The organism is Synechococcus sp. OH30 (genome assembly GCF_047462175.1).
Lineage (GTDB): Bacteria > Cyanobacteriota > Cyanobacteriia > Thermostichales > Thermostichaceae > Thermostichus.
Genome location: NZ_JANSIP010000009.1, coordinates 1 through 56189, shown reverse-complemented (window position 1 = coordinate 56189; position 56189 = coordinate 1). Strand labels below are relative to the sequence as shown.

The following is a 56189-nucleotide window of genomic DNA, read 5'->3' as shown; positions in this document are numbered from 1 at the left end:
CTCCAGAGCCGCTTCTGTAGCCACATCCAACCGACGCAACAGCGCTTCCGTCACATCCACCCCTCCAGGCTACACCCCTGCTACCCAGAATAGCCCGTCTGCTGGCAAGGCTTGCCGCTCCAAGGGAGCCCCTTCTGAGCCCCTCCCAAGTTTTTCGAGAAGGCAGGGATCTGCAAGGTTGCTCATAGTACACTGGAGCTAGGGGTTTTCCAACAAGCGACGAGGGGCGGGAGGCGCTACAAAGTGCGGGTTTTAACCCTAGATTGAGTGGAGCCTGCTTAAGCGTGGAAGAGGGAAAGCCATTGCCGTCTAGCCACAGCATTTTTACCGCAACCACGGCAGTGGGCGGAGCGCATCCGTCCACTCCTCAGGAGTTTGAACTGCCGGAAGAGCTGTTCGATCAAGTTCCCGAGCAGCCCCTGTCCTATCCGGAGTTCACCCTTTGCATTTGTCATCCTGTGCGGCCCTGCAGCTATATCCTGCGGGGGGATATCTACACCATCGGTCGAGATTCCTCCAATTCCATCCAGATTGTCAATCGTTTCGTCTCCCGCCGCCACGCCTATTTGGTGCGAGTGCCCACCCGCTCCAACCGCACAGGGTTTACCTATTGCCTCATTGACGGCAACCGCCAGGGGCGCTCTAGCACCAACGGCGTATTTGTCAACGGCAGCCGCGTGGCTACCCACTACCTAAGAAGTGGAGATGTCATCTACTTTGGGCCGGAAATCCGTGCCTACTTCTTCGAAGTGGCCCGCATCCCCCACCTGCCCAACCCTTTTGAGGTCAACGCTGGCCCGGGTAAGGAGACGCCGCTTCCCCCCAACCCAGGAGGGCAGGACAACCGTTGACAGATCCAAAGCCGCCTCGCTATATTGGTTGAGCTAGCTAAGCAAGGCAAATTGGGGCATCGCCAAGCGGTAAGGCAGCGGGTTTTGGTCCCGCCATTCGGTGGTTCGAATCCATCTGCCCCAGTCCTACAACAACAAGAAGAAGACTTTCTGCCCTTAGGGGGTAGAGGGGGGCAAGGGCTTTTGCTGCGGAAGAGGAATTCGCCGAGTGCAAGTGAGGGAAAGGGATCCCAATGAACGGCGCCTGCCGATCCTTGATGGTGGTGGGGACTTCTTCCCATGTGGGCAAAACCCTTTTGGTAGCTGCCCTCTGTCGTCTCCTCAAAAAGGCGGGGAAAAGGGTTGCCCCCTTCAAGGCTCAAAACATGTCCCTTAATGCCTATGTCACTCCTGAGGGCCACGAGATTGCCTACGCGCAGGCTCTGCAGGCTTGGGCCGCCGGGATCCCGCCGGCGGTGGAAATGAACCCGATTTTGCTCAAGCCCCAGGGCAACCTGACCTCCCAGGTTGTCTTGAATGGCGTGGCGGTGGGCACCTGCCGTGCCAGGGAGTACTACGAGCGCTGGTTTGCGCCTGCCTGGGAGGCAGTGAAAACAGCCCTAGCCCGCCTGCAGCAGCAGTACGAGTGGATTATCTGCGAGGGGGCGGGCAGCCCGGCGGAGGTCAACCTCAAGCAGCGGGATCTGGCCAACATGCGGGTAGCTTTGCATCTGGGATCCCCTACTTGGCTAGTGGCCGACATTGACCGGGGCGGGGCGCTGGCCCATGTGGTGGGCACGCTGCAATTGCTGGAGCCGGCAGAGCGGGCCCTGATCCGCGGCATTGTCATCAACAAGTTTCGCGGTGTGCGGGAGCTGCTGCAGCCTGGTCTTGATTGGTTGGAGAACTACACCGGGATCCCGGTGGTTGGAGTTCTGCCCTGGCTGGACTGGGTGCTGCCCCAGGAAGACTCGCTGGGCCTTGAGGCTGGCCCCCAACTCTGGGAAGATCGCCGCCCCCGGCGCCGCGCTTTGGGGAAGGACTGTTTGGAGATCGCGGTGGTTCGCCTGCCGCGGGTAGCCAATTTCTCCGACTTCGACCCCTTGCTGGCGGAGCCTAGCGTCCATCTGCGCTGGGTTGCCCCTGGCCAGAGCCTGGGATCCCCCGATGCGGTCATCCTGCCCGGCAGCAAGACTACCCTCCAGGATCTGTTGGCGTTGCAAAAGACTGGCCTGGCTGACCAACTGCGCCACTATTGCGGCCACCTTGTTGGCATCTGCGGCGGGCTGCAGATGTTGGGGCAAACCATCACCGATCCTGATGGCCGGGAGGGGATCGCCGGCACCTACCCAGGGCTGGGCTTGTTGCCCCTGAGCACCGTGTTGCAGCCCACGAAGATTACCCGGCAGGTGCAGACGCAGAGCCGATGGCCCGCCCCTGCCCCCGTCCAGGGGTACGAAATTCATCAGGGATCCACCCAGGCCGATTCCTCTGGCTGCCTGCCAATCTTCGAGCAGGAAAACCTGGGCTGGCGGGATCCCACCGGCCGCATCTGGGGCAGCTATCTGCACGGTCTCTTTGACAACCACCGTTGGCGGCGCCACTGGCTCAACTGGCTGCGCCGGCAAAAAGGCTGGGATCCCTTGCCGGAGGTGGACGGCCACTACGCCCAGCAACGGGAAGAACTGCTGGATCGTCTGGCAGAGGCCTGGCGGCCTCATCTGGATTTGCAGCAGCTCCTGGAATAGGCCGGGGAATTGCCAAGGTCGGCAAGAATGGCTGTATTCTGGACGGAAACTGCCTTCTGCTCTGGCCTATGCGGCTTCTGGTTACAGGCGGCGCGGGCTATATTGGCAGCCACACCTGCAAAGCCCTGGCGGCCCACGGCCACCTGCCCATTGCCTACGACAACCTGGTTTACGGCCACCCTTGGGCTGTTCGCTGGGGGCCTTTGGCAATTGGCGACATTGCCGACCGGGAGCGGCTGGATCAGGTTATCCGCCAGTACCGCCCTGAAGGGGTGATTCACTTTGCCGCCTACGCCTACGTGGGCGAGTCAGTCAAGGAGCCCGGTAAGTACTACCGCAACAACGTAGCCGGATCCCTGACTCTACTAGAAGCCATGCGGGATCACGGGATCCCCTACCTGGTGTTCTCCAGCACCTGTGCCACCTACGGCCTGCCGGAGCAGATCCCCATCCCGGAAACCCACCCGCAGCGCCCCATCAACCCCTACGGCCAGAGCAAACTCATGGTGGAGCAGATGCTGCGGGACTTTCAGCTTGCCTACGGGATCCAGTCTGTGAGCCTGCGCTACTTCAATGCTGCTGGCGCCGATCCTGACGGCGAAATTGGCGAGGCCCATGACCCGGAAACCCACCTCATCCCCCTAGCCCTAGAAGTTGCCGCTGGCCAGCGCCCTCACCTAACCATTTTTGGGGATGACTACGATACCCCCGACGGCACCTGCATCCGTGACTTCATCCATGTTGCTGACCTGGCGCAAGCTCATGTGTTGGCCCTAGAGGCGCTGGTGGCTGGCAAGCCCCTGCAACTAGCCTATAACTTGGGCAATGGCCAAGGCTTTTCTGTCCGGGAAGTGATTGCCACCGCTGAGGCAGTGACCGGCAAACAGATCCCAGTGCAGGTGGGGGCGCGCCGTCCTGGCGATCCGCCGCGGCTGGTGAGCGACACCACGGCTATTGCTCGCGACCTCAACTGGCAGCCTCGCTATACCACCTTGGCCGAGATCCTTCAAACTGCCTGGCGCTGGCAGCAGAAACGACCCTATTTTGCCAAGGCCGCTGCAAAGCCATAGACAAAAGCTGCCTGTAGCGTCGCTAGCCCTCCGCCCCCCCGACTTTCTCACGAGGGGCAAAGGCGCTGAGGTTGCCCAGGTCTGTTTTGCCCTCCAGGACCAAGTCTCGCAGGATGGCAGCGCTAATAGGAGCCAGCAAGATCCCATTGCGATAGTGACCGGTGGCAACAAGAAGATTTGCATAGCCCTGAACCGGCCCTAGGATAGGGGCGCGCTGCCCCAGCGGTCGCGGTCGCTGGCCAGCCCAGTGCTCCAGTAGCCTCGCCTCCGCCAAGGCCGGGCAAAGCTGGATGGCGCGGGTCAGCAACTCCTGAAGAGCCAGCAGGGTTGGCTCGGGGTGGGGGGCCTGAAACTCCACTGTTGCTCCCACCCATAGGGAGCCATCGCCCAGGGGAACCAAGTTGAGATCCCCATCGGTAACCACTGGCCCCAGCGGGATCCCAGGGGCTTGAATCCGCAGGGCCTGGCCCTTAACAGGTTGTAGCGGCATTTGCAAGCCCAGCTCCTTGGCCAGATCGGAACTGCCCAGACCGGCGGCAAGGACAACGTGCCCTGCTGTAAAGGTGAGGGAGGGCGTGCGAACCGCCGCTAGGCGAAAGGGAGGATCCGGGCTGCGCTGAAAGCTGTGAACCGGCTGGTGGAAAAAAAAGCGGGCTCCTCGGCGTTGAGCTGCCTCCAGGAGGGCCTGGGTGAGGAGCTTGGGCTGGATTTGGCGATCCTGGGGAGAGTAGATAGCCCCTGCTAGGTCGCTCCGTAGGCCAGGCTGCAGGGATCTCACCTCCGCCGGACTCAGCCACTGAAGGCAATAGCCCGCCTGTTGACGAGCTGCCAAGGTTTCCTGCCAAGCTGCTACCTCTTCTTCTTGGAGGAGGCGCAGAATGCCACGCCGATTGACAGGCAAACTCCGGCCCAAGTCCGCTTCCAGCCGGGCAATCAGGGGATCAAACTGCTCCAGGCTTTTTAGGCGCAACTGCACCCCCTCTCCGCTGGGTTGGCGGCTACAGACTCCCATCAACACCCCCAGCGACGCGCCGGTAGCGCCCGAGGCAGGATCCCTAGCATCTACCCCAATGACTGACAGCCCTGCTGCCGCTAGCTCATAGGCGATGGCACAGCCCACCACCCCGCAGCCAATGACCAACACGTCACAGCTTAACTGGTGAACCATCCTCCTCCATGCGGGCTTCTGGTTCTCGATGTTACCCAGCTGCGGACCCCCCTTCCCAGCCGCCGCCAATGGCGGGATCTCTCCGATCCCTAGCTGCCTCCACCTGGGCTGGAGGTTTACAGGGCCAGAGTCCTCCTGCTACTTCCTCTGGCAGTTTGCCCGCCGGGAGAACCGGGCAGGCCACGATCTAGGACCAAGCTGCGCCTCTTCAAGCTGGGGAGCCGCCACTTTACGGAAATCGCTGAGACTTGGCTGGAGGAGGGAATCCGGACTGGAGAGCTAGAAGCAACGCCTCCTCCCCCCTACACTCAAGGAAGGAGCTATCGCAAGTCAAAATGAGCTATCGCCGCCGCGATTGGTTGGCCTACTGGCTGCTCAAGTGGCTGGTGGTCAACCCCCTGTTTCGGGGACTATATTTTGGCCGCACGTATGGGCAGGAAAATGTGCCTCGCCAGGGATCCCTGATCATCGTCAGCAACCATGCTAGCTACCTGGATCCGCCGCTGGTTGCCAATGCAGTACGCCGCCCTGTAGCCTTTATGGCCAAGGAAGAACTATTTCAGGTGCCCGTGCTGAAACAGGTGATTCGGCTCTACGGAGCCTATCCCGTGAAAAGAGGAGGGGCAGATCGCAGTGCCCTGCGGGCAACTGAAGTGGCCTTAGTCCAGGGGTGGGCGGTAGGGATCTTTCTCAGCGGCACCCGCACCCCTGATGGCCGCATCCCCCACCCCCACTTGGGGGCAGCCTTAGTGGCCGCGCGCACTCAAACGCCTCTGCTCCCTGTGGCCCTCTGGGGCACTGAGAAGGTGCTGCCGAAGGGATCCCGCTGGCCGCGCTTGTTTTGCCCCATCACGGTGCGCATTGGCAAGCTGCTCCCCCCGCCCGCTTCTAGCGAGAAAGCTGAACTGCAGCAGACCACCGCAGCCTGTGTGGAGGCCATCCACGCCCTCCTAGATCAGGGGCGGTAAGGCTCCGACCGCTAAGCGGTAATTAGAGTAGCTTGGGCAACCAGATACTCGGCCACTGGCTTCCCACCCAGGATGTGCTCCTGCAGCACCCGCTCTATCACCGGCGGCGTAGCCGAGTGGTACCAAAATCCACCGGGGTACACCAACAACACTGGCCCAGGAACACCATAGTTGCAGGCCCGCAAGCAATTGGCCTTGGTGCGGTTGACCCACAAGGGGCCCACGCCCCCCAGCTCTAGGTTCAACTGTTGGATCTGCAGCTTCAGGTATTCCCAGGCTTCCAGCCCCACTGCCTTTTCACAGCACTTGGGCTTGGTCTGGTCGGCGCAGAGGAAGAGATGCCAATGGTAAAACGGAATCCGATGGGACCTTGCCGGCGTGGGAAGGGGGTTGGAAAGCTCTGTCATGGGGGATCGCTGTATCCTACTGCCACTAGGTAATCGCTGGATAATTATATGAGCAATTCAAGAAAGCCCGGGGCGTCCCAGAAAGCCTTTGGGATCGGGGTAGAGGGCTGGGGCGGTGATGCCCTAGGCTGGATAAAGTAGCCCCCAGCTGCCCGGCAATGCTGCTCAATGCTCCCCACCAGCGGTTGTTTCTTGCCCTCCTTCCCCCTCCTGAGCTGCAAGCGCAAGTAACAGCCATCAAGCAGCAGGTGGCCGAGCAATTTGCCAGTCGAGCAGCCCTGCGCTCGCCTCCTCACATTACCCTAGTGCCCCCCTTCGAGTGGCCCACTGCCCAGCTGACGGCCCTGACGGGATCCCTGGAAGAATTTGCCAAGGAGCAGGCCCCCGTTGTTGTTGAGCTCCGTGGCTTCGGCGCCTTTGCACCACGGGTTATCTATATTCACGTCGAGCCCTCTCCGGAGCTGCAGCAGCTCCAGGCCAAGGCCCAGCGGCACATGAGCCTCCTTCTCAACCTGCAGGCAACAACAGCTCCCCCCCGCCCTTTTGTGCCTCACATAACAGTAGCCTTTCGGGATCTCCGGCCAGCCCAGTTCCGTGCTGCCTGGCCACAGTTCCAGAGCCGCCCTTTCCAGGGATCCTTCCTCGCTTCTGCTCTCACCCTTCTTGCCCACGACGGCAGGCGCTGGCAAGTTTTTGCTGAGTTTTCCTTTTCTGCCGCTAAGGGATGAAGCAGTCACCTACCCCACCCAGTGGGCAGCCATGTATTCGGCCAGATCCAGCACCCGCTGCGAGTAGCCCCACTCGTTGTCGTACCAGGCCATGACCTTGACGAGATCCCCGTCCAGAACGCTGGTCAGCTCTGCATCCACAATGGCGGAGCAGCTGTGGCCGCGGTAGTCAATAGAAACCAAGGGGACCTCTGAGTAGGCAATGATCCCCTTCATTGTCGTTTCCGAGGCTTCCTTCAACGCAGCATTGACCTCCTCGGCAATCACTTGGCGCTCTGTTTGCACTACCAAATCCACCAAGGAGACATTGGGCGTGGGAACCCGTACTGCCACCCCGTTGAGCTTGCCTTTCAATTCAGGGATCACCAGCGCCACTGCCTTAGCTGCCCCCGTCGTAGTAGGCACCATGCTCAAGGCTGCTGCCCGCGCCCGTCGTAAATCGCGGTGGCCGCCATCCAAAATGCGCTGGTCACCCGTGTAGCTGTGGGTGGTAGTCATCGTAGCCCGCCGCACACCAAACTTGTCCAGCAACACCTTCAGCAGTGGGGCAAGGCAGTTGGTGGTGCAGCTGGCATTGCTGACAATGTTGTGCCGCACTGGGTCGTAGGTGTGCTGGTTAACCCCATAGACAAAGGTGGGGATATCACCCCCCTTGGCGGGGGCGGTGATCATCACCTTCTTGGCTCCTGCCTCTAGGTGCTTGGAGGCACCCTGGTAGTCTACGAAAACGCCGGTAGCCTCGATTACGAGATCCACCTTCCACTCTTTCCAAGGCAGGTTGCTTGGGTTGCGATCGGAAACGGCGTGGATGTGCTTGCCGTTAACCAACAAACCACCCTCAGTAGCCTCCACTTCCACTCCTTGTAGGGTCCCGAGGATGGAGTCGTACTTGAGCAAATGGGCAGCCGTGCGAGCGTCTGAAGTATCGTTGATGGCAACAATGTCAATATTGGACTGGGGACGACTGAGCCAACAGCGCAGAAAGTTGCGACCGATACGACCAAACCCGTTGATGGCTACCCTAACCACTTTTTTGACCTCGCTGCTTTCAATTGCTCTGGAGCTGCTTAGCACATGATACCGCAAGCCCTGAGCATTCTGAAGATGAAATTCGGGATCCAGTGAGCCTGGCCCCCCAACAAACTGAAGATGGAAAATTGCTCCGCCGCAATTGCACTGGTCGGGCAGGGCGGATGGCAAAAACCCATGCTTTCCCCTCGGCCATAGCTTGCTTCTGCAAAGCACTAGCCAGGGAACGCTTTGCCAGCTGACGTCCTGGAAAACCTGTAGGCCTGGGGGAACGCCGAACGCTCCACCCTGCTGGAGCAAAGGCTATCCAGGATCCCTTGCCTCCCCCTCAGCAGCTGCTTCGGCTTCCTCTAGGGCTTGCAGAGCTAGCAGGATCTCCTCTTCTCGCCGGGTATAGGTCTCTTCGTCGATCTCCCCCAGATCGAGCTGGATCTGCAGGGCGGTGAGTTCCTTCTGGAGGTTTTCTTTGCTGTCGAGTTGCGCCTCGGCTCGTTCTCGAATCTGCTCCGCCAACCACAGCAGGCTCTGGGCCGGCCACGTCAGCAATTGCCAAACCATCCCCGCGCCTCTCCTGGGATTAGGTCAATCCTAACAAGTGGATCCCGCCTCCGCCCTAAGAACCAATAACCAATGCCAGCAAGCCTGCCCCCTCTGCCCGCTCCCCCTCCGGCCTTCATCTTAGGGATCAATCCTCCCTAGCCGTTCCGAGAGTGCTTCTCGATCCAATCCATCAGCTCTTGCTCAGACGGCGTGCAGAGACACTCACCTGTGAGCGGATCCTGGGCGTGCCACCAGACCGTGCCGCCACCATCCACCCACTGGCGCACCCGCAGCTCCTCCTGGACGCTCAACACGGCTTTCAGGCCCTCCCAAAGGTGGCGCCATCTTTCAGGCAGACCCAAAACAGAGGGATCCCTGCCGCTGGACTCTGCTGCTAGTTGCCGTTGTTCCTGTTCCAGCAACTCCAGCAGGCGGGTGTTGTTGGCTGCCCTGGCTGCTTCTAGACGATGGGCCAGAGAGGCAGCGATGTTCCGCCGATGGCAGGCCAGGAAGCTAACTCTACTCGCTTCAGCAGTTGCGTTCATGAGAGATCTCCCCACCCTGACCTCTACACGCCAATTCTATCGTAGATTCTGTAGCAATAGATACGATTCAAAACCTTGGCAATCGCCCTGGTCGGTAAAGAGGGGGTCAAGGTTATTGCGGTACTAAAAGCGCAGGTCAGAGGGAATTTGTTGCAAGTAAGTTTCAATTCACAACTTTTTCTTAACAAGTGGTTTCGATCTTGAGGATCTGACTTACTTTGTTACCTGTAGAGCGTTCCTCGTCGAAAACCTATGAGCCTTGTTGCCCAAGTCATCGCGCAGTCGGATGCGGCCGATCGCTTCCTCAGCAGTGCCGAGATCGCCAAGCTAGAAGACTTCTTCAGCAAAGGTCAAGTGCGTATCCGAGCCGCCCAAAAGTTAGCAGAGAACGAGCAAAAAATTGTCCAAGAAGGCAGCAAACGTTTTTGGGCCAAATGCCCTAACACCCCCAGCAACAAGGGCAACCCCCAAAAAACTGCCCTCTGCCAGCGAGATCAAGGTTGGTACATCCGCCTAATTAGCTATTGCATCTTGGCAGGCAACGATAAGCCGCTGGAGGACATTGGCCTGAACGGTATGCGAGAAATGTACATGTCTTTGGGCGTGCCGCTGCCAAACCTGCGGGTGGCGATGAGCTGCCTGAAAGACGTAGCCGCCGGTATTCTTTCTCCGGAAGAGATGGCTTTAGCTGCTCCCTACTTCGACAGACTCATTCGCGCTTTTTGAATAGGTAAGTTGGTTCGCCGCACTTCTGACCAGTTCTAAGTTTTACTGGAGAGCCGGTGTGTGCCACTTTTGGATAGTGAGTTTGAGGTCTAGGTTCGTTTTACAGGCTTGACCTGCGGGCTCTGAGGTGTCTTAGGTTGCAATGGAGTCCTCGGGAGCAATGCCTGGGCAAAAGATGGTCAGGAAATGCCCAATCGCTTCAAAAAACCAGTTCCTAGATAATTCCTGGAGGAAAAGCCATGAAAGACACCATCACTTCTCTGATCAATCCTGCTGACGAGAAAGGCTCCTACTTAGATGCCGCAGCCCTGGAGCAATTAAGTCGCTATTTCCAAAGTGGCAGCATGCGCGTCAAAGCAGCCAAGATTATCAGCTCCAGCGCTAGCAGCATTATCAGCAAGACCGTTGCTAAGAGCTTGCTCTACGGGGATATTACCCTGCCGGGGGGCAATATGTATCCCACCCGGCGCTACGCAGCCTGCCTGCGGGATCTAACCTATTTTCTGCGCTATGCCACCTATGCCATGCTGGCCGCCGATCCTTCCATCCTAGATGAGCGGGTATTGAGAGGTCTGAAAGAGACTTACATCACTCTGGGAGTCCCCATCGATCGCGTCATTCAAGCCCTCAATGCAATGAAGGAGGTGCTAGCAGAAAGTCTGGACCCAGAGGCAAGTCAAGAAATGGCTGCCTATCTTGACCACATCATTGCCGGTCTGAGCTAAACGCGCCTGGACTTACTGAGGAACTACCCATGAATGCCAAGAGGATGCACCCATCCGCTTACCCCTGGTGGTCAGGTAACGCTCGATTGATCGACCTCTCCAATACCTTTATCGTGGCGCATGTGGCCCACGCAGCCTTGATCATGGCTTGGGCGGGCGGCTTCACCTTGTTTGAGCTGGCCAAGTTCTCGCCAGATTTGCCAATGTACGAGCAGGGGTTGATTTTGCTGCCCCACTTGGCCACACTGGGATGGGGGGTCGGCCCCGGTGGCCAGATCGTCAATACTTTCCCCTATGTGGCCATTGCCTCGATTCACCTGGTGGCTGCCGGCGTGTTGGCTTGGGGTGCCTACTTCCACCAAACCCAACTTTCCCCCCGCCTAGATATGGAGTTCGGCAAGGCTGCCAAGTTTCACTTTGCCTGGGATGATGCCAAAACACTGGGGATAATTTTGGGGCACCACCTACTCATCTTGGGCCTGGGATCCCTGCTGCTGGTGGCCAAGGCGATGCTGCTTGGAGGGCTGTACGACGCCACCACTGCTCAGGTGCGCCTGGTCAGGTCCCCAACTTTGGATTTTGCCACTCTTTGGAACTACCGCACCCATCTGTTCGATGTCGATAATTTGGAAGACTTGGTGGGAGGCCACATTTATGTGGCAGCTCTTCTCTTGCTGGGAGGGGTGTGGCACATCCTGGTTCCACCCTTTGAGTGGGTTAAAGCTCGCTTTCTCTTTTCAGCAGACGGGATCCTCTCCTACTCTCTGTTTGGTGTTGCCTTAGCCGGATTTACAGCCTCTTACTATTGTGGGTTTAACTCACTGGCCTATCCGGTGGAGTTTTATGGGCCAACTCTGCAGCTAAAGTCGGCCCTCACCCCCTACTACTTCGATCCCAACCAAGCGGGGGCCTGGAACTACTCCTCAAGGGTCTGGCTGGCCAACGCTCACTTCTACTTGGCCTTCTTCTTCCTCCAGGGATCCCTGTGGCATTTTCAGCGGGCTATGGGCTTTGATATTGGCAAGGTACTACAGTCCTGGCAGCAGGCCCGGCAGGAAATGACTTCTGAAGCTGTGTATCAGGTTCAATTTCAGTGTCAACCTCAGCCAAATCCTGCGCTTTGCTATGAGCCTCCCTTCGCCGATCCTGAGCCCCTCTCAGTATCGTTGGAGAATGTCTATTTGTATCAACCGCAGCAAGGGTTTGGCTCAGGGTCGTCATCCCTAGTAAACGGTATCCGAAAAACTCTTTATCAGGTCAATTACACCCCTAGAAGATGGATCTTCTATGAGCCCGCAAAGGTAGAGAATTTCTTTCAGCCTCCTGATCTGAAGATGGACTATGGGCCGCGCAAACCGGAGATCGATGTCTCAAGGTTCTCCCAACCCGTGCCCAGCATCTTTTATGAGCCGGGCAAGGCCTAGATTTAAGCTCTAACCTAACACGGTTTAAGCTCCGGGAGAGGCGATTGCTTTTCCTGAGAGCTTTCTGTTTTGCTAGGGTTCTAAGTACAGCCTGTTAATTTAGACCAGGGTACAGTTTCAAAAGGAAGGAGAGAAGGGGATGCCAACCCATTCTTTGGATTTACGGCAGAGAGTTGTAACAGCTTATCAGGCAGGTCAGATCTCCATCTGCCAGGTATCCGAACGGTTCATGGTAACCAAAAGAACAGTACACCGCTGGGTGCGACAGTACCAACAAACTCAGGATTTAACCCCCAAGTAAAGTAGGTACGAAGCAAGTGGGTATTTTGGAACAACATTGACAGGAAGTGATGGCAATTATGGCAGAACACCCAAACTTCTACCTGTGGCGGTATCAAGAACTGTTGCGGGAATGCTTAGCAATTGACACGAGTACCGTCACGATACACAATTGCTTGAAAAAGCAAGGAATGACTCTAACAAAAGACTTACCGCAGTGGGAGAGTGCAAGAAGAGGAGGTGCACAGAGAACGGCTAGCTTATAGTCAAGAAGTCAGAGATATTCCAGCAGAAGATTTGATTACCCTTGACCAGACAGGGGTGTGGGAGGGAATGGAACGGGGAGTAGCTCGGAGTTTACGCGGTCAAAGAGCCTATCATTATCGTGAGAGATATAAGGGGAAAAGCATACTGTTATTGGAGCTATTTCCTTGAGAGGGTTAGTTGGCTATTGCCTCATTAAGGGTGGGATGAGGAAAGGGGATTTTTTAGAGTTTTTGAGAAGCGAGTTATGTCTGAAGCTAGAGGCGAGGAAGGTTGTGATGATGGACAACTTAAATATCGATAAGAGTCGGGAAGTTGAGGAATTGATTAGGGGGACAGGAGCGCAAATCCTATACCTGCCTGTGTATTCACCGGAATTGAATCCTATTGAGATGATGTGGTCGGTGTTGAAGCATTTTATTCGGCAGCTTTCCAGAGTTGGAAAGTATAGCGTGGAGCAGATAGTGCAGACTTGTTTACTCCTGATCAATCCATCCTGCTTCCGAAGTTGGTTTGCTAAGTGTTGCTACTGTACCCCTTGATTCTTTAACAGGCTGTAGTCAGAACTTGGGGCAGACTGGTACTGTATATTAGGCGCTACCCCTCCCCACCGCGGTGGGGGATCCCGTGCATTCAGATGAAGATAGATTGGAGCGTTAGGTGAAGCAGGGATAGGCCGTGGCGAGAGCTGCCATCACTGTCGATGTTGGTGGCCTGACCAATCGCCTACCCCAGCATCCAGGCGTAGGCTCAAGATAGCCGTCAGTTGGGATATTATTCTTACGCAGCCAGGCTGCGTGCCGACCACGGCAAAGCAAGATCTTTAGCAATCTCGAGTGGGATCCCGGCAGATCCAGAGATGGATATCGAACAGGGATCCTCCCTTGTGGCTGGGGCAGAAACCATCTGGCTTGGCATGGGCTAGATCAGGTGGCTGCTGCGAGCTTTCCAGTCCAGCTTCTGATCCAGAAGAAACTCCAGATGAGGTAGATAGGCTTCGTAGCTATGCTCACCAGAGCCGATTAAGTGAGTGGCGTTGAGGTTTTCAATTCTGGGGTGAAACTCTCTAATTGGCTTGATCCCGCAGGGGCTGACGTAGGCCAGAACCCAATCGTCTTCGTTGTAGATGTTTACCAACTTTCCAGTGATATTTTCTACATGCAGGCTCCAGTTCTTATCGGCTTGCCTCCTAACGGCACCGCTGAGCAAGATAACATCTTTAAGACGTCGATCTGCAGTCTGGGGCCAACCGCGCATGATGTAGTAGGCTACCCTTGCCCCCAAGGAAAACCCCATCAGGGTAATCTGCCTTTCCGGCAAAGCAGAGAGCAGGGGATAGGCGTACTTTAGTCCCACTTCTTTGGCCTTTGCTTTGTGGGCTTCCCAGTGGGCAAGTAGTCCTACCCCTAGCTTCAGAGGGGACAAGGTCAAACTCGCCGGGTTGGAAGCATCCCACCAAAGGTAGTACAGGGATCCCTGCCATCCAGCACGTCGGAGTGTTTCCCACAACAGTCTTTTTTTCCAAGGTTGGGTTTCACCTTCGCTAAGGAAACCGTTGATGAAAACCAGGGCCTCGTCCCAACTCAGGGAGGATTCGATGCGGATCAAATGAGGCTCATGATGGGTAACTTCTTCGAAAATATAGTCTTTAGCCCCGTCAACAATAGTTTCTGTAACTTTCTGGATGACTTCGAAAGTGGCTTGACCCGTGCCAAGAAGAATTTCTCCAATCGATACCTGTACCAATGACAGTTTGCGCAGCTGACCCGGTAACCTTACCTGTATCAAAGACGGCCCCTACGAGTTTTCCGCCAATCTGGGCAGGATCTGTGACGACCCACTGCAAAATTGACCCCCGCTGAGAGCCGAGACCTAGGCAAAGGCCTGGATTGACCTCCACCCCATATCTAGCCGCGTCGCATGGCGGTAACCCCCGTGGGATCCAGCACCTTGCCGCGCTCTACCTCGGCGTAGACCAGGTAGCGATCGCCACACTCCATCCAGCTTTTGACACAGCACTCCAAGTAAGCCAGGGCATCCAATAGGATCGGGCAGCCATTTTCGGCAGTGGTGATGGCCAAACCGGCAAAGCGGTCTTCACCAGGGCGCTGGGGTCGTTGAAAGTGTCGCTGCAGGCTGCTGCTTTTGCCCTCCCGCAAAATGTTGAGCACAAAAGGCGCTTGGGGACGGGTGAGCAGTTCTGCCTCGCTGTCCCTACTTACAGAAAGGGTTAGGCCAGGGGGGTTGAAGCTGGCCTGGGCCACCGAGGAGGTAAGGAAGCCGCGCGGGATCCCATCTTGCAGGGCGGTCACCACACAGAGGGATCCCACAACCCGGCTGAGGGCCTGCCCCAGCCGATCCGCCTGAGTTTCAACACCGCCTTGGCGGGGGGCACGGGCTCGCTTGGCCTTGCGCAGGGCTTGGGCAAACTGGGATCCCGCCTCCTGACAGGCTTCCAGGACAGCGGGGGTAGGCTTGAACCTGGTGCGGATGGTGGCAAACCCCAGGGTAAAGCCGGCGTTGAGCAACTTGCTTTCAATGAGATCCAGGGCTTCACCGCTCCAGCCATAGGAGCCGAAGACCGCGGCCAGCTTGCTGGTGGGAACAGAAGAGAGGATAATGCCTAGGGCTGTTTGGATCTGGACAGGGGGGTGGCCGGCCAAGGTGGGGGATCCGATAATGAACCCTTGGCAGCGCTCCAGAGCCTGGGCAATCTCTTCAGGGGTAGCCCATTCGCAGTTAATCCGCTCCACGGTAACTCCTGCTCGCTCCAAGCCTTGGGCAATAGCTACCGCCATCAGGCCCGTGTTCCCGTAGGCAGAGGTATAGAGGAGAGCCACCCGCTGCTCCAAGGGATCCTCCTCGCACCAGGCGTGGTAATCCAAGCGCAGCCGCCGCAGGCTGTGGCGCACCAAGGGGCCATGGGCGGGGGCGTAGATCTGGGCGGGGAACTCCTCCAGCTTGGCCAGGGCTGCTTTTACCTGGGGCGCTTGGCTGCGGTGTAAGCAGTCGAAGTAGTAGCGGCGATCCTCGCTAAGCTGCCGCCAGTGCTCGTCGAACACCTGCTCGTCGCAGACATGGGCACCAAACAGCTTGTCGGTAAAGAGGATCCCAGTGGCCGGGTCGTAGGTGCAGAGGGCATCGGGGTGGCGGGGCGTGGGGACAGTGCGAAAGTGCAGCTCATGGCCCTCGCCTAGATCCAGGCGATCCCCATCCCGGATTACCCGCAGGCGAAAGGACTGGTTATTGCCGTAGGGAATGCCAAAATCGGCGGCCTCCTCTTCATCCCGGCTAGGAGGCGGGGATTCCCTGCCCTCAAAAGCGGCTCGCAGGGTGAGGGATCCCGGCTTAGAGCAGAGCACCACTGCATAGGGAGCCAGCGGCAGAAGTGCCTTGAGGGTGGCGATGCGGTTGAAGTTGACGTGGCTGAGCAGGATAAAGTCCAGCCGCTGCAGGTACTGGTGCTGGGCCAGCTCCTCGAGAAAAATGTCTGTAAACGATTCCCCCGGCGGATCAATGAGCAAGGTCTGCCGGGCCTGGATGAGGTAACTGTTGGCCGTGGTGCCCCGCTGCCGGGCGTATTCCAGCTCAAACTTGAGGCGATCCCAGGTGCGAGAGCGGAGAACCAAGGTAGAGGGGCCGATAACGGCCACTTGAACATCGCGAGTGGGAGTTTTGCTCGCCATAGCAGTCTCCAGGGGGCCTCTGTCCCCACCTTGCCACGAAACTGGGGAAATGGGGATCCCTTTTCCTCTATGGAAAGCTTCGAGAGCTAACGTAGAATTTGTCCATTCCCTGGAAGTGTTTGCGATGGCCCAAGCTTCTGGATCCGCCGCTGTTTCTACTCCTGCCTGGCATAGTCTTCCTCTTCCCGCTGTTATCCAGAAGTTGCAGACCGATCCCGATTCTGGCCTGACTACCCAGCAGGTGATCCAAAGGCAGCGGGAATTCGGCCCCAACGAGCTGATCTCCTCTCCTGGCCGCAGCGCCTGGCAGCTCTTTCTTGACCAATTCCGCAACGTCATGTTGCTGATGCTGATTGCCGTGGCGCTGATTTCAGCCCTTTTGGATTGGCAAAAGAGAGAGTTTCCTAAAGATGCCCTAGCCATTTTGCTGGTTGTAGGTCTCAATGGCCTGCTGGGCTACTTGCAAGAAAGCCGGGCGGAAAAGGCGCTGGCGGCCCTAAAAAAATTGGCCTCCCCCAGCGTGCGGGTGCAGCGGGACGGGCTGTGGCAGGAGATCCCTGCCAACCAGTTGGTGCCAGGGGATCGGGTGCTGCTGGAAGCGGGGGTGCAGATCCCAGCCGATGGGCGCTTGGCGGAAGCGGTGAACCTACAGGTGCGAGAGGCGGCCCTGACCGGAGAGGCGGTACCGGTTACCAAGCAGGCTGATTGTGTCCTCCCTGAAGACACAGAGCTGGGCGAGCGGCGCAACATGGCCTTCATGGGCACCGAGGTGCTGCAGGGGCGAGGGATCCTCTTGGTTACTGCCACCGGCATGAACACGGAGCTGGGCAAGGTGGCCAGGCTGCTGCAGACGGTGGAAAACGAGCCCACCCCCCTGCAGCGGCGCATGAGCCAGTTGGGCAATGTGCTGGTGTCGGGATCCCTGGCCTTGGTGGCGCTGGTGGTGATCGTGGGGCTGCTCCAAGCCGGGAGCATGGCGCCTTTTGCCTCGCTGCTGGAAACTTCCCTCAGCATGGCCGTGGCGGTGGTGCCGGAGGGGCTGCCGGCTGTCACCACGGTTACCTTGGCCATTGGCACCCAGCGCATGGTGCGCCGCAACGCCTTGATCCGCCGCCTGCCGGCCGTAGAGACCCTGGGATCCGTCACCACCATCTGCTCCGACAAGACCGGCACCCTCACCGAAAACAAAATGGTGGTTACCGACATCGTTACCCCTGAGCGCCACTACCACGTCAGCGGCAGCGGTTACATTCCCAAGGGATCCTTCTACTGCGGCGGCCAGCCCATCGATCCCCAGAGCGCCCCCGATTTGCAGGCCCTTCTCAGGGCGGTGGTCTTCTGCAACGATGCCCTGTTGCAAGCCACTCTCCCAGCCCAGCGCGGCGCTGCCCCCACCTGGTCAATCCTGGGGGATCCCACCGAGGCCGCCCTGCTGGTAGCTGCCGCCAAGGCCAACCTGCAGAAGGCTTCTTTGCAGGAGCAACACCCGCGGGTGCAGGAGATCCCTTTTAGCTCAGAACGCAAGCGCATGAGCGTGGTGGTGCAGGAGGAGGGCAGCTACCGCGTCTACGTCAAGGGATCCGCGGAACTGGTGCTGGAGCAGTGCGCCTACATCCAGAAAAACGGAACTTGGCAGGCCCTCTCAGAAGCGGATCGCCAGGCCATTTTGGGCGCCAACAACCGCTTGGCAGCTCAGGGCATCCGGGTTTTGGGGGTGGCCACTCAGCAGTTGCCGCGGATCCCGGAGAACCTGGAGGAGATCGAGCGCAACCTGGTGTGGCTGGGCCTAGTGGGCATGTACGATCCCCCTCGGCCCGAAGCGCGGGAAGCGGTAGCCCGCTGCCGGCAGGCCGGGATCCGCACCCTAATGATTACCGGCGATCACCAACTCACCGCCATTGCTATTGCCCGCGAGCTGGGCATTCTCGACTCCGAGAACCAGGCCATTGATGGGCGCACCCTCTCCCGGCTGAGCTTTGAGGAGCTGATGGAGACGGTGCAGAAAGTCAACGTCTACGCCCGCGTGGCTCCCGAGCACAAGCTGCGCATCGTGCAGGCCCTGCAAAAGCAAAACCAGTTTGTGGCCATGACCGGCGATGGCGTCAACGACGCCCCTGCCCTGCGCCAAGCGGATATCGGCATTGCCATGGGCATCACCGGCACCGATGTCAGCAAAGAGGCCAGCGACATGGTGCTGCTAGACGACAACTTCGCCACCATCGTGGCGGCTATTGAAGAAGGGCGGGTGGTCTACAGCAACATCCGCCGTTTTGTGAAATACATCCTGGGCAGCAACATCGGCGAGGTGTTGACCGTGGCTGCCGCCCCCCTTCTGGGCCTAGAGGACGTGCCGCTGACGCCCCTGCAGATCCTCTGGATGAACTTGGTAACCGACGGCCTGCCCGCTCTGGCTTTGGCAATGGAGCCAGCAGAGCCAGGGGTGATGCAACGCCCCCCCTTTAACCCCAAAGAAAGCATCTTTGCCCAAGGGCTCGGCGCCTACATGGTGCGCATTGGCGTCGTCTTTGGCTTGGCGACGATCCTCATGATGGCGATTGTGGAAGCCTACATCGTTCACTGGCGCACGATGGTCTTCACCACCCTGTGTATTGCCCAGATGGGCCATGCGCTGGCGGTTCGCTCTAATGACAAGCTGACCATCGAGCTCAACCCCTTTTCCAACCCCTACCTGCTGGGGGCGGTGCTGACCACTTTGCTGCTGCAGTTGGCCCTGCTCTATGTGCCCTTCCTGCGCGACTTTTTCGGGACAGAAGAACTGACCCTCACTGAGCTGCTTATCTGCGTGGGCTTCAGCACGGTGGTGATGGTCTGGGTAGATCTGGAAAAACTCTACCGCCGCTGGCGCCCCCGTTAAGGCTAGCTTCCATGGTTTCCTCCTTTGCCAAAAGCTTTTTCCCAGGGCAGGGTAGGGCAGCTTTTTTCCGCAACTTAACTGAGCGATTCTGCGGAAGCCAGAAGATAAGCTGGAAGCAGCCGCCACCAGAAAAGAGCTGGGGATAGAGATAATGCTGCCGGGCTGGGCCAGCTTTATGCTTGGGGGTATTGTTTTGGTTCTCGGAGCACTTCTAGGGCTTGGCTGGCTCCGGCGGCGGATCCCTCTTTTCAAGCTCATTTTCAGGGGATCGCTAGCAACTTCCAGCCCAGAGGCCCGTTTCCGCGCAGCGCTGGAAGCCAGCCTGGATGCCATCTATCTGTTGGAGGCGGTGCGGGATCCTTTTACCGGCGAGATTGTGGATTTTGTCTTCGTCGATGTCAACGCCAAGGGGGAGGAGCTGATTTCCCGCCGCCGGGAGGAGATCCTCGGCCAGCGGCTGTGCGAGCTGTTGCCCATCAACCGCACGGCTGGCTTTTTTGAAAAATACAAGCGGGTGGTGGAAACCCGCATCCCCCTGGAAGAGGAGTTTCCCATCTCCGGCCAGCCGGACTTGCGGGCCCGTTGGCTCCATCACCAGGTGGTGCCGGTGGGGGATGGGATCCTCATCACCAGCCGCAACATCACCGAGCAGGTTGAGCGGGAGCAGGCGCTGCAGGAAAGCGAGTCCCGCTATCGCGCCCTCTACGAGGCAATCCCAGACATGATTTTGGAGATTGCTGCCGACGGTCGCATCCTCAACTGCAAGCCGTCCCGCTACTTCGCCACGCTGCGCCCCCCTCAGGACTACATTGGCCGCCGGATCGAGGAGATTTTGCCTCCTGCTTTGCGGGAGCAATGCGAAGTTCTGGGAAGGCGGGCTCTGGCCAACCAGACCGCCGAATACCTGGAGTACGAGATTGAGCTACAGCCAGGAGTCAGGCAGTATCGCAGGGCCTGTATCGTTGCCCACGGCAGCAAGAAGCTCTACGTCTTGGTGCGGGACATCACAGAGCGCAAGCGGGCTGAGCTGAATCTCAAAGCGGCCGAGGAAAAACAAAGGGCCATTCTGGCCGCCATCCCGGATCTCATCTTTCACCTCGATAGCCAGGGCGTTTGCCTGGGAGTGAGCTGTGGGGGGGAGGTGCGGCCCTACGGCTTGCCAGAAACTTACCTGGGGCGCTCACCCCACGAACTCCTGCCCCCAGACCTGGCGGAGCGGCGGCTTGCCTATATTCGCCAAGCCCTGGCCACCCAAACCCTGCAGCGCTACGAGCAAAGCCTGGAGATCGAGGGCGAAGTGCGCCACGAGGAGGTGCGCATTGCCCCTCTAAACGAACAGGAAGTGGTGCTCATCATTCGCGACATCACGGAGCGGGTGCGGGCGCAGCAAGCCCTGCAGGAGAGCGAGCAGAAGTTCCGCGCCCTGTTTGAAAATGCTGCCGTGGCCATCCTCATTCGCCATGCCGAAACGGGCGAGATCTTGGAGGCTAATCCGCGCGCCCTTGCCGCCTATGGATTTTCCAGCCTGGAGGAACTGCGGGCCTTCGACGCTTCGGAGCAGTCCCCCTATCGCCAGGCCCTGCAGGGAAGGGGGTTCTCGCTGCAGCCCTACCTGGAGCAAGCTCGCTCTCAGGGATCCGCCCGCTTTGAGTGGCGCTGGCAACGGCGGGATGGCCGGGAGTTTTGGGAAGACGTCTTTGTCCAGCCGCTGGTGCTGCGCGGGATCCCTTGCTGGGTGTTTACCGCCGTCGATATCACCGCCCGCAAGCAGGCCGAAGCAGAGCTGGAGCAATTCTTCTCGGTAGCTTTGGATTTGCTCTGCATTGCCGACGAGCAGGGGTATTTTCGCCGTCTCAACCCTGCTTGGGAGACCGTCCTGGGCCGTTCCCTCGAGGAGCTGCAGCAGCACCCCTTGTGGGAATGGGTGCACCCGGAAGATCTGCTGGCCACGCAGAAGGCGATGCAAAAGCTGCTGCAAGAAGGGCGCCTGGATGGCTTTGTCAACCGCTACCGCACCCAAGACGGCAGCTACCGCTTTATCGAGTGGCGCGCCTCTCTGGCGGGATCCCTGGCCTACGCCGCCGGGCGGGACATCACCCTGGCCCAGCAGGCCCAAGAGCAGATGAAGGCGGCTATGGAAGCTGCCGAGGCGGCCAACCGCGCCAAGAGCGAATTCTTGGCCACCATGAGCCACGAGATCCGCACGCCCATCAACGCCATCATGGGCATGGCCAGCCTGTTGCTGGATACCCCCCTGGATCCGCAGCAGCGGGATTGGGTGCAGACCATCCGCTACGGCAGTGAGGTGCTGCTTAGCCTCATCAACGACATTTTGGATTTCTCCAAGATCGAGTCTCAGAAATTGGAGCTGGAGGAAACGCCCTTTTCCCTGCCCCAGCTCATGGAGGAGCTTTTGGATCTCATGGCCGCCCAAGCCCAGAGCAAAGATCTGGAGCTGGTGGCCTGGGTGGATCCCAGCTTGCCAGCCACCCTGGTGGGGGATCCCAACCGCCTGCGCCAGATCCTGGCCAACCTCCTCAGCAACGCCATCAAGTTCACCCCGCAGGGAGAAGTGGTGGTAACCGTCGAGGCCCAGGAGCGGGATCCCCAGGTGCAGTGGGTGAGCTTCCAGGTGCAAGACACCGGCATCGGCATCCCGCCGGAAAAGCAGGATCGCCTCTTCAAGCCTTTCAGCCAGGTGGACAGCTCCATCAGCCGCCGCTACGGCGGCACGGGCTTGGGCTTAGCCATCAGCCAGCGTCTCTGTCAACTGATGGGCGGAGAGATCTGGGTGCAAAGCCAGCCGGGCCAGGGATCCACCTTTGGCTTTCGCGTCCCGCTGCGTGTTCCGGATCCGGCCCTCTTGGCAGCCCCAGCCCTCGATGCTGCTCTAGCCGGCAAGCGGGTTTTGTTGGTGGAAGACAACGCCAGCCAACGGCAGCTCCTGGCTCGCCTCCTCCAGGCCTGGGGGATGCAGGTAACGGCCTGCAGCTTTGCAGCAGAAGCCCAAGCCCTGGCCAAAGCCCAGACTTTTGACCTGGCTCTGGTGGATACCAGCCTGCCAGACGGCGATGGGCTGGCCCTGGCCAAAGCTCTGCAGCAGGAGCAGCCCCCCCTGAGGCCTTTGCTGCTGGTGGCCCGCAGCGCGGCTTTGGCAAGCTCTGGCTCTTTTCCTGCCCTGAGCAAGCCGGTCAAGGCCTCGCAACTGCGGGCTCTGCTTTGCCAGGAAAAAGTGCCTGCCGTTACTTCCCCCTTGGAGCCCCCGCTGCCTTTGGCCAGCCGCTGCCCGTTGCACATCCTGGTAGCCGAGGACAACCCCGTTAACCAAAAAGTCATCCGCCTAATGCTGGAGCGGCTGGGCTATCAGCCGGACATCGTGGCCAACGGCCTGGAAGCCCTGCAGGCGCTGCAACTGCGCGCCTACGACCTGGTCTTGATGGATCTGCACATGCCGGAGCTGGACGGCCTGGCCGCCACCCGCCGTATCCGCAGCGAACTTCCCCCAGATCGCCAGCCGCGCATCCTTGCCCTCACCGCCGACGCTTTCCTGGAAAGCCGTGCTGCTGCCGAGGCCGCCGGCGTCGACGGCTACCTGACCAAGCCCCTGCAGCCGGCTGTGCTGGAGCGCGCTTTGCAGGAAATCTCTTCTTCTTGCAAGGAAGAAAAACCGGAGCCAGCCTTGGATCCCGACACCCTGGCCAGCCTACGCAGCATGCTGGGATCCCCCGAAGACTGGCAGGAGATGGTGCAAACCTACCAGCAAGACAGCCAGGCCCTGCTGGGATCCCTGCGCCAGGCTCTGGAGCGGCAAGATGCCAAAACCGTGGCCCAACTGGCCCACCGCCTCAAGGGCAGCAGCAGCACCCTGGGGGCCAAGTCGCTAGCTCAGATGTGTCAGGAGCTGGAGAACCTCTCTCGCCACCCCTCTCCCGCTTTTGTAAACTGGGATACCCTGAAGCAGGCCTTGCAACGGTTGGAAGCCGAGTACCAGCGAGTTACCCTGGAGTTATCGGCTGCCGTGTCTGGGCCTTCTCCTGTTGCCAGTAGCCATGCAGAAGCTTAATGCCAAGCCTATGTCAGATCGGCGGGGAGGGAGCTTCTCTGAAGCCGAGGAAAAGCCACTGCTGCTGATTGCCGACGATGATCCCAGCCAGCGGCTTTTGGCTCGCTATACCCTGGAGCGGGAAGGCTACCAAGTTGTAGAAGCGGACAGCGGCTTGGCTTGTCTAGAAGCCGTAAGCTGCCATCAGCCGGACATGGTGCTCCTGGATGCGGTGATGCCGGATCTGGATGGGTTTGAGTGTTGCCGCCGCCTCCACGCCCAAAACCCTGACATGCCAATTTTAATTGTCACCGCTTTAGAAGACGAAGCCTTTGTCAGTGAGGCCTTTGCCGCCGGTGCCAGCGACTACATCCCCAAGCCCATCCACTGGTCGGTTTTGAAGCGGCGGCTGCGCCACTTGCTGCAAGCCAACCAGGCCCAGCGCCGTCTGCAGCAGCTTAACCAGGAACTGGAAGCCAAGGTGCAGGAGCGCACCGCCCAGCTGGCCTGCCAGGTGTCAGATCTGGAGCAGCTCAACCGCCTCAAAGACCACTTTCTGGCCACGGTCTCCCACGAGCTGCGCACACCCTTGACCAAGATCAAGCTAGCTCTGGAGCTTCTGGGCCGCACCCCCCTCAACGAGAAGCAGCGGCAGTACCGGGACATTGCCCTGCAGGAGTGCGAGGCCGAAATCCAGCTCATCAACCGCCTGTTGGATCTGCAGGGCTTGGAAAGGAAAGACTTGGGCTCTGCCGTTGCAGCTATTGACCTGCCCCACCTCTGGCACAGCTTGATCGAATCGGCGCAGCAATGCACCCAGGCCCGCTCCCTCACGCTGCAGGTGGGGGACCCGCCCCCCTCCCCCTGGCGGTTTTACAGCCATCCGCAGCTCCTGACCCAGATCCTCAAAGAACTGCTGGACAATGCCTGCAAGTTTACCCAGCCAGGTGGCACGATCCGTCTAGAGGTTCAGCCAATCCCTGAAGGGGTTGAGTTTAAGATCGCCAACACGGCTCAGATTGAGCCTGAACATCTGCCCCGCCTGTTTGAGCGCTTTTACCGGGTGCCCACTGCGGATCCCTGGGCCCAGCCAGGTAGCGGTCTGGGGTTGGCTTTGGTGAAGCAGTGGGTGGAATACCTGCAGGGCCACATTCGAGTCAGCAGCAAGGACGGGTGGACATGGTTTGTGCTCCGCCTGCCCAGCCTAGAACCCTCCAGCAGGATGTGATCAATGGCCAGTGGCAACGGCAGTTTCGGCAGTGGCAAAGGAAGTGCCACAGCCACAGGTAGCCACTGCATTGGGGTTCTTGAACTTGAAGCCGCCCCCCAACAGATCCTCGGAAAAGTCGACGGTAAGGCCCTGGATCAAGGTCATGCTCAAGGGATCCACTGCCACGCGGAGCTCGCCAAAGTCAAAGGTATGGTCATCAGGGTTGGCCTGGGGCTCAAAGTTCATCACGTAAGAGAGGCCAGAGCAGCCGCTGGGCTTGACCCCCAACCGCAGGATGGGCTGGGATCCCTCCTTCTCGTACTTGCTGCGCAGGCGCTTTAGCTCTTGGATGGCGCTCTCAGTCAAGGTGATCATGGCAAGAAAGCTGACACGTACCCTTATCGTGAACGACTCCCAACCCTCATTCGCTAAGTAAGCACAACATGGCTTACGCCACACTGCGCGAACAGACAGCGTACGGGCTGCACGCTTTACCGACTTGTTGGTACAAAGGACACAGCCTGCCGCCACCGTGCAACCCGCGGCGGGAACAAGTCAGGGAAGCTCTCCCGCGATTGAACTTGTTCTCCTTAGTTGTAGCACGAACGGCTTTATCCCGACACTGATTGGCAATACGGAACACAAATACAGGGCGGGGCTTGCCGCCAATTAAGCTAACAAGGGTTTTGGGCGCCCTTTCTAGGTAAGTTGATAAGCTAGGGATCCCAGTCCTTAGCGCTATCGGCATTTGGCCCTTGTGACAGATCCCAACGCCATCCGCGTTACCTTTCTGGGTACTAGCTCCGGCATGCCCACCCGCCAGCGCAATGTGTCGGGCGTGGCGGTGCAGTTTCCGCAGCGATCGGAATGGTGGCTGTTTGATTGTGGCGAGGGCACCCAACACCAACTGTTGCGGCTAGACGAGCTGCGCCCCAGCCAGTTGCGCCGCATTTTCATCACCCATATGCACGGGGATCACATCTACGGCCTGCCGGGGCTGTTGGCCTCCTGTGGCCTGGGCAGCACCCCCCAACACATCGACATCTACGGCCCCCCCGGCCTAGAAGAGTACCTGAAGGCGGTGCTACGCTACAGCGAGACGCGGATCCCCTATTCCTTCCAGGTTCACACCGTAGAAACAGGTCTCATTCTTCAGGATCCAGAGTATTGGGTTTTCTGCGCGCCTTTGGATCACCGGGTGCCCGCCTTTGGCTACCGCGTGGTGGAACAGGATCGGCCAGGCACCTTTAACGTGGCCAAAGCCCAGGCCGACGGGATCCCACCTGGCCCCCTCTATGGCCAACTCAAGGCTGGGCAATCCATCTTCTGGCAGGGCCGCTGGTTCCACGGGCGAGATTACGTGGGGGATCCCATCCCAGGGCGCAAGTTCTCCTACTGCACCGACACCATCTTCTGCCGCAACGCCGTCGATCTCTCCCGTGCTGCTGACCTGGTCATCCACGAGGCCACCTACGCCGAAGCGGATCGCGAGCTGGCTCAGCGGGCTAAGCACTCCACTGCTGCCATGGCTGCGCGGGTGGCCGCTGAAGCCAAGGCCCAGACCCTCATCCTTACCCACTTTAGCCCTCGCTACACGTCAGATGGCCCCATCACTTTGGAAGACCTACTGGCCGAAGCCCGCGCTATCTTCCCCAATACACTCCTGGCCCGGGATCGGATGACCTACGAGATCCCGCGCCGCAGCCCTGCTTCCCTGCCGATAGGGGTCTAGGCCCGCTTTGCTAGCTAGAATGGTTAGGGATAACAGACTCAACCTGCGATGACGGATCCCAGACCCTCTCCCGAACGGCCCAAAACCCAGCAGCTGGATCAAAGCGCCAGCGAGTGGCAAGCCTTTAGCGCCCTGCCTCCAGCAACCTCCCTACCTTCTGTCCAGACGAAGCAACCGGCTTCCCCGGCAGCCGGCGCCCCCCAGGCTAAGGAAAACCTGCCCAAACTAGCTCCCTGGGGCAAGCGGATTGGGGCCTTTGCCCTGGATTTTGGGCTGGGGCTAGGGGTCTCCTACCTAGCGCAGGGTTTAGCTTCCCTGCTGGGAGCCGATGCTGGCGCCGTGGACATGACTGGCTACATTGCCTTCTTTGCCGCTTGGCTGGTGAACCGCGGCTATTTCCAATCCCGTCCTGAGGGCCAAAGCCTCGGCAAATGGCTGCTGAATATTAAAACCTGGGATCCGGAAACCGAAGCCTCGCCTCATCTGATTCGCTCCCTAGCCCGGGAGGGAGTGCTCTCGCTGTTTGTTCTCACAGAAGCCCTTCTGGTACCCCTAGTTGCCGATGGTCTGTTTGCCTTCTTCGACAAGGAAAAACGCCAGAGCATCCACGACCGTGCCGGGCGCACCCTAGTGGTGGAATCCGAGCGGGGCTACCACCTAGATGAAAAAGTCCTGCGGCTGCTACAAAACCTCCTCGAAGGGGAAGCTACTGAGGACGTTCAATTGGCTGCGCGGGATCTTCTGCGCAAAGCCCAGCGCAATGAGACAGTACGGGACCTCTCCAACCAACTGGGGCGCCTACGTCAGGAGGTTGGCCGCAACACCCGCAGCCTTCGCCACCAAGCTGGAAAGCAAGTTAAAAGTTGGCTTGCTTCCCTCAAAGAAAAGTTAGATAATTGGTAATTGCGCTACGCGCAAGCCCTTCTTCAACCGTGGCTGTTGAAGGGGGAGGTAGTTTCTTCCTCTGCAGAGGGATCCACCCATGGCCAAGGGAAAAGGTGCTCGCATCATCATTACGCTGGAGTGTTCGGAGTGCCGCACCAACGTTAACAAGCGTTCTCCAGGGGTGAACCGCTACACTACTACCAAAAATCGCCGCAACACCCCCGGTCGTTTGGAGTTGAGAAAATACTGCCCCAAGTGTAACCGCCATACCCTTCACAAAGAGATTAAGTAGTTCCTGAGCTATGGTTTACATTCGCCGTCGCTTGTCTCCCATCAAGCCAGGAGAACCCATTAGATACACCGACGTTGAGCTGCTCAAGAAGTTCGTAACTGAGCGTGGCAAAATCTTGCCTCGCCGCATCACAGGCCTAACTGCCAAGCAGCAGCGGCAAGTCTCCAAAGCCATCAAACAGGCGCGCATCCTAGGCCTTCTCTACTTTGTCAACAAAGAAGGATAGTTGCGTTGGCCTTCCATGAGCCTGCAGCTTTCACCGCAGTTGCAAGCACGAATGGCCCAACCCCTAGAGATTGGGAGGGTAAAGATCTTCAGTCGGGTCTTCCAGGCACCCCTATCAGGGGTAACCGACATGGTCTTCCGGCGGCTAGTCCGCCGTTTTGCCCCCCAAAGCATGGTTTACACCGAGATGGTTAGCGCCATTGGCTTGCACTATGCTCGCGAGCTGCCCCGCATTATGGAGGTGGGGGAGGGAGAGCAGCCCATTGGCATTCAGCTGTTCGACTGCCGGCCCCATTTTTTAGCTGAAGCCGCTCGCATGGCTGTAGACGAAGGGGCAACTCTGGTAGATATCAACATGGGCTGCCCGGTAAATAAAATTACCAGAAACGGTGGCGGCTCCTCCCTGCTGCGAGACCCAGATACCGCTGCGAAAATTGTTGAAACGGTGGCCAAGGCAGTGGAGGTACCCGTTACTGTAAAAACGCGCTTGGGCTGGTCGGACGAGGAAATTAACATCTTGGATTTTGCCTACCGCCTCCAAGAGGCGGGAGCCCAACTCCTTACTCTACATGCTCGGACACGTGCCCAGGGCTTCAGCGGCAAAGCCCGCTGGGAGTGGATCCGCCGCGTCAAAGAACGTTTGCACATTCCGGTCATTGCTAACGGAGACATTTTCTCCACAGCTGCAGCAGTGAAGTGTCTCGAAGAAACTGGCGCCGACGGGGTGATGTGCTCCCGCGGCACGATGGGTTACCCCTTCCTGGTGGGGGAGATCGATTACTTCCTGAAAACCGGGCAAGAAAAGCCGGCTCCTACTCCCTTGGAGCGAATTCAAATAGCTCTAGAGCATCTACGAGGTCTTTGGGAATATAAAGGGGAACGCGGGATCCGGCAAGCCCGCAAGCACATGGCCTGGTACGTTAAGGGCTTTGCCGGCGCTTCCCACTTTCGTGCTCTTCTTTGCCGCATTGAGACCCTGCAAGAGGGAGAAACCCTGCTGCTGCAGGCTATGGAGCGTTGCCAAGAAGCTGTTTTGCAGCCCGAGGAGCCGGGTGAGGCTTCTGAGGGAGAGCAAGCTGCCTGTGAAGAAGCTCTTCTGGCTTAAAGGAGCAGAGGACTGGGCCTTCTGTGTCCTCGTAATCTCCTAGGCTACTACCCAAGGTAGGGCGATCTCTAAGAGGAGTTCTCCTACCCTCATATAGTTTAGCCGCAACAGTTTCCCCCCCTCCTCAGCGGACCAGAGGAAGCCACCTAGCTTTCCCTGCCAGGCTGCCCCTGACCTGGACAGGATCCCTAGGTCTACAGTTCCCCAGTCTAGGGGATCCCCAACGGATCGATCATTAAGTTTTGTAAACTTTCCCAGCTCCTGCCCTACCCGCCTGTGGAAAACTTGTGGAAAACTTTGAAAAACTGTGGAAAACCTGTGGAAAAAACCCCCTAGTTATCCACAAGGTATAAATACTCTGTGGAAAAGAGCACCCAGTTATCCACAGATTTTCCACAGGCAGGGGACAAGCCCAAAGGCTTACAGCACAAGGCTTTGCCAATCACCAGGCCATCGATTTCCACAATTTCCACAGGCCCTACTACTACTATGTTAAAAATTTAAATATTGGGTAGGGATCGTGGTTTTTAATCCTCTTCGCGCGCGCGAGAGTGCAAACTAGGGGCAAGTCAGTGCTAGGATTAGCGTATTCAGCTCGCAAGGCCCGCAATGGTACAAGCTCAACGCCCTCTGCAGGAAGAACCTAGGGCAAGCATGTTCGCGTCTGCCCCGCGCGACGGCCGCTCGGGAACTTCGCTGGGGGTTCGTGAAACTGAGCTCCTGGACGAGGCCAAGGAGCAGCCCTTTGCAGCAGCGGGAGGTAGTCCTACTGGTGGCCTTTGCTTTACCTGTGAGCAGGCCAAGCTTAGCCAGCAACTGGCAACAGTTGGGCGAGCTATCGCCAGTCGGCCCGCGCTGCCGATTCTGGCCAACGTGCTGGTGGAAGCCAGCGCAGAAAGGCAGCAGGTGGCTCTGACGGGCTTTGACCTAAGCTTGGGCATTCGCAGCGAGTTTGAGGCGGAGGTGAAAGCATCCGGTCGCCTTACGCTGCCAGCCAAGCTGTTTGGCGACATCGTCAGCCGTCTGCCCAGTGGTTCAGTTACGGTGAGCCAAGTTCAGGAGCGGGTTATCCTCACTTCAGCTGCTGGTCAGTACCAGCTACGCAGTGCTGCGGCAGAGGAGTACCCCACCCTGCCCGAGGTAGTGATCCCTGCTGCCATTGAGGGTGGTGCCGCGCGGGCTCTAGAGGTGCCCATCGAGAGCTTGTTGCAGGGAATTGGCCAGACCCTCTTTGCTGCCTCTAGTGACGAAACCAAGCAGGTACTCACAGGGGTGCATGTCAAGCTTGTGCTTGGGGAGCCGCCGCAGCTGGAGTTTGCAGCCACTGATGGACATCGGCTGGCCATAGCTCAGGTAGAAGTCGAGGGAATTCCAGTTGAGGTAGCCAGGGAAGGGAGAGGGCCCGATTTCACCATTCCCGCTCGGACTCTGCGGGAGGTGGAGCGCATCCTCAGTGCCCAGACTGGTGCCTCCAAGGTGGAGTTGCGCTTTGACCAGTCACAGGTACAATTTGTTTTGCCCCAACAGCGGATTACCAGTCGTCTTTTGGAGGGTCAGTACCCCGACTACAACCGTTTGCTGCCCAGGCAGTTTGAGCGGCAAGTGACCTTGGAGCGGCGACCCCTGATGGAGTCGCTGGAGCGGGTGGGAGTGTTTGCTGCCCAGCGGAACGACATCATCAAGTTCAGTCTCTCGGCAGCAACCCAAACCCTGCGCATCAGCACCGAAGCACCCGATGTAGGCAGTGGCGAGGAATCGCTGCCAGTGCAGATGTCCGGCCCCGATCTAGAGGTGGCCTTCAATGTCCGCTACCTGCTGGAGGCTCTCAAGGTGTTTCACACGCAGCAGGTGAGCCTAGAACTCAACGGGGCCACGCAGCCGGCTGTTTGGAAGCCACTGGGAGCGGTGCGCCTTTGCTATTTGGTCATGCCAGTGCAACTGCGGGCAACGTAACACTCTCCCACCCTCCGGCTAGTGCTTATCCCCACCCCCCAGTTTCCGGGGAAAGGCTGCAGTGTAAGTGAGGTTGGGAACAGGTCCAGGCAGCGCTGGGGCAGGCGGGAGGCCAACAAGAGGGGTAGGCTAGCTGGCCTCATGGCCTTGGAGGGCAGCTTGGGCATTGCGGCGCAGTCGGTTGGCCTTGAGCCGGCGCAGGGCGGAGGCGGGAAAGCGGCGGTCGAACTCCTCGTCGTCAATGCGAGCCAGCTCCTCGAGGTCGGGGGCGATGTTCCAGGGGTAGGGCTGAAAATCGGGAAGGGGACTGAGCCGGGCAAAGCGTTGGTTCCAAGGACAGACCTCTTGGCAAATGTCGCAGCCGGCCACCCAGTTCTGCAGGTTCTGGGCAATCTCAGCAGGGATCCGCTCGGCGTGGCTCTCTAGGGTGTGGTAAGCAATGCAGCGGCGGGAATCGACCACGCCTGGACTAACAATGGCCTGGGTGGGGCAGGCTTCCAGACAGCGGGTGCAGGTGCCGCAGTGGCTCGTGTGAGGTTGGTCAGGAACGAGCTTAAGGGTGGTCAGGATGACCCCTAGAAACACCCAGGAGCCATACTCACGGGTGAGCAAGAGACTATTTTTGCCAATCCAACCCAAGCCCGCCTGCATGGCCCAGGGCTTTTCTGCTATTGGGCCGGTGTCTACGTAGAATCGGCCCTGGTAATCCGGGAATTGCGCTTGCATCCAGAGGTGGAGCTGTTTGAGTCGCCGCCCCAGCACGCGGTGATAATCCCGCCCCCAAGCGTAGCGGGAAATCTTGCCTTTGCTGGGATCCTGACTATGGCAGGTGGGGGTGTAGTAGTTTAGGGCCACACAGACCAGGGAGCGCACCCCCGGCAGCACCCGCTTTGGATCCATTCGTCGCGGGTCAGCCATCCAGGCCATGTCGGCGGCCATGCCTGCAGCTAACCAGGCTGACAGACCCCGTAAGTCCGGGGGGTTTTCTATGCTGGCAATGCCAACTTTGTCAAAGCCCAGCCCCAGAGCCTGCTGCTTTAGCTGGGCAGTGACTCTGGCCGAGTCCATCTCTGATTCTCGAGCGATCCCCGACATCCCTATTCTGGCAGACCCATCACGCGGCGGTAGCGGGCCTCCAGTTGGGCCACCTGCTGTGAGCGGCGCCAGGGATCCCAAAAGCTGTGCTCGAACAGCTCCTGCCGCAGCTTGGCTACATCCACCGTTGTTACTTTGCCGTCGGCCACCACCCGCTTTCCTCTGACCCAGACGCTGTGTACTACCTGGGTGGGCCGGCCCAGTACCAGCAGCCCAATGGGATCCGTGCGGGGTAGCAGGGACAGTTGGGTGAGATCATAAAGCACGAGGTCCGCCTGCTTGCCCACTTCCAGGGATCCCAGCTCCTCTCCCAGCCCTAGGCCAATGGCCCCGCCGCGGGAGGCCATTTCAATACTCTCACGGGGAGCAATCCAGTGGCGGTAGTCGGGATCTGTGATGTTGTGCAGGATGGTGCCGATTTTAATGGCCTCCAGGAGATCCTGGGAATCGTTACTGGCAGCCCCATCGCAGCCAAAGGCCACATTCACCCCTGCTCGGCGATACTTGAGGATGGGGGCGATACCGCTGCCTAAGCGCAGGTTGCTCAAGGGGTTGTGGACAACCGTAGAGCCGGTGCGGGCCAGGATCTCGATATCCGCATCGGTGAGCCAGACACAGTGGGCAAGGGAAGTCCGGCTGTCCAGGTAGCCGATCTGCTGCAAGTGCTTGACTGCGCTGCAACCGTACTTTTCCTGGGCCAGCATCTGCTGAGCGCGGGTTTCCAGCAGGTGGGCATGGCGAGGGAGATCATACTTTTGGCTCAACTCCGCACAGCCCTCAAACAGCTTGTCAGAACAGAGCTGAATGCCGGTGGGGGCCACCATCAGGCTAATGCCCTCCTCTGGGCGGTGGTACTTCTCAACCGCCTCTTCCACCAGGGCCAGCACTTCTGCTGTAGAGAGGGGATAGGCTGGTGCCTCCCCTTCTCCGCCTGGCAGGCAAGCAGGAAGCGCCTGATCCTGAAGCAGCGGACCAATGAAGGCGCGGATCCCGACCTCTCGGTAGGCCCGCACGGCTGCCTCGAGGGTGGCCAGCTCCTGGCCAGGGATGAGGATAAGATGATCCACTACGGTCGTGCCGCCGCTGAGCAGGGTCTCGACCGCCGTCGCCAGCGCGCTGAGGTAGATCTTTTCTGGATCCGGCGGCGAGTACTCGTGCAGTTGCGCCAGCCACAGTTCTAGCGGGTAGGGCGGGATGATCCCGCGCTGCCACAGCTCGGAAGAGTGGGTGTGGGCATTAACAAAGCCAGGCAACAAAAGCTTGTTGTGGGCATCGAGCTCTACGCCATCTGGGCCTACTGAGGCCAGCCCTTTGCCGATGGCAGCAATTCGCTCCCCTTCAATGCGGACATCTGTAGTCTTGTAGCCGCCGGCGGTAGGGATCACCGCATTGCGCAGGATAAAGCCCATGCCCAAGATCCGAAATGGTTGCCTGTTACCCTAGCTTGCCACTCCCCCGACTTCTTACGCAGCCCACAAAGGAGCTCGCAAAGGCGTTGTCAAGGCGCTCCTCCACACTTCTGCTGACTTTCCTTTCGTCACGAAGTCCCCTATTTCTTCTTCTTGCTAGAGCCTTTTTTGGCCGGCTTGCCCTCGGCAACAGGCTCATTCCCAGCAGCCTCCACCGCAACTTGGTCAGCCGCAGGTTCTGCGGGAGGAGCAGTTGCTGCTTCTGCCGCTTGCGGTGGCTCCGCTGGCTTGAGACCGGCCTGAGCAGCCACTTCAGCGGCAAAATCCACTTTTTCTTTCTCAATCCCTTCCCCCAGGACAAAGCGAGCAAACCGCCGCACCCGGATGTTTTCTCCCAGCTTGGCAATGTGTTGCTTTACCAATTCCTCTACGGTAATTGATGGATCTTTGATAAAGGGCTGATCCATCAGAGACAGCTCTTTCAGACGCTTTTCAACGCGACCTTGAACAATTTTCTCCCGCACATGCTCGGGCTTGCTAGCCAGATCCTCCTTGCCCATCTCGATGGCCCTCTCTCGCTCCACCACTTCAGGAGGGATCTGGTCAATGCTGATGTATTCCACGTTTTGGCAGGCGGCAATCTGCTTGGCAATGTCCTGAACCAGCTTTCTAAACTCTTCGTTGCGGGCTACAAAGTCTGTCTCGCAGTTGACCTCTACCAAAACCCCGATTCGGTTGCCGAAGTGGATGTAGCTATCAACAACTCCTTCTGCAGTGATGCGACTGGCCTTCTTGGCTGCCCCTGCTAAGCCTTTCTGCCGCAGCAAAACAATAGCTTTCTCCCTGTCGCCGCCGGCCTCTTCCAGGGCTTTTTTGCAGTCCATCATGCCTGCGCCTGTTTCTTCGCGCAGTTGTTTGACTAGTTGGGGATCAATTTTGACATTAGTCTTGGCATCGCTCATGAGGGTTCCTCAACAAACTAAGGATATGGTAAAGATATCACCTGACTCTGGGCCAAGCTGGGGGTGCTGTCGGCAAGCCAACCGTCCATTCCCCGCCTGGGTTACCAAGGCAGCCCCTAAAAGTGTTCCGCGCCCAAGTGGGCATTACCAGGACCCTGAACCGCTGGTATCCGCTCCTGTAGCCTACCATGGGAGCGACTAAAGTCGCCTCAGGGCTTTTCTTCCCCCCACTTCGGGGGTACGGAGCTTGCGGCCGTTCCCTGGGAAAATTTTAAGCTGAGATCTTTGGACAGAGAATAGGCAGGGAAATCCTCCCTGCCTTGGAATGGAGGGCTACTCGCCCGCCTCGGGATCTCCTTCCTCTTCCATATCTTCCAAAGTGTCCTCTTCTTCTAGATCCATAGCCCCCTCGTAGTCGTACTCTTCCTCTTCGACCGTGTCGAGTTGCCCGTGTCGACCTTCATAGATGGCATCGGCCAGCTTGCCTACAATCAGCTTAATGGCTCGAATGGCATCGTCATTGGCGGGGATGAAAACGTCGCTGAGATCAGGATCACAGTTGGTATCTAGGAGGGAGATGATGGGGATCTTGAGCTTGATGCATTCTCGGACAGCGTTGGCTTCGCGCCGCTGATCCACGATGATCACGGCATCCGGCAGTCGGCGCATGGTTTTGATGCCGCCTAGGTACTTCTCTAGCTTGGCCAACTCACGCCTTAGGCGGGCTGCTTCTTGTTTGGGCAGGCGGTCCAGCAGACCGCTGCTTTCCATCTCTTCGATTTCCTTGAGGCGATCAATGCGGGTTCTAATCGTGGCCCAGTTTGTAAGCATGCCCCCCAGCCAGCGCTGGTTAACGTAGTAGCTGCCACAGCGGGTGGCTTCCTGGGCAATGATCCCAGCAGCTTGGCGCTTGGTGCCAACAAAGAGGAAGCGCCAGCCCTTTTCGGCACCCTCCCGCACGTATTCATAGGCTTCATTGAGGTAGCGGGCTGTCTGCACCAAGTCAATGATGTGGATGCCGTTGCGCTCGGCAAAAATGTAGGGCCGCATCTTGGGGTTCCAGCTGCTGGCCTTGTGACCGAAGTGAACCCCCGCCTCCAACAGTTGAGGCAAAGTGACGACGCTCATGGTTCAGTTCTCTCCTACGGGTTAGCCTCCGCCTGAACAGATCCCAGTTGAGGGCACCCGATGGTTCAGGCGTGTGGGGTTTTGACAGCCTAACTAAGCTAGCACGTCCTTTGCGGGATTTGGCAGCTGGCTTGGGGCTCTTGCCAGGAGCCAGCTTCTAGTGCTAGTTTAGTAGAGCACCTCCAGAGCACGTCTCTGGTACAGGTGCGTCGGGGCGTAGCGCAGCTTGGTAGCGCACCACTTTGGGGTAGTGGGGGTCGAAGGTTCAAATCCTTTCGCTCCGACTTAGATTCCTAACTAGGAAAGAGCCCCTGTCCTTGGACAGGGGCCGCAGTTTTTCTTCTACGAAGAGGGGGGAGGCAAGCTCTGGAGAAGACTGTGGACCACGGCCGCCGAGTTGAGGGCTACTGTCTGAAAGAAACTGAGGAAATCGGTATCGCTCCCTACATCGCTAACCGAGCGCACCAGCAGGCAAGGGATCCCAGCCTCCTGGGCCACCCGCACCACGGCTGCCCCTTCCATCTCCACCACCAGCGCCCCCGTGCGCTCGCGAATTTGGTGGCGGAGCTGGGCGTCGGCCACAAAGACGTCGCCGGTGGCCACCAGGCCTTGATGGATAGCCGGGTAGCGTCCTTGCAGGGGGTGGAGAGGGATCCGCTCCACCTGCTTCATGAGGAGGTCGTAGAGGGCGCTATCGGCCTCAGCGAGGGGATGGCGCAACTCGGGGATGAAGTCGATCCCCAAGACAAAGCCCTCTGGGCGTCCGGTGCCGAAATCGTGCTCGATAGCGGCATGGGCCAGGACCACATCCCCTAGATGGAGATGATCGGCCAAGGCGCCGGCCACGCCGGTAAAGATGATGCCCTGCAAGGGAAAATGGGCCACCAGCAGAGCTGCCGTGGTTGCCGCCCGCACCTTGCCCACCCCCCCCTGTACCACCACCACTGGCTGCCCAGCCAGGGATCCCTGATGGAATTGCCGCCCCAGGTGGGTATGGACGGCATAAGTCTCCATTGCCTGGGTGAGCATGGCCACTTCCTCTGGCAGGGCTCCCACAATACCGATAGCTTTCTGGGATGGGCTGGATGCAGTTGCCATGAGGCTTCCCTCAGTTCTTTCTTCCACCAAACTAGGTGCCCTGGAGACATTTAACCCGAAGCAGCTCCATTCTGGCCCAAGCCGGATCCGGCCAGGAAAGAGACCAGCCAGCTAGACGCGTAGGGGGTATAGTTAAGGTGGTTGGACAGGGAGTAGGAAAGAAGGCCATGGCCGCCAGCGAGCCGCTCATTGAGCTTTCCCCAGAGGTTTTTCCAGGTTTGGTGGAAGAGCCACCCCGCTACGTGGAAGTGGTCTCGGCAGTGGTTTCCAGCCTCAAAGAAGATGCCGCCTACGAGAACCACGAGCAGGGGCACACCTGGAAATTCACCTATGGCAGCGTGGAAGTGTTTGTCCACCTAAGCGGCGAATCCCCCGAAGATACCCTCTTGGTGTGGTCTCCCGTTCTCTCGCTGCCGGTGGCGGAGCCGGCCAAGCTAATGCAGAAACTCCTGGAGAAAAACTGGAGTGAAACGCTGGAAGCGCGCTTTTGCATCTGGAACAACCAAGTGGTCCTCAACCACCACCGCACTCTGGAAGGGATCAGCGCCGGCGAGATCTCGCGCGCCATCACCCTTGTGGCCAGCTTGGCCGATGAGTACGATGAGCAGCTCCAGGCTGAGTTTCCCAAAGCTTGAGCTGCGGCGCGATCAGGATGGGATCCCCAGGCTACTGGCTACCCTATTGCGTAGCCCCCGGCACCTGGCAAATGGAGCAAGATACCTGGCTTTTGCAGCGGCTGCGCCAGGATCGCAGGCTCTGTTTGCGCTTTTACGGCTGGGATCGGCTTACCCTCTCGCTGGGACGGCACCAGGCCTGGCCGGATCCAGCGCCAGGGATCCCGGTGGTGCGCCGCCCCACTGGCGGAAGAGCGGTCTTACACCAGGCGGCTGAAGATGGAGCAGAGCTCACCTACAGCCTAGTGCTGCCCCTGTCTTACCTCCAAGCTCGGCTGCCCCGTTTGCAGCGGGCCTGCGTGTACGACTTCTGCTGCCGCTTTTGGGTAAAGGGGCTGGCAGAACTGGGCGTTGAGGTGGATCCAATCCTCGCTCACAACCGAACCCATGCCCAGAACCGCCCAACCCCAGATTCGGGCTACCGCAACAAAACCAGTTGCTTTGCTGCCCGTACCCGCGCCGATCTCAGCTGGGGAGGCAAAAAGCTCATGGGCAATGCCCAACTGTGGCAACCTTGGGGGATCCTGCAACAGGGATCCCTCTTGCTGCGGCCCAATCTCGAGCTGTGGGAGCGCTATCTGCCCGGCTCGCAGGTGATTGGCCTGTACGACCTTTGCCCCACAGCGCCGGGGATCCCTGCTTTGGTTGCCCATTTTCTCCAGGCAGCGCAGGAGTGCTTTGGGGTGGAGTGGCAAGAGGAGGCCTGGCCAGAGCCGCTCCATTTGGAGGATCCCGCGGGGATAACCGGGCAAAGCTGACCCTGAGGGATAGGGCTTCCCCGCAGCGGAGACGGTAGACAACGTTGCAAGGGAGGAGGAATCTCCAGCTGAGGGGCCTGTGCTAAAACCAAGGCAGCGCTCAGCCAGGTGAGCCATGCCAAAAGTTTGGGCGGCAGTCTTGCTCAGTGTATCGCTGTGGATCCCGCAGCCTGCTTGGGCCATTGCCCTCCAACAAGTGCCCAACCCCCGCCGCCAGTATGGAGGATGGGTTTCCGACACCGCCAACATCCTCAGCAGCAGCACTGAAAACGAGCTCAACCGTCTCCTTACCCAGCTTGAGCAGCGTACCACTGCCGAGATGGCGGTGGTGACGGTACCCAATACTCAGGGATATGCCACGCCGAAAGCGTTCACCACGCAGCTATTTAACTACTGGGGCATTGGCAAGGCCGGTCGCAACAACGGCGTGTTGTTTCTCATCTCGGTGGGGGATCGGCGGGTGGAAATTGAGACTGGCAGAGGTTTGGCCACCCTCCTTCCTGACAGCCGCGTTCAGCAGATTATCGACCAGCACATTCTACCCAAATTTCGCAATAGGGATTTCGAGGGCGGCACCTTGGCAGGAGTACGGCAGTTAACTGCAGTGCTGCAGGGGCAGCCAGTTGCCGAGGTTCAAGCTTCCTCTGCGCTTTCCCCTGCAGCTGTTCCTCGATCGGGTGGAAGGGAAGCCTTGGCCGTTGCTCAAGGCTTGCTGGAAGGGAGCCTACTGCTGCTGGGGATCCTGCTCCTAGGGCTGGGGTGGCGGCGCTCCCGCCTGCCGGTCTATCTCAAGGCCGAGCGGGGAGGAGGGAAAGTCCTATCGCTAACACGCCGAGAGCAGGGGACAACGGCTGCCTTCTCTTCGCTCCAGAGCGCCCCCATTCGCCGGCTTCTCTATCCCGGTTCCCTCTGCCTTGGTCTCTTCCTGATGTCGGTCAGCGGCAACTGGCTGGTACTGGTGCTGCCCTTCCTGGCAGTTGTGACCACCGACGGCATCTTGGGCTCGAAGCGTGGGATCCCGTTTCAGCCAGTGGTGTGTCAAAGCTGCGGTCGGCCCCTACGCCCCATCCAGCCGCAAGTTCTGGATAAGCAACTTCCCCCAGCGCATCGCCTGGCCAAAAGCCGGCGCAGAGCCCGCTACTACGGCTGGTTTTGCCCCGCCTGTCGGGGAGTTGCCCTGGTTGTTCGCGAGGGAATAGCCTACCGTCACCTTTACTGCCCTAGCTGTCAAGCCCTTACCCTTGACCTCACTACCCAGATTCTCCAGGAAGCAACCTATTCCTCCAGCGGTTTGAAGTTGGAGATCCTAACCTGCCCGATTTGCCAGTACCGTAGCGAGAGAACAGTGGTGATCCCGCCACTTAGGGACAGTGACTCCGAGAGGGATTCTGGGAGTACCTCTGATAGCTCTGATAGCGATTTCGGGGGCGGCAGCAGTGACGGCGACGGAGCAGGTGGCAGTTGGTAAAAGGTAGTGAATGCCCCCTAACCCTAGAGATTTCTCTATCGATCTAAAAGGAGAGCCGGCCTTCTCTTAGATCCGTTAGGACAGTACAGTGGTAAGGGAGTGACAATAACAACTGGTGAGGATAAAAGCCCATGACTCTTGCAGAAGGCGTACAGCTGGTTACCTTTGGGGTGCTCTCGGCAATGGCCGTCGGCTTTGCCTTGGGGGTGATTTGGGCCCCTAACATTGTCTATTCTGGTTTTCTCTTGGGGGGCGTTTTCCTGAGCATTGCTGGGCTGTATCTCCTCTTGAACGCCGATTTTGTGGCTGCCGCTCAAGTGTTGATCTACGTCGGCGCTGTCAACGTACTGATCCTGTTTGCCATCATGCTGGTGAACCGCCGCTACACCTTTGCCCCTCTAAAGCTAGGCTGGCTGCGCGATGGAGTAACAGCAGTAGTGTGTTTGGGTCTGTTTGCCCTCCTAACAGCAATGGCCCTGAATACCCCCTGGCAGTTGCAGCCGATCCAGCCCATGAGTAGTGCTATGGTGATCGGCGGGCATTTCTTTAGCGATTACCTGTTGCCGTTCGAGCTGGCTTCTGTTCTGCTACTGATGGCCCTGATTGGAGCCATTGTACTAGCGCGTCGAGAGTTTGTCGCCCCCCAAGCCAAAGAGGGGGATCTTAGCTTGCTGGAGCGGGCCCGGCCCCAGCTTGAATCCGAGTTGGAACGCCAGACAGAACTGGTGAGCACCCGTTAAAGCGGCCTGCTTTCGGCCATCCACCTAGTGCTTTCCTCGTACCTCTCTATCCATTGGAGCCTTTGGCAATGTTGCAACTGCAGTTTTTTCTAGTGGTAGCAGCAGTCCTCTTTTGTATTGGCATTTACGGATTAGTTGTTAGCCGCAACGCCATTCGGGTGCTGATGTCAATTGAGCTGATGCTCAATGCTGTCAACTTAAACTTTATGGCCTTCTCGAATTTTTTGGACTCGGCTATGATCCGCGGCCAAGTCTTCTCAGTGTTTGTCATTACTGTGGCGGCTGCCGAGGCCGCTGTAGGCTTGGCTATTGTGTTAGGGATCTATCGCAATCGCGCTACCATTGATATGGAGAGGTTCAACCTGCTCAAGTGGTAGCCTCCGTGAAGGGTAAAGCTAGCAAGTACCAGCAAAAGCCAGAATGCCCAACTGGAAATGCAGTAGCGTAGGATCTACCTATCCCTCGAAAGCAGCCCTTGCTAAGCGAAGAAAAGAGGCGGTGTGTGGTGTGAGCAAAGTTTTTTGGCTTGCCATCACCGCCCCCTCTCTTTTAGAGAACAACCAAGGATAGTAGCAGGCCAGCTTTACTGAGCTGAGGAGGGTGTAGAAGCTCCCTGAATTTCTTCTCGGAGCATTTTCGCTGCTGCCACCATGTTTTTCAAAGCAGGGATAACCTCCTCCCAGCGGCGAGTCTTCAGTCCACAGTCAGGATTTACCCAAATCTGCTGCAGCGGCAGAAGCTCTATAGCCTTTTTCAGCTGTTGAACTATCTGCTCTACAGTGGGTACCACGGGGCTGTGAACGTCATACACTCCATTTCCCACTTGATGCCGGTAGCCTGCCTCGGCAATTTGCCGGAGGGTTTCGTTGTTACTGCGGCTATTTTCAATGGAAAGCACATCCGCATCCAAGCGCTGAATGTGGGGCATGATGTCGCCAAACTCTGAGTAACACATGTGAGTATGAATTTGGGTTTCAGGCCTGGCAACACCTGCAGCTAGGCGAAAAGCATCCACTGCCCAAGAGAGGTATTCATCCCAACGCTCTCGCTTTAAGGGCAATCCCTCCCGCAGTGCCGGTTCATCAATTTGCACTATCCTAGCGCCCGCAGCCTCTAGGTCGGCCACCTCATCCCGCAGCGCCAAAGCAATCTGGATTGCCTGATCCCGTCTGGGGAGATCATCGCGTGCAAAAGACCAGTTCAATAGGGTTACGGGCCCTGTTAACATTCCTTTGACAATCTTCGAGGTAAGGGATTGAGCCACGCGAAACTCTCGCACAGTCATGGGCTGACGGCGCGCCACGTCACCATAGATAATGGGTGGACGCACGCAGCGGCTACCATAGCTCTGCACCCAGCCGTGTTCTGTGAAGGCAAAGCCTTCCAGCTGTTGTGCAAAAAACTCCACCATATCGGTGCGTTCAAATTCCCCATGCACCAAAACGTCTAGCCCCGCTTCCTCCTGCCAACGGATACAGCGAGCAATTTCCGCATCAATGGCTGCTTCGTACTCCGCCTGAGTAATCTCACCCCGTTTGCGCTTGACCCGCAGTTGACGTATCTCAGCAGTTTGGGGAAAGGAGCCAATAGTGGTGGTAGGCAAAAGGGGCAGTTGAGGTTGCAGAGGGCGGCGTTGGTCGTAAGGCAACGCCCGTTCCAGACTTTGGGCGGTTGCCTGACGAACTCGCTCCCGGACAGTTGGATTTTGGGGACTAAACTCAGCAAATTCCCGCCACTGCGCCTCGATAGTGGCCAGTTGCTCCTGGGCTGCTGAACCTCCCTGGGCCAAAAGGACAACTTCCTCTAACTTCTGTTCTGCAAAACTCAGCACTTGGAGCAGGGGAGTGGGCAAGTGGGTTTCTCGTCGGGCATCATAGGGTACAAATTGCAAGGATGCAGAGGGCTGAATTCGCAAATTGGTAGTAACCTTTTGAATGTTCTCTAGGATAGAAAGCACACGTTGGGGGCGAATTTTCCAAATATTGCGACCATCTACCAACCCCACCCCCAGTTGCTTATTACGAGGAAACCCATAGGTTTGCAGAAGTTCTAAGTTATTCCCCCGCGTAAAATCCAGGCCAATGCCTGCTACTGGCAATTCCACGACCCAAGGATAGGTTTTTCCCAAGTCGTCAAAATAGGTCACCAAATGAATCGGAATCCCTATAGTGGTCAGTTGAGTGTACGTGGTTGTAACTGCTTCTTGCAGGGCTTCTGCTTGGGTTGTAACCAGAATTGGTTCGTGGAACTGCACTTCAGTAATGCCACCTGCAGCCAGTTGCCTTAGCAATTCAGCATACAAGGGCAGCAAGCGCTGCAAATGTTCTTGCAAGCTCCCCTTAAGGCGACTGAGGCAAAGTAAGGTGACGGGGCTAAGAATGATGGGAACAGCTCTCTGTCCTAGGATGCTTTGCGCTTGGTTGACTACTGCTAGGAAGCTGGAAAAATTGGCTTCGGGTTGGGTATCCTCATCAATTTCTGGCACTAGGTAATGGTAGTTAGTATCAAACCACTTGGTCATTTCTAGAGCCGGGATACCCTCTTTCCCTCGGGCCATTGCAAAGTATTGATCAAGCCCCGACAAGTGACGAAATCGCTTGGGGATCAATCCCAAAAATACACTCCAGTCCAGAACTAGGTCATAGAGGGAAGTGTCCCCAATACCAATGTAATCAATACCTGCATCTTTCTGTGTCTGCCAATTGTCGAGCATCACCTGTTGTAGGGTTTTCTGGATACTCGTTTCATCAGATTTCTGACTCCAAAAGGACTCAAGTGCCTTTTTCAGTTCACGATTTTTCCCAATTCGAGGGTAACCTAGAGTTGCTGTGGAAAAGGCCATAGCTCCACCATCACAGACGGTACACTTCTAGTTGTGGAAAGGGATCCCAGGATGAGTTTCCTGCTAGGGGCTACTTCCGAGGCAGTGGCTAATTATTCTAGAGCTCACCGAGCAAGCCTGCCTATACGCCAGGGGGGGATGCGACCAGCTCCTCAACTTTTCAAGTCAACTTCCGGATGTAGAAGGCTGAGAAGGTTGGGTTGGCAAGGGCGGGCATTGGATCCCAGGGATTAAGGACTCCAGTAAGCCACTGCAGGCATCCCAAAGCAACTCGATGACGTAATGGAAGCCAGTCTCACCTCCGTAGTAGGGATCCGGAACTTCCTCGTCCGTATGGAAGCGGCAGTAGCTACAAATTAGGCGCACTTTTTCAGCATACTTTCCTTGAGGATCAAGTCTGAGGATGTCGCGATAATTTTGCCGATCCATGGCCAGGATTAGGTCAAACTCCCGCAGATCCAAAGGATGAATTTGCCGGGCTTGGCCGTGCAGCTCCACTCCATAGCGCTGGGCAACCTGGCGCATACGGCGATCTGGGGGACTGCCAATGTGGTAGGCAGCTGTCCCTGCTGAATCACAGATAATAGCTCCCTCGTAGCCGCTGCTGCGTAAGAGGTAATTGGTGATCCCTTCGGCGGCAGGGGATCGGCAGATGTTGCCCAAGCACACAAACAAAAGCTTTTGGTTCATGGAGTGGCAGCAGGAAGCATTTCCCTTTGCATTATCCGCGTTCTCTGGTTCAGCGTACAGAAGTGGGCAAGGATTGGCAAGGCTCTCCCCCGCAGGCAGGGGGGTAGATTCTCGGCCAAAATAGAGCTAGTTCCTCTGGTTCAATCCCCTATGCCAGATGCCACCCGCTACCCCCACCCGCAGGATGTGGCCAATCTCATCCTCTACCTGCAAACGGAGCTGGCTCTGTTTGAACAGTGGGCTGTCCAAGAAGGGATCCCGCCAGCAGCCCTGCGCCCCATTGAGCGCTCCCAAGAGGTGCTGCGGCGGGCCGTGGATCAATTGGAGCTGCGGGAATGGTACCGCGAACTCACCGAGGGTTTCCGGGATCAGCTGGGGCGCCTAGAAGAGTGGCTCTAGCTGTTCTTGGCCGCTTTCCGGTGCCAAAATGAGGACAGCTTTCCCAGCTCAGGCGCCCATGTTGCAGGTCCAGCACCTTTTCTATCACCCGGCAGCTCTTCCCCAGCCAATTCTCCGCGATCTCTCCTTTGAGCTGGGCCTCAACCAACTGGGGCTGATTGTGGGCAAAAGCGGGGCCGGGAAGAGCACCCTGCTGGAAATTTTGGCCGGATTGGCGCGGCCCACGCGCGGGCGGATTGCCTGGGGAGAAACAGAGCTCTCTCCTCAGCAGCTGCGCAGCCTAGCAGGGCTAGTGTTTCAGTTTCCGGAGCGGCACTTTTGTGGCCTGACGGTGCTAGAGGAAATGCGCTTTGGCCACCCGGAGCTGACCCCCAAGGAAGTCGAGAACGTCCTCAAACAAGTGGGACTGGAAGGGATCCCTTTGCATAGCTCCCCCAACTGCCTTAGTGGTGGGCAACAGCGGCGCCTGGCCTTAGCAGTGCAGCTCATTCGTGGCCCCTTCTTGCTCCTGCTGGATGAGCCGACAGCAGGGCTAGATTGGTCAGTGCGACAGCAGTTGATTGAGCTGTTGGCGCGCCTGAAATCTAGTTGGACAGTGCTGGTGGTTTCCCACGACCCGGAGGAACTGGCTGCTATTGCCGATGTGCGCTGGCTCCTGCAGGAGGGATCTCTGCAGCCACTGCCGGCAGAGGTGTTGCTCTATAGATAACGGCGGGGATCGACCGGCTGACCGTTGACCCGCACTTCAAAGTGAACATGAGGCCCGGTGGAGAGGCCAGTGGAGCCGGAAGCAGCAACGACTTGCCCGCGCTGGATCTCCTGGCCTACCCCCACCGTGATGCGGCTGTTGTGGGCGTAGAGGGTAGTAATGCCGCCGCCGTGGTTGATGATGACCGTGTAGCCGTAGCCGCCATACCAGCCGGCGTAGAGAACAGTGCCCCGTTCTGCCGCTCTCACGGGCGTGCCGATGGGCACCCCAAAGTCAATCCCTGTGTGGAAGCGGCGGCTGCCATAGATGGGGTGAACCCGCCAGCCAAAGCCGCTGGTAATTGGCCCGTGCACTGGGGGGAGCAGCCGGCCTCTCCCCTGAAAGGGATCCCTACCCCTTCGCTGGCGGGCCTGTTGAGCAAGCAGGTACTGGATGAGACGGGTAAGCTGTTGGGAATCGGCTTCCAGCCGCCGTTGGGCTGCTTCATAGGCGGCGCGCTCCTTGGCCAAGCGACTCATCAGCTGCTCTTGGGCCGCCGCCTGCTGCTGCAGTTGGTTTTTCTGGGCGGCCAGCTCTTGCAAGATTAGAGAGATCTCGTTGCGCTGGGCCTCCAAGGCAATGCGCTGTTGCTCCACCTCCTTGGCCATCGCCTGCAGCTCTTGGATTAACTGTCGATCCGCCTCGATCAACAGTTGCAGTTGGTGGCGGCGGTCGAAAAACTCGTTGAGGTCCCGGCTAGTGAGTAACAAAGCCCACCAGTGTTCGGCCCCCTGCCGCTGCAGGTAGCGTAGGCGGGCAGCCGTCCCCCGTTGCTGCCGCCTCAAGCGGTCTTCCAGCTCTTGGAGCTCCTGCTGCGCTTGCTCCAGCGCTTTCTGGGCTTGCTCCAGGCGGTATTGGTTATCCTGTAGGCTAACTTCGGTCTGCCGAAGGTTTTGCCGCAGGGATCCCATGCGGCGACGGGCTTCTTCTTCGGCTTGGCGCAGCTCCCCAAGGCGGCGCTGGTTGCGCCGGATTTGCTGCTGGATCTGCTGCTGCCGCTGTTGCAGTTGGTGGACATTCTGCGCCTGCGACGGGGCAACTCTTCCTACTCCTCCTAACAGCAGGAGGGCCAGCAACCCCAGGATTGCCCATGCCTTTAGGCTGCGTGTCATCACTCCTCACACTCTCAGCCGCTACCGCCCCTAAAGATACCAATGGCGGCTGGTGGAGACCCAAGCATAAAACACTGGCAATGCAGTAGCCCTCTTCTCACCCGGCTGACCCCAATAACAAAAATGGTGGAAACTGAAGCTAAGCTGGGCAACTGCAAAAATGGTCTTCGAGGGTTCTGAGCCACGACACCCCTGGCTACTCGAGCTGTGGCAGCAGCCATTGATTGCGGTAATTCGTCTCTTGGCCAGCTCTGCCCAAGCCCTAGCGGGAGCCACTCTGGCCATCCGAGCTGGAATCCGCCACATTGAAATTACCACGCCAGTTCCTCAGTATTTGCAGCTCATTGGCCACCTGCGACAAGAGCACCCCCACTGTTGGGTAGGAGTAGGCACCGTCTTCAATCAACAGATGGCGGAGGAGGCTTGGCGGGCGGGAGCCCAGTTCTGTGTCTGCCCTTTCACTGACGAGAGCCTCATTCGCTGGGGGCAGGAAGTGGGGCTGCCCATTGTTGCGGGTGCTCTCACCCCCAGCGAGATCTGGAGAGCGTGGCAGGCAGGAACAGCGGCGGTAAAGCTGTTTCCAGCAGAAAGCGTAGGCGGACCTCGCTACCTACGCCACCTCCAGCCCGTGCTGGGATCCCTGCCCTTGATCCCCACTGGAGGAGTTACCCTGGCCAATGCTGCTGAGTATTTGCAGGCAGGGGCCTGGGCTGTCGGCGTTGGAGGGGATCTGTTCCCGGCGGAGCTGTTTGCAGGAGAGGGGCTAGACGAGGAGCGGCAAAAGTGGGAAAATCAGCTGCGGCAAACGCTAGAGCAGCTTGTTGCCCAGAGAAAGGTGGCTCCCAAACCCGGTTAACAAGCCGGTAGAAGAGGGGGCAGGGTGTATGAAGGGGTTCCTAGATCTGTACCTGGAGCAAAAGGTCCCCACCCCGGTTGAGGAGGCCACTTGGCGCCGCTGGTTTGAGGCCTGGCTGCGCCAGCTGGGGGTGACGGATCCCTGTGAGCTCAGCCTCTGCCTCACTTCTGACGAACACATTCGCCAGCTCAACCGTGACTTTCGTCACATTGACGCCCCCACCGACGTGCTAGCCTTTGCTGCTGAGGAGATGGTTACTCCTGTAGAGTTGCAAAAGCTAACAGGGGTGCGTCTGCTGGGGGATATTGTGATTTCTGTACCTACCGCCTGCGCCCAGGCCAAGGCCCAAGGGCACTCCCTCTCCCACGAACTGGCCTGGCTGGCTAGTCATGGGCTGCTGCATCTCTTGGGATGGGATCACCCAGATGAGCTTTCCCTGCAGCGCATGCTGCAGCAACAGCAACACTTGCTTGCTGCCATTCAGGAAGAGGTGGAGGTGGCTCATGGCCAACAGTCCTAGTCGTTTTCTCTCACCCCTGCGCTTGGCAGCCTTCCGGCAGCAAGCTCCTGCTTATTCCTCCTCGGGTGCCCAAGTGGATCCCTGTCAGCGCCCCCCTTCTTGGCGGGTAGCCACCAACCTGGGCAAAAGTTTTTACTACGCAGGCAAGGGCTTGCTATATGCCGTTCGCACCCAGCGCAACTTTCGCATCCACCTTCTGGCAACGGTGCTGGCCTTTGGCCTAGGCCTGGTCCTGCACTTGAGCGCCGTAGAGATGGCCTTGATTAGCCTAACCAGTGGGCTAGTGATGGCGCTCGAGCTGGTGAATACCGCCCTAGAAGCAGTGGTGGATCTCACCTTAGGCAGTCGCTATCACCTGCTGGCAGAAATTGCCAAAGACTGTGCTGCTGGGGCGGTGTTGGTGGCGGCGCTGGCATCTCTAGGGGTGGCAGTTTGGCTGTTCCTTCCTCCCTTGCTGCTGCTGTTGCCGCAGGAGCTGCTTCTTCCCTTTTAAGCAGATTAGGCAGAGGCTTATTTCCGCCAGCTGCGCATCTTGCCCGGATTGAGCAGCCCATAGGGATCCACCTCCTCTTTAAAGCGAACTTGGCGCGGATCCATCACTTTGCGCCCCCCCTCTTCGATGATGAAGGTGTGGGGATTGGCGATGAAGACTCCCTGCGCCTCGTGATAGCGCATGATCTCGTTAAGGCGTTCTTCCGTGGTAAAGCGCACAATTTGCAGGCCGACCGGGGTAGCCTGTCCCCGGAGGCGAATCCATTCCAGGTGCATCAGCACCTCGTCGCCAAAGTGCTCGTATAGGTGCTGCACCACCTTTAGCTCCCGGTCAGGCGGGAAGATTGACTGTAGATAGGTCAAGTTGGGATCCACGCTCCGGCAGTGCAAGGTGGTGTGGTTCCAGGAAAATTCCCCCAGCGAGATCCCCTTGCCGGCCTCCTGAGCCGTTTTGTTGTAAACCACCTGGCCGCCATACTCCCGGGTTAGCTCCAGCAGCGGCTCCAGACTGTATTCGGCCACCATCAACAGGGCCACGGCGGATCCCTGGGGCAAGTAGTCCTGCAAGGGGAGAAAGTAGCGAGGGATCGGCCAGGCGTGCAGGCTGATGAGTTTCTTTAGGATCCCATCTGCCTCAGCCAGAGCCTGGCCAAAGTGGGCGCAGGGCATGAACCCCACCTCCGGCGGGAAGGCTACTATCAGCTCTGCCCAGGGGTAAGCCGGCGCCAGCGGGATCTCCACCTCGGTGATGATCCCGGTGAGGCCCCAGGCATGGCTGACTTTGAACACGTCGTCCCCCCGCAGCTCCAGGGCCCGCGGCTCCTCCTCCACCGTGATTACCCGCAGCCCCAAGATGTTGCCCCGATCCAGCAGTTGGCCGTAGGTCACGGAGCCAATGCCGCCGCTGCCGCCAGCAATAAAGCCACCGATGGTGGCGGTGCGGTAGGTGGAAGGAGCCATGCGGATCTCCCAGCCCATCTCCCGGGTGTGCTTGTCAATTGCAGCCAGCTTAGCTCCTGCCTGCACCCGCGCCAGACCCGGCTTGGCCCAGAGCACCTGATTGAGCTTGCTCATCTCCAGGATCACGCCGCCAGCTAGGGGGATGCACTGGCCGTAGTTGCCGGTGCCTGCGCCCCGTACGGTTAGAGGCATCCGCCACTTGGCACAGGCTGCTGCCACCCGCTTGACCTCTTGCTCATTTGCTGGGCGGACCACCACATCCCCTCGCTTGTCGCTCAACTGCCGGCTCAGCACAGGGCTGTAGTGGTAAAAGTCCAGCGACAACTTGGCAACTTGCGCTGGATCGGTGATGGTTTCAATGTCGGCCAGCTCCGCAAGCAGGCCCTGCAGCTTTTCAGGGGCCACAACAGTCATAGGGATCCTCTCTGGGGGTAATCTGCCTCGATCCCATCATTACCAAGGGAGAGCCGCCAACAAGCCCACCATTGGCCTGCCCTAAGTCAGGGGGTTAGCCAAAGCGCCCGGCCACGTAGTCTCGAGTCGCCTCCTTGGCGGGGTTTCTGAAGATCACCTCGGTTCGGTCAAACTCCACCAGTTCGCCCACGCGGTTGGATCCCACCACCTCTACGCTAAAGAAAGCCGTCATATCTGAGACACGGCTGGCCTGCTGCATGTTGTGGGTGACGATGATGATGGTGTAGTCCTGCTTCAGCTCCTTCATCAGCTCCTCGATACGGCAGGTGGAGATGGGATCCAAGGCCGAGCAGGGCTCGTCCATGAGGATGACATCTGGCTGCACCGCCAAGGCCCGGGCAATGCAGAGGCGTTGCTGCTGCCCGCCCGAGAGCGACTGCGCGTTCTCCCTCAGCCTATCTTTGACCTCGTCCCAAAGGGCAGCCCGCTTCAGGGAGGTTTCCACTACTTCGTCCAAATCGACCTTCATCCCCAGCACCCGCGGGCCATAGGCGACGTTGTCGTAGATACTCTTGGGAAAGGGGTTGGGCTTCTGGAACACCATGCCAATGCGCCGCCGCACTGCCACTGGATCCACATTCTTGGCGTAGAGGTCCTTGCCGCGGTAGATGAGCTTGCCCTCGACGCGTGCCCCCGGGATCAGGTCGTTGGTGCGGTTAAAGCAGCGCAGGATGGTACTTTTGCCGCAGCCGGAAGGCCCAATAAAAGCTGTAATTTGGCGGGCAGGAATGTCCATGGTGACATTCTTCACCGCCAAGTTAGAGCCATAGTAGACGCTCAAGTTTTCCATTCGGAAGACATAGGGGGTTGGGTTAGCAGATTGAGTGTGCATGGTCCTGCTCGCAGAAAGTTCATCAAGAAGCTGATTCACACCTGGCTGCTGTCCAACAAGGCTTAAACTATCTTCTGGTTTTGTAGACCAGGAAGCGGGCAAGCAAGCTGGCCGCCAAAACAATGGCCAGCAACACCAGGGCTCCTGCCCAGGCCATCTCCTGCTGCACCTTGAAGGGAATAATTGAGAAGAAGTAGACCATCACCGGCAAAGTAGCCACCGGTCCAAACAGGTCAGTTGACCAGAAATTGTTGTTGAAGGAAGTAAAAAGTAGAGGTGCTGCCTCGCCAGCAGCCCGTGCCAAGGCCAAGATTAAGCCTGTTACAATGGCCGGAGCTGCTGCCGGTAGGACAATCCGCATTGTGGTCTGAAAGCGAGTGGCCCCCAGGCCCACCGAAGCCAAACGCATATCCGGCGACACCAAAAGCAGCGCCTCTTCCGTGGAGCGGATGACAATGGGCAACATCAACACGCCCAGAGCAACTCCCCCCGAAAAAGCCGAGAAGCCGGATCCCCGCACCACCAAAGCGTAGGCAAACAGGCCGCAGAGAATGGCCGGTACGCCTGTAAGCACGTTGCAGGAGAACTTGACCCAAGAAGCTAAGTGGCTGCCGCGGCCAAACTCCGACAGGTAAACGGCGGCTAGGATCCCGAAGGGAAAGCTCAAAGCCGCCCCCGTGGCCAGAACCATTACGCTGCCGACGATAGCGTGGCCAAACCCCCCCTCTGCTAACCCTGGAGCCGGGTAGCGCGTCTGGGTGAGGACATCCCAGCTTATCCTCTGGATGCCCCCCTTCCCGATATCCCACAGCACCCACGCTAAGGCAGCCATGATGGCGACCACAAACAGTCCGCTCAGCAGCGTCAAGGCAATGCCCGTGTATCTCCGCAGGGGGGCAACACCGGCACGGCCAATGTCGATCTCCTCAGGAACAAGCTGGGCTGACTTGGACATGATGACGAGGCTCCTCGGTTACTGCTCCAAGTTTTGAAACTTCCGGATGATGATCTCGGCCATGACGTTAACCAACAACGTCAGCACCATCAACACCACACCGGCATACATAAGGGCCGACACCTGCAGGCGTCCTGCTTCGCCAAACTGAGAGGCAATCAAGCCGGTAATGGTGGATCCTGGCTGCAGCAGGGAGATGTTGATGCGGTTGGCGTTCCCAGAAATCATCGCTGCCACCATGGTCTCTCCCAAGGCCCGTCCCAATGCCAGCATGATCGAGCTGACAATGCCGGACAGCCCGGCAGGGATCATCACCGTTAAGATCGTCTCCCAGCGGGTAGCTCCCAACGCCAAAGCGCCCTCTTTGAGGCCCCGGGGCAGCGATTCAAGGGTGCTGCGGGTGATGGAGATGATGATGGGGGAGATCATGATCCCCAGCACCATGGCCACCAGCAGCAAACTGGGGCCACGGGGGGCAGGGCCCCCAAGGAGAGGAATCCACCCCAGCGTCTGATTGATGGCTCGGAAGATGGGCCGCACCGCCGGGATGAGCACAAAGATGCCCCACAGCCCCAGCACCACACTGGGAATGGCTACGATCAGCTCAATGGCAAAGGCAATCGGCGCCGTTACCCACTTGGGGGCAAAATCTTCCGTCAAGAAGATGGCGGTGCCAATGCCTAGAGGAACGGCAAAAATCAGGGCCACCAGAGAGGTCATCAAACTGCCGTAGATCTGGGGCAACACCCCATAGATGTTTTCCACTGGGTTCCAGCGGCTAGTGACCAGAAAGTCCAAGCCAAACTGGCGCATGGCCGGCAGGGCTGCCTCAGTGGTCTGCAGGATCACCCAGATGAGAATGACACCGGCAAACCCCGCCAAAACCAAAGTTAGGCGGACAAAACCCACGTCGAGAACGCGGGAAATGTCCATTTTCTTTTCAATAGCAACATCCGTTGATAAGTCGTAGTCTCTAGCTGCCGACGTCATAGGATCTCCCCTATGGCAATTCTACTTGTGGGCAGATTGTGGCAAAACCTCTCTCACGCTGCATTCCATCGGTGTTGCAGTTGTCTGTGTTCTGGCCAACATTGAAACCAAAAGCTCGTTGGACTTAGACTTGCGACAACGTCAAAAGTCAGTGCCGACAAAACTTTTGCCCGTCAAAAATCAGCAAAGCGACAAGCCAGTAGCCAACAGGAAGAGCACAGCCTCTTGTTGACCACTGGCCCTCAACTAACACCTTTCAACAGGACAGCAATTCATCGCTTTGCGTTGGGGTTGACCTTGATCTTATCCAGCTCGGCGAAGACCCGCTGGATGACCGGCTGGGGCATGGGGATGTAGTCCAATTCTTTGGTGATGGCTTGGCCCTCTGGCCCCTGCGTCCACTTGATGGCTTCCACCAGCTTCTTGAGCTTTTGCTCGTCAGGATATTCGCGGTAGAGCATTACCCAGAACAAACCAACGATGGGGTAATCGTCAGGCCCTTCGGGATCCGGCACCAGCAGAGCAAAATTTTCGGGCAGCGGAGCATTGAGGGCAGAAGTAGCCCGCTCAGGAGAAAACTCGACAATCTTGCCCGCTTTGTTTTCTATGCGAGCAGTAGTCAGTTTCTCCAGCTTGGCAAAGGACTGGTTCACATAGCCAATCGCCCCTGGTTCCTGCTTGATGGTGGCGGCTACCCCTTCGTTGCCCTGGGCACCGATGCCAACCGGCCACTCCACCGTGGTTCCCACGCCGCCCTTCCAGTTGGGGCAAGCAGCGTTGAGGTGGTTGCTGAACACGAAGGTCGTTCCAGAGCCGTCAGAGCGGTGCACCCAAGTGATGTCGAGCGCAGGCAGCCGATTTGCCAGGTTGGGGTTCTGAGCCTTGATGCGAATGTCGTCCCAGCGGGTGATTTCGCCGGTAATAATGCCACAGTAGGTTTCCCGCTTGAGCACGAGCTCTTTGTCACCGATGCCGGGCAGGTTGTAGGCAAATTCAATGGCGCCCCCCGCCAGAGGCAGTTGCAGGGGCTCGTAACCGTATTTCTCTTTGAAGCTCTTGTAGCGAGAGGCGTTGTACTTTTCGGTCATCGGCCCCTCGGAAGCAGCGAAGTCCACCGTGCCGTTGATGTATTGCTCCAGACCGGCACCGCTCCCAACAGACTGGTAGCTGATTTGCACGTTGGGATCTACGGTACGATTGTAGGCATCAAACCAGCGCTGTAGCAGCGGCGCAGCGAAGGTAGCACCTGCGCCGGAGATTTGCACGGTTTGGGCTTTGGCCGGGGCCAGTGCAAGGGCTCCCACCGCCAGAGCCGCGATAGAAGAAACAGCGAGCAGGGATCGCATAAAAAATGTCTAGTGCTAATCAACACCTGTAACCTTACAGCCTCAAGGTTAAGATTAGATTGTCTTAAAGTTAACTTTAGGTTAAGTCGGGAGAAAGAGGCAATAGGTTTCTAAGTGAGATGATTGCCATAAAGCACTAACTTTCTACCTAACGGCTTACTCAGGCTTAGACTGCAGCAAAGGAGCCAAGGATCTGGGAAAAAGCCCGTCTCACAAAGCTTTTGACTTGCCTTAGACTTACCTATGTGACCCCGATCGGAAGTAAAAAATCACACTAACAAGCTGAAAAAAGCTCAAAAGGCTAAGCAGGATCCGGAGTAGAAAGTTGCTCCCGTCCTGCTAAGCCTATATAGGCTTGTGTGGGGTCTAATGTGGCTAGAAAAGCCCAAGCAAGAGCTGCTTGAGTTGGCTAGAAGAGTAACCTCGGTACCTTAGACGTCCAGCAGCTCCTCAGGTTCCCCGACCAGAGGAGAAAGGGGGAGGTCTAGGCCGGAATCCGCCCGCCGCCCATCAGGTACAGCAAAGCCATGCGCACTGCCACGCCGTGGGCAACCTGCCGCTCGATGAGGTTGAGGTTGGGATCCTCCATCACCTCAGAACTTAGTTCCACGCCGCGGTTGACCGGGCCGGGGTGGAGAACTCTCACCTCGGGGTGGCACAGGCGCAGTCGCTGCCGGGTGAGGCCGAAAAGGTGGTGGTATTCCTGCAGGCTGGGGATGAGGAATTCACTCATCCGCTCCCGTTGCAGGCGCAGGGCGATGACAAAGCGGGCTCCTGCTAGGGCCGGCTCCAACTGCCAGTGCACCGGCAGAGTATAGCCGGGCACAAACTGGGCAAAGTCTTTGGGCAACAGGGTGGGCGGGCCGGCCAAGTGGACGTCTGCGCCAGCAGCTACCAGGGCGTAGATGTTGGAGCGGGCTACCCGCGAGTGGAGGATGTCGCCGACAATGGCCACCTTCACCCCCTGCAGCACCTCGAGGCGAGGTCGCTGCGGATCCAGGTGGCTACAGAGGGTAAATAGATCCAGCAAACCTTGAGTGGGATGTTCGTGCAGGCCGTCCCCCGCGTTTAGCACCCCCGCTGGGGATCCGCGGCGATTGATCTCGGCGGCCAACTGCTGCGGCACCCCGGCCTGGGCGTGGCGGACGATGAGCACGTCGGATCCCATGGCCAAAAAGGTGCGAACCGTATCCAAAATGGTTTCCCCCTTGCTTAGCGAAGAGGTGCCGGGGGAAAAGTTGAGCACATCCGCTGACAGGCGCTTGGCTGCCAGCTCAAAGCTGTTGCGGGTGCGGGTGGAAGGCTCGAAAAACAGCGTCACCACCACCTTCCCCTGCAGGGTGGGCACCTTGGGCAGCCGCCGGGTCAGCACTTCCTGAAAGCTGGCGGCGGTTTGCAAAACAATTTGATACTCTTCGCGGGTAAAGTCCGCCAGCCCCAAGACATGTTGCCGCTGCCAAGCCATAGGGGATCCTCAAATGCCCAAGCGGGCAAAGATCTCGTCCAGGTGGGCAAGGTGCCGCCGCGGGTCAAAGCAAGCCTGCAGCTCCGCCTCGCTCAGGTGGGCCATTACTCTGGGATCCGCCAGCAGATTGGCGTGGAAATCTCCACCAGGCTGATTCCAGGCGCGGTGGGCATTTTCCTGCACCAGGCGGTAGGCTTCCTCACGGCTCAAGCCCTTCTCCACCAAAGCCAAAAGCACCTGCTGGCTAAAGACAACACCACCGTAGAGGGTGAGATTGCGCTCCATGTTGGCAGGGTAAACCTGCAGGTGGCGCACTAGATCTGCCATGTTGACCAGTAGGTAGTGGCAGAGGATGGAGGCATCGGGCAGGATGACCCGCTCTACAGAGCTATGGGAAATATCCCGCTCATGCCAAAGGGGAATGTTTTCCAGGGCCGAGACAGCATAGCCCCGCAAGAGGCGGGCAATTCCCGTCATTTGTTCTGCTTTGACGGGGTTGCGCTTGTGGGGCATGGCGGAGGATCCCTTTTGGCCGGGGGCAAAGTACTCCTCAACCTCCAGCACCTCCGTCCGCTGGAGGTGGCGGATCTCAGTGGCAAAGCGCTCCAGAGAAGACCCAATCAAAGCCAAGGTCTGCACATACTCAGCGTGGCGATCGCGGGAGATCACCTGCGTTGAGACAGTATCCGGTTTGAGGCCTAAGCGGGCGCAGGCCAACTGTTCCACCTGGGGGGGCACATTGGCGTAGGTACCCACGGCGCCGGAGATCTTGCCCACGGCGACCACCTCCCGCAGGCGTGCCAGGCGCTCTTGATGGCGCAGGCACTCGGCTACCCAGCCGGCCAGCTTAAAGCCAAAGGTAATAGGCTCGGCATGGACGCCATGGGTGCGGCCCATCATCAGGGTGTAGCGGTGTCGGCGGGCCTGCTCACGCAAAGCAGCGATGAGATCGGCCAGACGAGCTTGCAAGATCTCAACCGAGGCTACAAGCTGCAGGGCCAAGGCTGTGTCCAACACATCGGAGCTAGTCAAGCCTAGGTGGATGTAGCGCCCCGCCTCGCCCACATGCTCGTTGAGGTTGGTCAAGAAGGCAATAACATCGTGCTTGACTTCCGCCTCGATTGCCAAAACCCGCGCCGGGTCAAAGGCAGCTTTGGCTTTGATCTCCTGCAGAACCTCTTGAGGGATCCGCCCCAGCTCCGCCTGCGCCTCACAGACGGCCAGCTCTACCTGTAGCCAGGTCTGGAGCTTGTGGGCGGTGGACCAAATCTGGCCCATTTCTGGCAGAGTGTAGCGCTCGATCAAGGTGCCTTTTCCGTCAGTACGATAGGGTAAGCCAAGCTATTCTAGCTTGTGGGGGTACGGCGGCAGATAAGCCCCGCCCTCTACCCCCAGGGTCAGTAGCGGGATACAGATAGAATCAGGTGCAAAACGGCCTTGCCGGAATTGGGTATAGCCTCGCGGACGGATACGCCGTGGCTGGTCGCAGCAGAGCGTGGCGTAGGCTATGAAGCCCGCCCTCTATATCACCGCTTGGCGTCTCCGCTCGAAGAATCCCTGCAGGCTTGGCCTGCGATTCGAAGGAGCGGCAGCGATTTTGCAGATGACTGTTGGAGCTGCGCCGACTCAGGGAAAAAAGCTTGGACAGCCGAAGAATTCATAGCGTTGTCCAGGGAGGGACATCGCTATGAGATTGTTAACGTAAGGTGCGGAATTCCCC

Annotated in this window: 50 protein-coding genes, 2 tRNA genes and 2 pseudogenes (1 of these 54 running past the window's edge); 30 read left to right on the top strand and 24 right to left on the bottom strand. The window is 58.4% G+C overall.

Annotation, left to right across the window (positions count from 1 at the left end; genetic code table 11):
- Nucleotides 1-60: the beginning of an inositol monophosphatase family protein gene (locus tag NW830_RS10235; protein WP_414362582.1), read on the bottom strand. Its footprint begins 795 nt before the window's first position; only the first 60 of its 855 coding nucleotides appear in the window; it begins with the start codon at nt 58-60; the stop codon falls past the left edge of the window.
- A gap of 242 nt (nt 61-302) precedes the next feature.
- Between NW830_RS10235 and NW830_RS10230 the strand changes: the two genes are divergently transcribed.
- The 4 genes from NW830_RS10230 (at nt 303) to galE (ending at nt 3648) form a co-directional block, all read left to right on the top strand.
- A complete protein-coding gene (locus NW830_RS10230; RefSeq protein ID WP_414362581.1) occupies nt 303-851 on the top strand; it encodes an FHA domain-containing protein in 549 nt (182 codons plus the stop codon).
- Between the two features lie 52 nt (nt 852-903).
- Nucleotides 904-975, top strand: a tRNA-Gln gene (locus NW830_RS10225).
- Nucleotides 976-1084: 109 nt separating this feature from the next.
- A complete protein-coding gene (locus tag NW830_RS10220) occupies nt 1085-2578 on the top strand; it encodes a cobyric acid synthase (RefSeq protein ID WP_414362580.1) in 1494 nt (497 codons plus the stop codon).
- Between the two features lie 68 nt (nt 2579-2646).
- Complete coding sequence (gene galE, locus NW830_RS10215) at nt 2647-3648, top strand: UDP-glucose 4-epimerase GalE (RefSeq protein WP_414362579.1); 1002 nt, start codon at nt 2647-2649, stop codon at nt 3646-3648.
- Between the two features lie 22 nt (nt 3649-3670).
- Here galE and NW830_RS10210 read toward each other — a convergent pair whose 3' ends face one another.
- A complete protein-coding gene (locus NW830_RS10210; protein ID WP_414362578.1) occupies nt 3671-4816 on the bottom strand; it encodes an NAD(P)/FAD-dependent oxidoreductase in 1146 nt (381 codons plus the stop codon).
- Nucleotides 4817-5151: 335 nt separating this feature from the next.
- On the opposite strand from NW830_RS10210, the gene NW830_RS10205 reads away from it, so the two are divergent.
- Nucleotides 5152-5784 carry a lysophospholipid acyltransferase family protein gene (locus NW830_RS10205; RefSeq protein WP_414362577.1) on the top strand — a complete coding sequence of 211 codons (633 nt, stop codon included), beginning with the start codon at nt 5152-5154 and terminating at the stop codon, nt 5782-5784.
- 11 nt (nt 5785-5795) lie between these two features.
- On the opposite strand, the gene NW830_RS10200 is transcribed toward NW830_RS10205, so the two are convergent.
- Complete coding sequence (locus NW830_RS10200) at nt 5796-6191, bottom strand: (2Fe-2S) ferredoxin domain-containing protein (protein WP_414362576.1); 396 nt, start codon at nt 6189-6191, stop codon at nt 5796-5798.
- A 158-nt stretch (nt 6192-6349) separates the two neighbouring features.
- On the opposite strand from NW830_RS10200, the gene NW830_RS10195 reads away from it, so the two are divergent.
- Nucleotides 6350-6919 (top strand): 2'-5' RNA ligase family protein, encoded by a 570-nt coding sequence (locus tag NW830_RS10195; RefSeq protein ID WP_414362575.1) that lies wholly within the window; start codon nt 6350-6352, stop codon nt 6917-6919.
- Nucleotides 6920-6928: 9 nt separating this feature from the next.
- Here the strand turns inward: NW830_RS10195 and gap are convergent, their stop codons facing one another.
- The 3 genes from gap to NW830_RS10180 form a co-directional block, all read right to left on the bottom strand.
- The gene (gene gap, locus NW830_RS10190; protein WP_414362620.1) at nt 6929-7948 is read right to left on the bottom strand and encodes a type I glyceraldehyde-3-phosphate dehydrogenase; all 1020 of its coding nucleotides are present in this window, start codon (nt 7946-7948) and stop codon (nt 6929-6931) included.
- A gap of 303 nt (nt 7949-8251) precedes the next feature.
- Nucleotides 8252-8506 carry a gas vesicle protein GvpG gene (locus tag NW830_RS10185; RefSeq protein WP_414362574.1) on the bottom strand — a complete coding sequence of 85 codons (255 nt, stop codon included), beginning with the start codon at nt 8504-8506 and terminating at the stop codon, nt 8252-8254.
- A gap of 137 nt (nt 8507-8643) precedes the next feature.
- Entirely contained in the window at nt 8644-9033 is a 390-nt protein-coding gene (locus NW830_RS10180) for a hypothetical protein (protein ID WP_414362573.1), read from the bottom strand.
- A gap of 252 nt (nt 9034-9285) precedes the next feature.
- Here NW830_RS10180 and apcD point away from each other — a divergent pair, with 252 nt between their 5' ends.
- From apcD to NW830_RS10160, 4 genes and pseudogenes are all read left to right on the top strand, one after another.
- Nucleotides 9286-9759, top strand: coding sequence for an allophycocyanin subunit alpha-B (apcD, locus tag NW830_RS10175; protein ID WP_414362572.1), 474 nt, complete (start codon nt 9286-9288; stop codon nt 9757-9759).
- Nucleotides 9760-9998: 239 nt separating this feature from the next.
- Nucleotides 9999-10484, top strand: coding sequence for an allophycocyanin subunit beta (locus tag NW830_RS10170; RefSeq protein WP_414362571.1), 486 nt, complete (start codon nt 9999-10001; stop codon nt 10482-10484).
- 29 nt (nt 10485-10513) lie between these two features.
- Nucleotides 10514-11512, top strand: a pseudogene (locus tag NW830_RS10165) (chlorophyll a/b binding light-harvesting protein); the annotation flags it as partial.
- A gap of 535 nt (nt 11513-12047) precedes the next feature.
- Nucleotides 12048-12993 (top strand): annotated as a pseudogene (locus NW830_RS10160) (IS630 family transposase).
- A gap of 379 nt (nt 12994-13372) precedes the next feature.
- Here the strand turns inward: NW830_RS10160 and NW830_RS10155 are convergent.
- Both NW830_RS10155 and NW830_RS10150 read right to left on the bottom strand, forming a co-directional pair.
- Nucleotides 13373-14197, bottom strand: coding sequence for a DUF726 domain-containing protein (locus NW830_RS10155; RefSeq protein WP_414362570.1), 825 nt, complete (start codon nt 14195-14197; stop codon nt 13373-13375).
- Nucleotides 14198-14358: 161 nt separating this feature from the next.
- Nucleotides 14359-16137, bottom strand: a complete 1779-nt coding sequence (locus NW830_RS10150; protein ID WP_414362569.1) for a flavin reductase — start codon at nt 16135-16137, stop codon at nt 14359-14361.
- Between the two features lie 124 nt (nt 16138-16261).
- Between NW830_RS10150 and NW830_RS10145 the strand changes: the two genes are divergently transcribed.
- From NW830_RS10145 to NW830_RS10135, 3 genes are all read left to right on the top strand, one after another.
- Nucleotides 16262-19012: a cation-translocating P-type ATPase gene (locus tag NW830_RS10145; RefSeq protein ID WP_414362568.1), complete on the top strand. Its 2751-nt coding sequence runs from the start codon at nt 16262-16264 to the stop codon at nt 19010-19012.
- Between the two features lie 151 nt (nt 19013-19163).
- A complete protein-coding gene (locus NW830_RS10140; RefSeq protein ID WP_414362567.1) occupies nt 19164-23075 on the top strand; it encodes a PAS domain S-box protein in 3912 nt (1303 codons plus the stop codon).
- Nucleotides 23076-23085: 10 nt separating this feature from the next.
- The gene (locus NW830_RS10135) at nt 23086-24282 is read left to right on the top strand and encodes a response regulator (RefSeq protein ID WP_414362566.1); all 1197 of its coding nucleotides are present in this window, start codon (nt 23086-23088) and stop codon (nt 24280-24282) included.
- On the opposite strand, the gene NW830_RS10130 is transcribed toward NW830_RS10135, so the two are convergent.
- Nucleotides 24283-24639 carry a HesB/IscA family protein gene (locus NW830_RS10130; RefSeq protein WP_414362565.1) on the bottom strand — a complete coding sequence of 119 codons (357 nt, stop codon included), beginning with the start codon at nt 24637-24639 and terminating at the stop codon, nt 24283-24285.
- 400 nt (nt 24640-25039) lie between these two features.
- On the opposite strand from NW830_RS10130, the gene rnz reads away from it, so the two are divergent.
- The 6 genes from rnz to dnaN all read left to right on the top strand — a co-directional run bounded on the left by rnz (nt 25040) and on the right by dnaN (nt 30456).
- The gene (gene rnz / locus NW830_RS10125; protein ID WP_414362619.1) at nt 25040-25996 is read left to right on the top strand and encodes a ribonuclease Z; all 957 of its coding nucleotides are present in this window, start codon (nt 25040-25042) and stop codon (nt 25994-25996) included.
- 48 nt (nt 25997-26044) lie between these two features.
- Nucleotides 26045-26899 carry an RDD family protein gene (locus NW830_RS10120; RefSeq protein ID WP_414362564.1) on the top strand — a complete coding sequence of 285 codons (855 nt, stop codon included), beginning with the start codon at nt 26045-26047 and terminating at the stop codon, nt 26897-26899.
- A gap of 79 nt (nt 26900-26978) precedes the next feature.
- A complete protein-coding gene (gene rpmG, locus NW830_RS10115) occupies nt 26979-27173 on the top strand; it encodes a 50S ribosomal protein L33 (RefSeq protein WP_414362563.1) in 195 nt (64 codons plus the stop codon).
- A gap of 10 nt (nt 27174-27183) precedes the next feature.
- Nucleotides 27184-27399: a 30S ribosomal protein S18 gene (rpsR, locus tag NW830_RS10110; protein ID WP_414362562.1), complete on the top strand. Its 216-nt coding sequence runs from the start codon at nt 27184-27186 to the stop codon at nt 27397-27399.
- A 15-nt stretch (nt 27400-27414) separates the two neighbouring features.
- A complete protein-coding gene (dusB, locus tag NW830_RS10105; protein WP_414362618.1) occupies nt 27415-28503 on the top strand; it encodes a tRNA dihydrouridine synthase DusB in 1089 nt (362 codons plus the stop codon).
- Nucleotides 28504-29157: 654 nt separating this feature from the next.
- Entirely contained in the window at nt 29158-30456 is a 1299-nt protein-coding gene (dnaN, locus tag NW830_RS10100) for a DNA polymerase III subunit beta (protein ID WP_414362561.1), read from the top strand.
- A 129-nt stretch (nt 30457-30585) separates the two neighbouring features.
- On the opposite strand, the gene queG is transcribed toward dnaN, so the two are convergent.
- From queG to rpsB, 4 genes are all read right to left on the bottom strand, one after another.
- Nucleotides 30586-31524 (bottom strand): tRNA epoxyqueuosine(34) reductase QueG, encoded by a 939-nt coding sequence (gene queG, locus NW830_RS10095; protein ID WP_414362560.1) that lies wholly within the window; start codon nt 31522-31524, stop codon nt 30586-30588.
- 29 nt (nt 31525-31553) lie between these two features.
- The gene (locus NW830_RS10090) at nt 31554-32960 is read right to left on the bottom strand and encodes an amidohydrolase (protein ID WP_414362559.1); all 1407 of its coding nucleotides are present in this window, start codon (nt 32958-32960) and stop codon (nt 31554-31556) included.
- A gap of 140 nt (nt 32961-33100) precedes the next feature.
- A complete protein-coding gene (gene tsf, locus NW830_RS10085) occupies nt 33101-33922 on the bottom strand; it encodes a translation elongation factor Ts (RefSeq protein WP_414362558.1) in 822 nt (273 codons plus the stop codon).
- 333 nt (nt 33923-34255) lie between these two features.
- Nucleotides 34256-35050 (bottom strand): 30S ribosomal protein S2, encoded by a 795-nt coding sequence (gene rpsB, locus NW830_RS10080; protein WP_414362557.1) that lies wholly within the window; start codon nt 35048-35050, stop codon nt 34256-34258.
- A gap of 210 nt (nt 35051-35260) precedes the next feature.
- Here rpsB and NW830_RS10075 point away from each other — a divergent pair.
- Nucleotides 35261-35334: transfer RNA gene (locus tag NW830_RS10075), tRNA-Pro, on the top strand.
- Between the two features lie 58 nt (nt 35335-35392).
- Here the strand turns inward: NW830_RS10075 and NW830_RS10070 are convergent.
- Nucleotides 35393-36148 carry a 5'-methylthioadenosine/adenosylhomocysteine nucleosidase gene (locus NW830_RS10070; RefSeq protein WP_414362556.1) on the bottom strand — a complete coding sequence of 252 codons (756 nt, stop codon included), beginning with the start codon at nt 36146-36148 and terminating at the stop codon, nt 35393-35395.
- Between the two features lie 167 nt (nt 36149-36315).
- Here NW830_RS10070 and NW830_RS10065 point away from each other — a divergent pair, with 167 nt between their 5' ends.
- From NW830_RS10065 to nuoK, 5 genes are all read left to right on the top strand, one after another.
- On the top strand, nt 36316-36783 hold the full coding sequence (locus NW830_RS10065) for a YbjN domain-containing protein (RefSeq protein ID WP_414362555.1): 468 nt from the start codon (nt 36316-36318) through the stop codon (nt 36781-36783).
- 17 nt (nt 36784-36800) lie between these two features.
- Nucleotides 36801-37580: a lipoyl protein ligase domain-containing protein gene (locus NW830_RS10060; protein ID WP_414362554.1), complete on the top strand. Its 780-nt coding sequence runs from the start codon at nt 36801-36803 to the stop codon at nt 37578-37580.
- Between the two features lie 115 nt (nt 37581-37695).
- The gene (locus NW830_RS10055; protein WP_414362553.1) at nt 37696-39048 is read left to right on the top strand and encodes a TPM domain-containing protein; all 1353 of its coding nucleotides are present in this window, start codon (nt 37696-37698) and stop codon (nt 39046-39048) included.
- Between the two features lie 131 nt (nt 39049-39179).
- Nucleotides 39180-39788: an NADH-quinone oxidoreductase subunit J gene (locus NW830_RS10050; protein WP_414362552.1), complete on the top strand. Its 609-nt coding sequence runs from the start codon at nt 39180-39182 to the stop codon at nt 39786-39788.
- 68 nt (nt 39789-39856) lie between these two features.
- Nucleotides 39857-40165: an NADH-quinone oxidoreductase subunit NuoK gene (gene nuoK / locus NW830_RS10045; protein WP_414362551.1), complete on the top strand. Its 309-nt coding sequence runs from the start codon at nt 39857-39859 to the stop codon at nt 40163-40165.
- 206 nt (nt 40166-40371) lie between these two features.
- Here nuoK and metE read toward each other — a convergent pair whose 3' ends face one another.
- Nucleotides 40372-42630, bottom strand: a complete 2259-nt coding sequence (gene metE, locus NW830_RS10040) for a 5-methyltetrahydropteroyltriglutamate--homocysteine S-methyltransferase (protein WP_414362550.1) — start codon at nt 42628-42630, stop codon at nt 40372-40374.
- 165 nt (nt 42631-42795) lie between these two features.
- Nucleotides 42796-43320: a low molecular weight protein-tyrosine-phosphatase gene (locus NW830_RS10035; RefSeq protein WP_414362549.1), complete on the bottom strand. Its 525-nt coding sequence runs from the start codon at nt 43318-43320 to the stop codon at nt 42796-42798.
- 150 nt (nt 43321-43470) lie between these two features.
- Here NW830_RS10035 and NW830_RS10030 point away from each other — a divergent pair, with 150 nt between their 5' ends.
- Nucleotides 43471-43719 (top strand): hypothetical protein, encoded by a 249-nt coding sequence (locus tag NW830_RS10030; protein WP_414362548.1) that lies wholly within the window; start codon nt 43471-43473, stop codon nt 43717-43719.
- Between the two features lie 58 nt (nt 43720-43777).
- Nucleotides 43778-44428 (top strand): ABC transporter ATP-binding protein, encoded by a 651-nt coding sequence (locus tag NW830_RS10025; RefSeq protein ID WP_414362547.1) that lies wholly within the window; start codon nt 43778-43780, stop codon nt 44426-44428.
- Here NW830_RS10025 and NW830_RS10020 read toward each other — a convergent pair.
- A complete protein-coding gene (locus NW830_RS10020) occupies nt 44419-45579 on the bottom strand; it encodes a murein hydrolase activator EnvC family protein (protein WP_414362546.1) in 1161 nt (386 codons plus the stop codon). The two genes, NW830_RS10025 and NW830_RS10020, sit on opposite strands and share 10 nt — an antisense overlap.
- Before the next feature lie 160 nt (nt 45580-45739).
- Here NW830_RS10020 and eda point away from each other — a divergent pair, with 160 nt between their 5' ends.
- Genes eda through NW830_RS10005 form a run of 3 tightly spaced genes read left to right on the top strand, consistent with a single transcriptional unit; the run spans nt 45740 to nt 47448 of the window.
- On the top strand, nt 45740-46435 hold the full coding sequence (gene eda, locus NW830_RS10015) for a bifunctional 4-hydroxy-2-oxoglutarate aldolase/2-dehydro-3-deoxy-phosphogluconate aldolase (RefSeq protein WP_414362545.1): 696 nt from the start codon (nt 45740-45742) through the stop codon (nt 46433-46435).
- 28 nt (nt 46436-46463) lie between these two features.
- Nucleotides 46464-46955, top strand: a complete 492-nt coding sequence (ybeY, locus tag NW830_RS10010; protein ID WP_414362544.1) for an rRNA maturation RNase YbeY — start codon at nt 46464-46466, stop codon at nt 46953-46955.
- The gene (locus NW830_RS10005) at nt 46939-47448 is read left to right on the top strand and encodes a diacylglycerol kinase family protein (RefSeq protein ID WP_414362543.1); all 510 of its coding nucleotides are present in this window, start codon (nt 46939-46941) and stop codon (nt 47446-47448) included. Before ybeY ends, NW830_RS10005 begins: the two co-directional genes overlap by 17 nt.
- A 17-nt stretch (nt 47449-47465) precedes the next feature.
- Here NW830_RS10005 and NW830_RS10000 read toward each other — a convergent pair whose 3' ends face one another.
- The 7 genes from NW830_RS10000 to purB all read right to left on the bottom strand — a co-directional run bounded on the left by NW830_RS10000 (nt 47466) and on the right by purB (nt 55774).
- The gene (locus NW830_RS10000; RefSeq protein ID WP_414362542.1) at nt 47466-48821 is read right to left on the bottom strand and encodes an FAD-binding oxidoreductase; all 1356 of its coding nucleotides are present in this window, start codon (nt 48819-48821) and stop codon (nt 47466-47468) included.
- A gap of 94 nt (nt 48822-48915) precedes the next feature.
- Nucleotides 48916-49713: a phosphate ABC transporter ATP-binding protein PstB gene (gene pstB / locus NW830_RS09995; protein WP_414362541.1), complete on the bottom strand. Its 798-nt coding sequence runs from the start codon at nt 49711-49713 to the stop codon at nt 48916-48918.
- A gap of 67 nt (nt 49714-49780) precedes the next feature.
- Complete coding sequence (gene pstA / locus NW830_RS09990) at nt 49781-50668, bottom strand: phosphate ABC transporter permease PstA (protein ID WP_414362540.1); 888 nt, start codon at nt 50666-50668, stop codon at nt 49781-49783.
- An 18-nt stretch (nt 50669-50686) separates the two neighbouring features.
- Nucleotides 50687-51658: a phosphate ABC transporter permease subunit PstC gene (pstC, locus tag NW830_RS09985; RefSeq protein WP_414362539.1), complete on the bottom strand. Its 972-nt coding sequence runs from the start codon at nt 51656-51658 to the stop codon at nt 50687-50689.
- Nucleotides 51659-51930: 272 nt separating this feature from the next.
- A complete protein-coding gene (gene pstS, locus NW830_RS09980) occupies nt 51931-53004 on the bottom strand; it encodes a phosphate ABC transporter substrate-binding protein PstS (protein WP_414362538.1) in 1074 nt (357 codons plus the stop codon).
- A 484-nt stretch (nt 53005-53488) separates the two neighbouring features.
- A complete protein-coding gene (locus tag NW830_RS09975) occupies nt 53489-54469 on the bottom strand; it encodes an aspartate carbamoyltransferase catalytic subunit (protein WP_414362537.1) in 981 nt (326 codons plus the stop codon).
- 9 nt (nt 54470-54478) lie between these two features.
- A complete protein-coding gene (gene purB / locus NW830_RS09970) occupies nt 54479-55774 on the bottom strand; it encodes an adenylosuccinate lyase (protein ID WP_414362536.1) in 1296 nt (431 codons plus the stop codon).
- Nucleotides 55775-56189: the final 415 nt, after the last annotated feature.

Excerpts from the sequence above, each read along its gene's own strand:
- NW830_RS10220 (WP_414362580.1), top strand. The coding sequence starts at position 1,085 with ATGAACGGCGCCTGCCGATCCTTGATGGTGGTGGGGACTTCTTCCCAT.
- galE (WP_414362579.1), top strand. The coding sequence starts at position 2,647 with ATGCGGCTTCTGGTTACAGGCGGCGCGGGCTATATTGGCAGCCACACC.
- NW830_RS10210 (WP_414362578.1), bottom strand. The coding sequence starts at position 4,816 with ATGGTTCACCAGTTAAGCTGTGACGTGTTGGTCATTGGCTGCGGGGTG.
- NW830_RS10205 (WP_414362577.1), top strand. The coding sequence starts at position 5,152 with ATGAGCTATCGCCGCCGCGATTGGTTGGCCTACTGGCTGCTCAAGTGG.
- NW830_RS10200 (WP_414362576.1), bottom strand. The coding sequence starts at position 6,191 with ATGACAGAGCTTTCCAACCCCCTTCCCACGCCGGCAAGGTCCCATCGG.
- NW830_RS10195 (WP_414362575.1), top strand. The coding sequence starts at position 6,350 with ATGCTGCTCAATGCTCCCCACCAGCGGTTGTTTCTTGCCCTCCTTCCC.
- NW830_RS10185 (WP_414362574.1), bottom strand. The coding sequence starts at position 8,506 with ATGGTTTGGCAATTGCTGACGTGGCCGGCCCAGAGCCTGCTGTGGTTG.
- NW830_RS10180 (WP_414362573.1), bottom strand. The coding sequence starts at position 9,033 with ATGAACGCAACTGCTGAAGCGAGTAGAGTTAGCTTCCTGGCCTGCCAT.
- apcD (WP_414362572.1), top strand. The coding sequence starts at position 9,286 with ATGAGCCTTGTTGCCCAAGTCATCGCGCAGTCGGATGCGGCCGATCGC.
- NW830_RS10170 (WP_414362571.1), top strand. The coding sequence starts at position 9,999 with ATGAAAGACACCATCACTTCTCTGATCAATCCTGCTGACGAGAAAGGC.
- NW830_RS10150 (WP_414362569.1), bottom strand. The coding sequence starts at position 16,137 with ATGGCGAGCAAAACTCCCACTCGCGATGTTCAAGTGGCCGTTATCGGC.
- NW830_RS10145 (WP_414362568.1), top strand. The coding sequence starts at position 16,262 with ATGGCCCAAGCTTCTGGATCCGCCGCTGTTTCTACTCCTGCCTGGCAT.
- NW830_RS10140 (WP_414362567.1), top strand. The coding sequence starts at position 19,164 with ATGCTGCCGGGCTGGGCCAGCTTTATGCTTGGGGGTATTGTTTTGGTT.
- NW830_RS10135 (WP_414362566.1), top strand. The coding sequence starts at position 23,086 with ATGTCAGATCGGCGGGGAGGGAGCTTCTCTGAAGCCGAGGAAAAGCCA.
- NW830_RS10130 (WP_414362565.1), bottom strand. The coding sequence starts at position 24,639 with ATGATCACCTTGACTGAGAGCGCCATCCAAGAGCTAAAGCGCCTGCGC.
- NW830_RS10120 (WP_414362564.1), top strand. The coding sequence starts at position 26,045 with ATGACGGATCCCAGACCCTCTCCCGAACGGCCCAAAACCCAGCAGCTG.
- rpmG (WP_414362563.1), top strand. The coding sequence starts at position 26,979 with ATGGCCAAGGGAAAAGGTGCTCGCATCATCATTACGCTGGAGTGTTCG.
- rpsR (WP_414362562.1), top strand. The coding sequence starts at position 27,184 with ATGGTTTACATTCGCCGTCGCTTGTCTCCCATCAAGCCAGGAGAACCC.
- dusB (WP_414362618.1), top strand. The coding sequence starts at position 27,415 with ATGAGCCTGCAGCTTTCACCGCAGTTGCAAGCACGAATGGCCCAACCC.
- dnaN (WP_414362561.1), top strand. The coding sequence starts at position 29,158 with ATGTTCGCGTCTGCCCCGCGCGACGGCCGCTCGGGAACTTCGCTGGGG.
- queG (WP_414362560.1), bottom strand. The coding sequence starts at position 31,524 with ATGGACTCGGCCAGAGTCACTGCCCAGCTAAAGCAGCAGGCTCTGGGG.
- NW830_RS10090 (WP_414362559.1), bottom strand. The coding sequence starts at position 32,960 with ATGGGCTTTATCCTGCGCAATGCGGTGATCCCTACCGCCGGCGGCTAC.
- tsf (WP_414362558.1), bottom strand. The coding sequence starts at position 33,922 with ATGAGCGATGCCAAGACTAATGTCAAAATTGATCCCCAACTAGTCAAA.
- rpsB (WP_414362557.1), bottom strand. The coding sequence starts at position 35,050 with ATGAGCGTCGTCACTTTGCCTCAACTGTTGGAGGCGGGGGTTCACTTC.
- NW830_RS10070 (WP_414362556.1), bottom strand. The coding sequence starts at position 36,148 with ATGGCAACTGCATCCAGCCCATCCCAGAAAGCTATCGGTATTGTGGGA.
- NW830_RS10065 (WP_414362555.1), top strand. The coding sequence starts at position 36,316 with ATGGCCGCCAGCGAGCCGCTCATTGAGCTTTCCCCAGAGGTTTTTCCA.
- NW830_RS10060 (WP_414362554.1), top strand. The coding sequence starts at position 36,801 with ATGGGATCCCCAGGCTACTGGCTACCCTATTGCGTAGCCCCCGGCACC.
- NW830_RS10055 (WP_414362553.1), top strand. The coding sequence starts at position 37,696 with ATGCCAAAAGTTTGGGCGGCAGTCTTGCTCAGTGTATCGCTGTGGATC.
- NW830_RS10050 (WP_414362552.1), top strand. The coding sequence starts at position 39,180 with ATGACTCTTGCAGAAGGCGTACAGCTGGTTACCTTTGGGGTGCTCTCG.
- nuoK (WP_414362551.1), top strand. The coding sequence starts at position 39,857 with ATGTTGCAACTGCAGTTTTTTCTAGTGGTAGCAGCAGTCCTCTTTTGT.
- metE (WP_414362550.1), bottom strand. The coding sequence starts at position 42,630 with ATGGCCTTTTCCACAGCAACTCTAGGTTACCCTCGAATTGGGAAAAAT.
- NW830_RS10035 (WP_414362549.1), bottom strand. The coding sequence starts at position 43,320 with ATGAACCAAAAGCTTTTGTTTGTGTGCTTGGGCAACATCTGCCGATCC.
- NW830_RS10030 (WP_414362548.1), top strand. The coding sequence starts at position 43,471 with ATGCCAGATGCCACCCGCTACCCCCACCCGCAGGATGTGGCCAATCTC.
- NW830_RS10025 (WP_414362547.1), top strand. The coding sequence starts at position 43,778 with ATGTTGCAGGTCCAGCACCTTTTCTATCACCCGGCAGCTCTTCCCCAG.
- NW830_RS10020 (WP_414362546.1), bottom strand. The coding sequence starts at position 45,579 with ATGACACGCAGCCTAAAGGCATGGGCAATCCTGGGGTTGCTGGCCCTC.
- eda (WP_414362545.1), top strand. The coding sequence starts at position 45,740 with ATGGTCTTCGAGGGTTCTGAGCCACGACACCCCTGGCTACTCGAGCTG.
- ybeY (WP_414362544.1), top strand. The coding sequence starts at position 46,464 with ATGAAGGGGTTCCTAGATCTGTACCTGGAGCAAAAGGTCCCCACCCCG.
- NW830_RS10005 (WP_414362543.1), top strand. The coding sequence starts at position 46,939 with ATGGCCAACAGTCCTAGTCGTTTTCTCTCACCCCTGCGCTTGGCAGCC.
- NW830_RS10000 (WP_414362542.1), bottom strand. The coding sequence starts at position 48,821 with ATGACTGTTGTGGCCCCTGAAAAGCTGCAGGGCCTGCTTGCGGAGCTG.
- pstB (WP_414362541.1), bottom strand. The coding sequence starts at position 49,713 with ATGCACACTCAATCTGCTAACCCAACCCCCTATGTCTTCCGAATGGAA.
- pstA (WP_414362540.1), bottom strand. The coding sequence starts at position 50,668 with ATGTCCAAGTCAGCCCAGCTTGTTCCTGAGGAGATCGACATTGGCCGT.
- pstC (WP_414362539.1), bottom strand. The coding sequence starts at position 51,658 with ATGACGTCGGCAGCTAGAGACTACGACTTATCAACGGATGTTGCTATT.
- pstS (WP_414362538.1), bottom strand. The coding sequence starts at position 53,004 with ATGCGATCCCTGCTCGCTGTTTCTTCTATCGCGGCTCTGGCGGTGGGA.
- NW830_RS09975 (WP_414362537.1), bottom strand. The coding sequence starts at position 54,469 with ATGGCTTGGCAGCGGCAACATGTCTTGGGGCTGGCGGACTTTACCCGC.